The organism is Bradyrhizobium valentinum, assembly GCF_001440405.1.
Classification (GTDB): domain Bacteria; phylum Pseudomonadota; class Alphaproteobacteria; order Rhizobiales; family Xanthobacteraceae; genus Bradyrhizobium; species Bradyrhizobium valentinum.
In genome coordinates, this window is record NZ_LLXX01000030.1 from 1 (window position 1) to 56,745 (window position 56,745).

Here is a 56,745-nt window from a genome sequence, read left to right on the forward strand (position 1 = left end):
TTGGGCGTGGCATCGGCGTGGGAGACCCTCAAAGATGTGCGAATCAACTAGCGCGTGCGCGGGGACGACTCGCGGTGGAATCGTAGGTTCAACAATTACTCGCGCCGTCGGCACCCAGTCACGGCTTCATGGCGCCTTGCGCACTGGTGTAGACTGCGTAGAGCGATGACGAGCCGCAGATATAAAGTCTATTTCGCTGCTGACCGCCGAAGCACAGGTTGGCGACGGTTTCCGGTATGTGGATCTTGCCGAGGAGATCGCCGTCAGGAGTGTAGCAGCGCACGCCGTCTTCATTCGGATCGCCCCAACCCACGGAGCACCAAAGACGCCCGGCGGTGTCGCAGCGCAGCCCGTCGGTAATGCTGGGCTTGGGCATGTCCGCAAAGACCTTGCTGTTCGAAAGCTTTCCGGCCCCGAGATCCACGTCGAACACGCGGATATGCGACGGGTTGTCGGGTCCGTCGGTGAAACCGGTATCGCAGATATAGAGCTTCTTCTCGTCAGGCGAGAAGCAAAGGCCGTTCGGCTGCACGAAGTCATCGACCACCATCTTGATGTCGCCGGATTTCGGATCCACCCGGTAGACATTTTTCTTTTCCTGCTCGGGCTCGGCCTTGATGCCCTCGTAAAAGCCGCCGATGCCGTAGGCTGGGTCGCAGAACCAGATCGAACCGTCGGCCGCGACGACCGCGTCGTTCGGCGAGTTCAGTTTCTTGCCATTGTACTTGTCGGCGATGATCGTGATCGAGCCGTCGAGTTCGGTCCGGGTTACCCGCCGGCCGCTGTGTTCGCAGGTGATCAGGCGTCCTTCCCGATCAATGGTGTTGCCGTTGGAGTTCATCGACGGCTGGCGGTAGACGCTGAGATGGCCGTCATCTTCCGAGAAGCGCATGATGCGGTTGTTGGGAATGTCGGAGAACAGTACGTAGCGTCCGGCCGCGAAATAGACCGGGCCTTCGGCCCAACGGAATCCGGTTGCGACGCGCTCGACCGCCATGGTGCCCGCGAAGGCCGGGAAACCGGTGGGCCCGAACGAGACCTTCGGCTTTTTCATCGATTCCAGGCGGGAATCCGGATAGCGGGCGCCGGGAAGCGGGCCGAGCGGCAGGGGCTGCGTTGCCGTGGTCGGCGCGCCGGTCTGGCCGAGCGGTGCCACGGAGGCGGCGGAAGCCGTCTTCATCGTCACGGCCGAGGCAGCAAGCGCCGCTGCGCCTGTCAATATCTTGCGACGGTCGAAACCGCCGCCTTGGTGCTGGGGATCGGAAAGGGTCAACGAGGTTGTCATGATTTCCTCCCATGTTTTTTGTTGGAAGGAAAACATCAGCCCGCATTCCGGCATAAAGCGGGCGGGCTGTGGTGGAATAATCAGAGATGGCGGAGGTTCGTCGTCCCTGCGAACGTTCGCAGGGACCCATAACCACCAGCCCCGATTGTTTCAGAAGATAATCTACCCCATCGCTCCACTGATAGGCCGCGGCGTATGGGTCCCTGCTTTCGCAGGGACGACCATGTGGAGAGTCTTCCTCAGATCGGATCCCAGGGGAAAATGTCCGCCGAGCGGTCGAGCTTGTAGAACGATCCCTTGAGCGCGGGCATGCCGTGCTCGGCGATCGTTTCCGGCGTCCAGCCTTCGCTCCGCTGCACCGAGCGCAGCGGACGATTCTGGCTGAACAGGAAGATCTCGTTCATGCGCACGCCGAAAATCTGGCCGGTCACGTCCTTGGCGGCATCGCTGAGCAGATAAGCGCAGATCGGCGCGATCTTCTCCGGTCCCATCTGCTGGATTTTCGCCACGCGCGCCTTCTCGGCCTCGGTCTCGGTCGGGATGGTGCCGATCATGCGGGTCCAGGCGAATGGCGAGACGCAGTTCGAGCGGACGTTGAAGCGGCCCATGTCGAGCGCGATCGACTTCGACAGGCCGACGATGCCGAGCTTGGCGGCGGCGTAGTTGGCCTGGCCGAAATTGCCGATCAGGCCGGAGGTCGAGGTGAAGTGCACGAAGGAGCCGCTCTCCTGCTCACGGAACAGCCGCGCCGCGGCGTGGGAGACGTAGAACGAGCCCATCAGGTGCACCTTGATGACGGCCTCGAAGGCTTCCACGCTCATCTTGTGGAAGATCATGTCGCGCAAGATGCCGGCATTGTTGACGACGCCGTCGAGGCGGCCGAAATGATCGGTCGCCGTCTTCACGACCTTGCTCGCGGGGATCGCTTCCGCCACTGACTCGAAGTTGGCAACGGCGGTGCCGCCGCGCTTCCTGATCTCCTCGACCACCTCCTCGGCGGGCGCAGCGCTCGAACCGGCGCCGTCTGCGGCAACGCCGGGATCGTTGACCACCACCTTGGCGCCTTCGGCGGCGCAGAGCAGTGCGATCTCGCGGCCGATGCCACGGCCTGCGCCGGTGACGATGATGACTTTGTCTTGCAGTGATTTTGCCATTGTGTTGCTCCGGTTGTGCTCCCGTCATTCCGGGATGGCGCGAAAGCACCAGACCCGGAATCTCGAGATTCCGGGTTCGCGCTTCGCGCGCCCCGGAATGACGGGTTGTTACTTCTCGTTCGTAAAGATGATCGTGCCACTTGCGGCGAACATGCCGCCGACGCCGTGGCAGACCGAAATCTTCGCGTCCTTGACCTGCGCCGGCGCGATGCCGCGCATCTGCCGCACGCTCTCCTGCAGCGCGTACATGCCGTACATGCCGGAATGCATGTAGCTCAGGCCGCCGCCATTGGTGTTGAGCGGCAGCTTGCCGCCGGGGCGGGTGTTGCCGTCGGCGATGAACTTGCCGGTCTCCTCGTGCGGCATGAAGCCGAGATCGCCGAGCCCATAAAGCGGCAGATGCGCAAAAGCGTCGTAGATCATCAAATGGTCGACGTCCTTGTGGGTGATGCCGGCCTCCTTGAAGGCAGTAGGGCCGGCGACCTTGAAGGCGCGCGAGGAGTTGAACGTCTCCATCTGGCTGACCATCGGCGTCTCCACGCTCTCGCCGGTGCCGAGAATATAGACCGGCTTCCTCGGAAAGTCCCTGGCGCGGTCGGCGGATGTGAGGATCAGCGCGCCGCCGCCGTCGGTGACGAGACAGCATTGCAGCAGGCGGAAGGGATAGGCGATCATCCGCGAGTTGAGAACGTCGGCGACTGTGATCGGGTCCTTCATCATCGCGCGAGGGTTCTTCGCGGCCCATTCCCGCTGCACCACAGCGACCATCGCGATCTGCTCATGGGTGATGCCGTAGGTCTTCATGTAGCGCAGCACGGGGATCGGGAACATGCTGGGCGGGCCGTAGATGCCGAACGGCGCCTCGAACTGGCCCTGCAAGCTATCGGCGGGGATCGAGCGCGGCAATTTGCCGATCATCGACTTGCCGCTCTCGGCATGCGTGATCAGCACGGTCTTGCAGAGACCCGCTTCGATCGCGGCCGCAGCATGGCGGACATGCAGCATGAACGAACAGCCGCCGACCGAGGTGCCGTCGACCCAGGTCGGCGTGATGCCGAGGTAATGGGCGATCTGCTGCGGAGTTTCGACGGCGGTGGCGATGCCGTCAATATCGGACAATTTCAGCCCGGCATCGGCTATGGCGTTGAGCGCCGCATCCGCGTGGAGCTGGATCTGCGACACGTTCGGGATGACGCCGAGCTCGGTGGTCTCGGCAGCGCCGACGACGGCGACCTGGTTTCTGCGCATGGTGCTTAGCCCTTCGCCGGACGGAACATGGGAAGGGTGATCTTGTCGTCGAGTTTTTCGAACGCGACTTCGAGCTTCATGTCGAGCTCCAGCGCCTCCGGCGTCTGCGGGCAGTCGATGATGTTGCTCATCATGCGCGGACCTTCGTCGAGTTCGACGACCGCGATCGCGTAAGGCGGGGTAAAGCCGGGCGCCGCCGGGCGATGGTTGATGACATAGCTGTAGAGCTTGCCCTTGCCGCTGGCCTTGAACACACTCACCTTGCGCGAGGCGCAGGAGGGACAGAACGGCCGCGGCGGGAAATAGACATTGGCGCAGGCATCGCAACGCTGCAGGCGCAATTCGCCGGCCTGCGTTCCGTCCCAGAAATGCTGGGTCTCGGGTGTGGGCTTTGGTTTGGCGCGGGCGGGCTCAGCCATGTCGGCAATTTCTCCTCGGGGAAGCCGGGCGTTTGCCCGCTTGCTTGTGGTCTTGATGCGACATTTGGCAGTTGCCCGTCAACGGCTCAGCGGCGACGGCGATTGCATGGCCGCATTCCTGCGCGTGAGGGCGCTTGTATGCCAGCGTATCATCGGAGATAGTCCGCCCCACGGCAAATTGCCGACTGCATTTTTCGTCATCAGGCTCGCTTCAGACACAAGTGAGGCCAAAGGAAGCGACCAAGAAAGCCATGCCGAACCATCCGACGCTCGCCAGCCTCGCCGCCGACCTCGATGCCGGACGAACCACCGCGCGCAAACTGGTCGAGGAATGTCTCGCCAAAATTGCCGATCCCGCCGGCGAGGGCGCGCGCGCCTTTATCCATGTCGACAAGGACGCCGCGATCGCAGCAGCCGATGCGATGGATCATCTGCGCAAGGCGCGCGCCGCGCCATCGCCCTATGCCGGCGTCCCCGTCTCGATCAAGGACCTGTTCGACATCAAGGGGCAGGTGACCCGTGCAGGATCCCGTGCGCTGGAGGATTCGGCTCCTGCCGAAGCCGATGCGACGGTGGTGGCGCGGCTCCGCCGTGCCGGCTTCATCGTGATCGGCCGCACCAACATGACCGAGTTCGCCTATTCCGGCATCGGCATCAATCCGCATTACGGCACGCCGAAGAGCGTCTTCAATCGCGGCGTCGGCCATGTCCCCGGCGGCTCGTCCTCGGGCGCGGCGGTATCGATCGCCGATCGTATGGCCCATGGTGCGCTCGGCACCGACACCGGCGGCTCCTGCCGGATTCCGGCGGCCTATAATGGCATCGTCGGCTACAAGCCGACGCAACGCCGCGTGCCGCTCGACGGCGGCGTGCCGCTGTCATTCTCGCTCGACAGTTTTGGGCCGCTGGCGCGCAGCGTGGCCTGCTGCGCGGTGCTGGATGCCGTGCTGGCCGATGAAGCCGTGCAGCCGTTGCAGCCGCGCGCCGTCAAGGGCATGCGGCTCGCGGTGCCGACCACGATCGCGCTCGACGATCTCGACGAAGAGGTCGCCAGAACCTTCGAGCGCGCGCTGGCGACGCTGTCGCGCCAGGGCGCGTCGATCGAGCGGATCGAGGTGCCGGAATTCCATGACGTCGGCGTCATGAACAGCAAAGGCGGCTTTGCTGCCGCGGAAAGCTACGCCTGGCACCGTTATCTGCTCACGAGCAAGGGAGATGTCTACGACCCCCGTGTCCGCGTCCGCATCCTGCGCGGCGAAGGCATCAGCGCGGCCGACTATATCGATATCGTCGGCGCGCGCCGCGCGTTCATTGCGCGGACCGAAAAGCGCATCGCGCCGTATGACGCGCTGGTGCTGCCGACCACATCAAACACGCCGCCTGTCATTGCCGACCTCGCCGACGACCAGGCCTTCGCCACGCAGAATTTGCGCTCGTTGCGCAACTGCACGCTGATCAACATGCTCGACGGCTGCGCGATTTCGCTGCCGGCGCACCGCGAAGGGGACATGCCTGTCGGGCTGATGCTCGCGGCGGCGGGCGGATCGGATCGACGCATCTTCGAACTGGCCGCGGGAATGGAGGACATCATCCGTGTTTGATCTGACCTTCAACGTCGACGACAAGGGTATGTTGACGCCGCTGACGCTTGCGATCGACCAGGCCGTCATCGCCGGCTGGACCGGCCGCGATCCGGTGGCGCGCGACAAGCACATCGCCGAACTCGAAGCGCTCGGCATCGCGCGCCCAGCCACGACGCCGATCTACTACCGCTGCTCGGCGCGGCGGATTACGCAGGACGACCGCATCGAGGTCTGCGGCGAAAATTCCAGCGGCGAGGTCGAGTTCGTGCTGATCGGCTGGCAGGGACGCATCTTCGTCGGCTGCGGCTCCGACCACACCGACCGCAAGGTCGAGAGCTACAGCGTCACCGTCTCCAAGCAGATGTGTGACAAACCGGTAGCCTCGGTGCTGTGGGAGCTGGAGGAGGTCATCGCCCATTGGGACAAGTTGATCCTGCGCTCCTGGGCGGTCATCGGCGGCGCCCGCGTGCTCTACCAGGAAGGCACGCTCGATGCGATGCTGCCAGTGAACGACCTGATCGAGCGCGGCTTCGGCGGCAAGGGCTTGCCCGACGGCTGCGCGATGTTCGGCGGCACCTTCGCCGCCAAGGGTGGCATCCGCCCGGCCAGCCGATTCGAGTTCGAGCTGGAGGACCCCGTGCTGAAGCGGAAGATCAGCCACGGCTATGATGTGATCACGATGCCGGTGTTGGGTTAGATTTCTCCACACGTCGTCCCTGCCTAGTGCGCAATTGCGCACGGGCGCAGGGACCCATAACCACCGTGGTTCGTTGTTATGGCGAACTGGAGCCACAGCCTAGCGACCCAAGGCGACCTGTGGTTATGGGTCCCTGCGTTCGCAGGGACGACGGCCGATAGATCGGAAATCGGGTGGCGAACGTCCAGGTGGTTTTGCGAGACTGCCAGCATGAGAGCAACTGCAAGACATATCGACCGTCCGCCCACCGTCGCCGCCCGCGTCGACGCCATCGACTGGACGCAGGCGATCGCTGACCTCGACGCACAGGGCTGCGCGGTCCTGAAGGGATTGCTGTCGCCGGAAGAATGCGACGCGCTGGCCGCGCTCTATCCGGATGACGCGAACTTCCGCAGCAAAATCGTGATGGGGCGCCATGGGTTCGGCCGCGGCGAGTATAAATATTTCGCCTATCCGCTGCCGAAGCTGATCGCGGAATTGCGGCCGGCGCTCTATGCGCGGCTGTGCAGTGTCGCCAATCGCTGGAACGAGACGATGGGCATCGACATCCGCTATCCCGAGCGGCACGAGGCTTTTCTGAAACGGTGCCACGACGCCGGGCAGACGCGGCCGACGCCGCTGCTGCTGCAATATGGCGAGGGCGACTATAATTGCCTGCACCAGGATCTCTACGGCGAGCATGTGTTTCCGCTGCAGGTTGCGATCCTGCTGTCGGAGCCGGGGCGAGATTTTACCGGCGGCGAGTTCGTGCTGACGGAACAGCGGCCGCGGATGCAGTCGCGGCCTGAGGTAGTTCCGCTGGCGCAGGGCGATGCGGTCGCCTTTGCTGTGCACCACCGGCCGGTGCAGGGGACGCGCGGGCCTTACCGCGTTAATCTGCGCCATGGGGTCAGCCGTATCAGATCCGGCCAACGCCACACTGTCGGTGTGATCTTTCACGATGCCAAATGAGCGCGGGCCCACGTTGACTGCAGATTTGTTCGACGCCGTTCGGGACGTGCGTCCGTCACGCGAAGCGATGGCGGAGGGCGCGGTGCTGCTGCGCAGTTTCGCCAGGCCGTTTGAGAACGAAGTCATTGCGGCGCTGCGCGAGGTCATCGCACAGGCGCCGTTCCGGCGCATGGTTACCCCTGGCGGTCACCAGATGTCGGTCGCGATGACCAATTGCGGCAGCGCGGGCTGGGTTACCGATCCGAGCGGCTATCGCTATGACGGCGTCGATCCCAATTCCGGCCAGCCTTGGCCGGCGATGCCGGCTGTCTTTCGTCAACTGGCGGAGCAGGCGGCCGCTGCGGGTGGTTTTGCCGGTTTTGCGCCGGATGCCTGCCTGATCAACCGCTATGCACCCGGTGCGCGGATGTCGCTGCATCAGGACAAGGACGAGCAGGATTTTGCCGCGCCGATCGTGTCGGTATCGCTAGGGCTGCCCGCGGTCTTCCTCTTCGGCGGCGCAAAGCGTGCCGACAAGCCGGCCCGCTACCGCCTGGAGCACGGCGACGTCGTAGTCTGGGGCGGTCCGTCGCGGCTGTTCTTTCACGGTGTGGCGCCGCTGGCTGACGGCGAGCATGCGCTGATGGGCCGCCAGCGCATCAATCTGACTTTTCGCAAAGCGCAGTGATCTTCCTTCTCCCCTTGTGGGAGAAGGTGGATCGCTGACGCGAAGCGGCAGCGAGACGGATGAGGGGTCTGTCTCCGCGGATAGAGACCCCTCATCCGCCTTCGCTTTCGCGAAGGCACCTTCTCCCACAAGGGGAGAAGGGAAAGCGTTCCATCCGCATATTCTCTGGTTTATGCTCCCTCTGCCGGGGGGCAGACATGAGCGGCACCGACATCAAGTCCGAAACAAGCACCAGCGCCAACAGCACCGGCATCTATCTTGCCGTGCTGCAACTGGTCTTCACGCTGGGCTGGACCACTTACGTCATTTACCTGCCAAAACTGTGCGCCGAAGTCGGCATTGCGCCGTCATATGTGATCCTCATCCTGCTAGTGGTCGCGGCGTCGCGGATGCAGCGCAGTGTGGCAGCGAAGTAGCACGCCCTTATCCTGAGGAGGCCGCAACGCGGCCGTCTCGAAGGATGTAGCCACAGTCGGGCCTACATGGTTCGAGACGGCGCAAGCGCCTCCTCACCATGAGGGGCACTCATGGCTTTGGCGGATGAATGAACGCCCACGGCGATACTTCCGAATCCGTCGGCACCTCGACCGAAATCACGTATGGCCCGCCGTCGGCCAGCGCCTTTTCCAGCGCGGGGCGGAAGTGATCGGGTGAGGTGACGCGCGCGGCGCCGACGCCAAAGGATTCCGCGAGCTTCACGAAATCCGGATTGACCAGGTCCGACGCCACCACGCGTCCGTCAAAATGCTGGCGCTGGTCGCGGCGCACATTGCCGTAGGCGTTGTTGTTGAACACCAGCGTCACGACGCCGATCTTGAACTGCACGGCGGTCGACAGTTCCTGCACGCCGAACATAAAGCCGCCATCGCCGGTGATCGCGACCACCGGCCGGTCCGGGTTGGCGACCTTGGCGCCCAGCGCAGTGGGGAAGCCCGAGCCGAGCGTGCCCTGATAGCCTGAGGTGATGAAGGTGCGCGGCTCGTAGACCGGAAAGCCGTACCAGGAGGCAAAACCGACCTGCGACAGCTCGTCGGTGACGATGGCGTTGGCCGGCAGCACCTCGCGCAGGATGTTCAGGTACGCCATCTGCGGCTGAACCTTCTGGATCTCCTGCTGCGCCGCCGCCGTGGCCTCGCGGATTTCGGCGCGCCGGCCGCTGGTCTTGCTGTAGCCGGACTTCTTCACGGCCGCCACCAGATCCGCCGTGCCCGCCTTGGCGTCCGCGACGATGGCAGCGTCGGACGCAACCCGGCGCATTTCGACGGGATCGATATCGATGCGAACGGATTTCAAACCCTTCGGTTGATACGGCCAACGGAAACCGGAGGTCGGCAGCTCCATGCGGCTGCCGATCCCGATGATCAGGTCGGTGGTCGCCCACAGCTTGTAGGCCGCCGCCATGCTCAGTCCGAGTTCGTGCGCATTGGAGACGATGCCGCGACCGCTGCGGAACGCCACCACGGGCGCGTCGATCATTTCCGCGAGTTCGAGAATTTCCTCAGCGGCATCGATCGCGCCGCTGCCGACGAAGATCATCGGCCGCTTCGCATCCTTGATCAACGCAGCCGCAGCCTTGACGCGGTCAGGATCGGGCTGCGGGGCGGGGAGGGGGTCGAAGATCTGGGAAGGGCCGACCTGCGCGCGCTGGGTGAACACGTCCCACGGCATTTCGAGCGACACCGGACCGCGGCGGCCCGACAGCATCTCCTGAAACGCGCGCGACACCATGGCCGGCGCCACGTCGGGATATTCGATGCGCTCGGCCCATTTGACGAAAGTGCGCAGCGTGGCGAGCTGATCCGGCATCTCGTGCAGATGGCCGCGGCCCTTGCCGAGAAAGGACGTCGGCACCTGGCCGGTCAGGCAGAGCACCGGCTCATTGCAGCCGAATGCGGTCAAAAGCGCCGCGCCCGCATTGAGTACGCCGGGGCCAGGCACCACGCTGAACACGCCGGGCCGCCCCGAAGACCGTGCGTAGCCGAAGGCCATGTAGCCGCAGGCCTGCTCGTGCCGTGCGCCGATTACCTTCAACTGCGCCTGATGAAAGGCGTCGAACAAGCCATAGATTTGCGCGCCGGGCAGGCCGAACACCGTATCGACGCCATGCGCGACGAGGCCATTGACGATTGCTTCGCCGCCGGAAGTTGATTTCATCGTACTGTCCACTCGCTTGCGGGGGATTGTCAGGCTTCGTCGATCACGCCGTTCTTCAGCACGCCGACGCCCTCGGCTTCAACCTCGATGACGTCGCCGGGCTTGAGATAGCGCGGCGGGTCGAACCGCGCGCCGGCCCCCGTCGGCGTTCCCGTCACGATGACGTCGCCCGGCACCAGCGTGGTAAAGGTCGAGAGATAGTTGATGAGGTATCGGAAGCCGAAGATCAATCGTCCCGTGCGGTCGTCCTGCCGTGTCTCGCCGTTGACCCGCGTCGTGAGGCGGACGTCCGCGATCTGGCTTTCGTTTGTGTAGGGCACGAGCCACGGCCCGAGGCTGCCGGTGGAATCGAAATTCTTGCCTTGCGTGACGTTGAACTTGGCGTGCCGCACCCAGTCGCGGATGGTGCCCTCGTTGCAGAGCGTGATCGCGGCGATATGGCCAAGCGCATCGCTCTCCTTGATGTGCCGGCCGGCCTTGCCGATGACCAGCACCAGTTCGCCCTCATAGTCGAGCTGCGACGAGGCGCGCGGGCGGACCAGCGGCGCGTTGTGGCCGACGAAGGAGCGCGGCGTGCGCATAAACATGCTCGGATATTTCGGCGCGTCCTGCCCGTCCTTGTATTCGGCGTTGCGGTCCGGGTAGTTCACGCCGATGCAGATGATCTTTTCCGGCGAAGGGATCGGCGGCTGCCAGGTGATGGCATCGAGCGCATGGTCCGGCTGGTGCCGCGCGCCTTCTTCGGAGAGTTTCATCAGCGCGCCCGCGGCGACGACTTCGCGCAGCGTCGGATAATCCTTTCCGAACCGCGCGGAGAGATCGACGATGCCGGCATCGGTGACGGCGCCGTATTTCTGTGCGCCGTTGACGGTGAAGGTGGCGAGGTGAGGTGACGTCATTCGTTATCCGATACTCCATGTCGTCCCGGCGAACGCCGGGACCCATACGCCGTGTCCTATCTTTTGAGCACCAAAGCAGATACCTTCTGCAACATTACCGCCGCGGGTTATGGGTCCCGGCGTTCGCCGGGACGACGCGTCGTGGGAAACTTTGTTATCGGCACTGCGCACGACTCTAGTCCGCGATGGTGACGTCGGCGACAAAGGCCGGCTCGCGTACCGCTTGCCCCGAAAACGGCGTACCTTCCTCGAACCAGGAGCGCGGCGCGGGCGCGCCCCACAGCGTCTGCCGGCGCGGGTCCTTCAGCGACCAGCGCAGCGGCTCATGGTCGTGATCGCCCGTAAAATAGTCGCTGGTGTAGAGTTCAAGCCGATGACCGTCGGGGTCACGGACATAGAGAAAGAACGCATTCGAGATGCCGTGGCGGCCGGGGCCGCGCTCGATGTTCTTCAGGTAGCCGCTGGAGGCCATCACGTCGCAGAGATGCAGGATGTTCATCGCGGTCGGCGTCCAATAGGCAATGTGGTGCAGGCGAGGGCCACGGCCGTTGGTGATGGCTAAGTCATGGACATTGCCCTTGCGATGCATCCAGGCCGCCGCGATCCGCCCGTTCGGGCCGTCCTCCTCGCCATATTCGGTCAGCCGGAAGCCGAGCCGGGCGTAGAAATCGACGGTTCCCTGAACCTCAGGCGAGAAGACGTTGAAATGATCGAGCCGCTGCGGGTGGCACCCCCTGTAGAGGTCGTAACGCCGCAGCAGATGCGGGCGCTTATCCATCGTTGCGTAAAGTTCGAGCTGGAAGCCGGCAGGATCGGTGAACTGCAAGGTGCGGCCCTGGAACGCTTGATCGACGAAAGCGTAAGCGATGCCGTTCTCGGAAAAGAAGGTGGCGGCCCTGTCGAGATCGCCGTCATTGCCGACCTTGAAGCCGAGCCGGCTGCAGGCCGCGACAGGGGCTTTCCGCAACACCAGCGAGTGATGCTGATGCTCCTCGCTGCCGCGCAAATAAACCGCGTTGTCGTCGCTGTCCTCGACATGGAGGCCGACGGTGTTCTCGTAGAAGGCGCGGCTCTTGTCGAGGTCGGTGACGTCGAGCACGGCATGGCTGCAGCGGATGATGTTGAACGGCGGATCGAAGATGTGGGTTGGAATGGGCATGTGGTTTCCTCGGATTCTCTGTCATTCCGGGATGGTCCGAAGGACCAGACCCGGAATCTCGAGATTCCGGGTTCGATGCTGACGCATCGCCCCGGAATGACGGTGGTTGTTTACACTCCCAGCTTCTGAATCTTATGCGTCCCGCGCGCGAGCGAGACGTGCTTGGTTTCCATATAGAAGTCGAACGAGTAGTCGCCGCCATCGCGGCCAATGCCTGACGATTTCATGCCACCGAACGGCGTCGGCAGATGGCGGACGTTTTCGGAGTTGAGCCAGATCATGCCGGCCTCCAACGCGTCGGCGACGCGCAGCGCGCGGCCCATGTCGCTGGTCCAGACATAACCGGTCAGGCCATATTGCACGCCGTTGGCGATCTCGATCGCGTCCTTCTCGTCTCTAAACGGGATCACGGTAAGGAATGGGCCGAACACTTCTTCCTGCGCCACCCGCATTTTCGAATGCGCGCCGGTAACCAGCGTCGGCTGCACGTAATGTCCACCGCCGGGCCCGTCATGCGGCTTGCCGCCGACGGCAATGGTGGCGCCGTCGTTCCGCGCGACGTCGAAATAGCTGCACACTTTTGCCAGATGCCGCTCATGGATCAGCGGTCCGATTTCGGTAGCGGGGTCGAGCGGATGGCCGACCTTCAGCGCCTTCACCCGAACGGTGAGCTTTTCGATGAATTTGTCGGCGATAGACTCCTGGACCAGAAGCCGGCTGGAGGAGGTGCAGCGCTCGCCGTTCAGCGAGTAGATCATGAAGACGACCGCATCCAGCGCCCGGTCGAGATCGGAATCCTCGAACACGATCACGGGATTTTTGCCGCCGAGCTCGAAATGCACGCGCTTCAGGGTAGGGGCGCCCTGCGCCATGATTGCCGAGCCGGTGGAGCTTTCCCCGACAAAGCCGATCGCCTTGATCGCGGGATGCTCGGTCAGCGCCTTGCCGGCTTCCTCGCCCATGCCGTGGACGGTGTTGAGCACGCCGTCGGGGAGGCCTGCCTGTTTGGCAAGCTTTGCCAGCAGGTCCGCCGTCACCGGCGACCATTCCGCCGGCTTGTGCACGACAGTGCAGCCGGCGGCGAGCGCAGGCGCGATCTTCCAGGTCGACAACATGAACGGGGTGTTCCACGGCGTGATCACGCCGACCGGGCCGATCGGCACCCGGGTCGAGATGTTCCAGTGCTCCTCGGCGGGCATGTTGAGCCCGTCCCGGGCCTCGGCGCATCTGTCGGCAAAGAAGCGAAAATTCTCCGCCGCCCGGATCGCGGCCTTGGCCATGAAGCGATGCGCCTGGCCGGTGTCGATGCATTCCAGCACCGCAATATCGTCGGCGTGGTCCTCGATGGCATCGGCCACGCGATGCAGCAATTTCTTCCGCGCCGCCGCAGGCACCTCGCGCCAGGACTTGAACGCGGTTGCGGCTGCGGTAGCAGCGCGGTCGATGTCGTCGGCATTGCCGCGCGCGACGGACGCCAGTACCGCCCCATCCACCGGCGACTTCGTCTCAAAAGTCTGGCCGGAGACCGACGGCACGGTCTTGCCGCCGATCATGTGGCCGATGCCCTCGCTCTTTAACCTGACGAGCAGGGGAGCTACGCGGTCGCGGTTAGCCTGAAACATGTCCTTCGGTGTCGCCTTATCCATTGATAGCCTCCACTTTCAGGGCGTCGTGGATGTTGTTGCGTTTCCAGCTTGTTTCCTTGTCGTTGATCTGCATGTCGAACGACAGCGCGAACTTCTCCTTCGCAAACACCGGATCGAGAAAGGCCGACAAGGCCTTGAAAATATGCTCGCCCGCCTTCTTGCGGGTGGCGAGATCGCGGCCCTCGCCGAGACGGAGCACCATATCGAGAAAGCCGTAATTCCGGCGGCCGTCGGCAATCGCATAGTGCTCGCATTTGATAGCGCGGACGCGAATACCTCCGAGCGGGAAGATGCCGGTTTCGACCGCGGCCTTGCGAACCAGTTCCACGACCGCGCCCATGTCAACGTGGCGATCGAGATTGCCTGAATATTCAATCGTGAAGTGCGGCATCTTGCGATTGCTCCAACTCTCTTAACGCGTCAGGCGAAGTAGCAGCTCACCGAGCCGTAAGGGCCGTAGTCGGCCTGGATCGTGTCGCCCTTGCGGGTCTCGATCGGGCGGATGAACGATCCCGCCAGCACCACTTGCCCGGCTTCCAGCGCCAGCCCGTTCGGTGCGATCTTGTTGGCAAGCCATGCTACCGACGTCGCGGGATGGTTGAGAACGCCGGCCGCAAGCCCGGTTTCCTCGAGTTGGCCGTTGCGGAAACACAGTGCGCCAATCCAGCGCAAGTCGGCGTCCATCGGCCGGATCGGACGGCCGCCCAGCACGATACCGGCATTCGCTGCATTGTCGGCGATGGTGTCAAAAATCTTCCTGCTAGCTTTGGTTTGCGGATCGACGCGTTCAACCCGTGTATCGAGAATCTCCAGCGCCGGCACCACGAAGTCGGTGGCGTTGAGCACGTCGAACAGGGTGCAATCAGGTCCCGAAAGCCGCGACTTCATCACGAAGGCGAGTTCGGCCTCGACGCGGGTGGCGATGAAGCGATCGGACGGGACGAGCCCGCCATCGGCAAAGAACATGTCGTCGAGCAGGATGCCGGAGTCAGGCTCGTCGATGTTGAGCGCGCTCTGCATCGCCTTCGAGGTCAGGCCGATCTTGTGGCCCTTCACGATGCGCCCCTGGTCGACCTTCATCTCGACCCAGGCTTTCTGAATAGCGTAGGCATCTTCGATCGTTATGCCGGGATGTTCGAGCGAAAGCTGGCGGATCTGCGTGCGGGTCTTTTCGGCCTGATCGAGCCGCTCGGCGGACTTGCGGATTTCGTCTTTCGAAAGGGCCATGGGCGCGTCCGGCATGTCTGAAAAAGCGCGTGCTGAAATTTGTTTAACATGTTAAGTTATCCTGCGCAAACTCATTTGATGCTTGTTGCGGCGCAAAACTTTATCCTCGCGGAATCCACGATTCCTGATGGCGGACCACTGAAGATGGCAGGTAAGAAATCGCCGAACGGACCGCGTTTGGAGCCGGAGGGAACGACCGCGGCCCGCCGGGCGCCGATGCGCGAGTTCTCGCGTTCGCTGCCGATGTCGCTCTTGCGCGCCCGCGAGGCGGTCATGCGGCAGTTCCGTCCGTCCTTGCGCAACCACGGCCTGACCGAGCAGCAATGGCGGATCCTGCGCGCGCTGACGGCGGTTGATACCATCGAGGTGACTGAACTGGCGCGCGTTGCCTTCCTGCTGGGGCCGAGCCTGTCGCGAATCCTGCGCGATCTCGAAGCGCGCGATCTGATCGAGCGGCGGACCGCCAAGGCCGATCTGCGCCGCGGCGAGGTATCGATCTCGTCCAGGGGCTTGAAGCTGATCGAGGCCGTCGCACCGACCTCGGAAGCGATCTATGCCGAGATCACCAGCCGCTATGGCGCGCGTAAGCTTGCCGAGCTGCAGGACATGCTGGGCGAGCTCGAACGCGGCCTGGCGGAAATGGAAGTGTCCGGTGAGGCAGAGACTGAGGCGGACGAGTAAACGCAAATTTGCATGATGCTAGCGGCCCGATGCATAACGGCCGGGCAAATGATTGCAATCATTTGTCTAATGGTAGACACGCGTGCGATTTTTCGCTCAAAGTGCCGGCCAAGCCGGTCATCAAAACCGGTGTGGGAGTTCCAGGGTTTGCCGCTGATATCACCGGCTTTCCCGGTGCAAGGTCAGGGCTGAATCCGAAAAAATGGTCACCATACAAGTCAACAATCTCATCGATTTCGTCGCCGAGGTTTTTTCGCATTCGGAATCCTCGCCCGAGGAAGCCAGGCGCATCGCGACCTATCTGACGACAGCCAATCTCACCGGCCATGACAGCCACGGCGTGATCCGGGTGCCGGTCTATATTCGCTGGAAGAAGACCGGCAACGTCGTTCCCAACCAGACCCCCGAGATCGTCGTCGATACGCCGTCGCTCGCTGTGGTCGATGGCAAGTTCGGCTATGGCCAGACCGTGACGCCGTTCGCCGTGCAGACCGGCATCGAGAAATGCAAGAAGGCGGGGCTAGCCGCGGTCGCGTTGCGCAACGCCGGGCATATCGGCCGCGTCGGTGACTGGGCGGAGATGGCCGCCGCCGAAGGGCTGGTCTCGGTTCACTTCGTCAATGCGGCGGGCTCGCTGCTGGTCGCGCCTTACGGCGGCGTGCAGAAGCGGCTATCGACCGCGCCCTATTGCGTCGGGATTCCGCGCCAGGGCCAGGACCCGATCGTGCTCGATTTCGCGACTTCGATCGTGGCTGAAGGCAAGGTGCTGGTGGCAAGCCGCGGCGGCAAGAAACTGCCGACCGGCGCGCTCGTCGATGCCGACGGCACGCTGAGCGAGGAGCCGTCGGTGCTTTACGGTCCCTACACCCCCGACGGGCCGCGCGACCATACCAAAGGGACTGGCGCGATCCGCGCCTTCGGCGAGCACAAGGGCTCGGGGCTCGCTTTCATCTGCGAGCTACTCGGCGGCGCGCTCACCGGTACCGGCGCGACGTCAGGAGGCCGGCAGTTCGCCAACGGAATGCTCGCCTTCTATATCGATCCCAAGGTGATCGACACGGCCAACTACTTCGACGGCGAAATCTCGCGCTACACCGACTTCATCCGGGAAACCAAGCCGATCGCCGGCGTCGAGTCCGTGCTGGTCCCCGGCGATCCCGAACGCAAGATGCGCGCCGAGCGCACCAGGAACGGCGTACCGCTGCCTGATGATACCTGGGCTGCCATCGTCAACACCGCCCGCGAGGTCGGCGTCAGCGAAACCAGCATTCAGCGCGCCACCAGCTAATCCACCCCACGAAGTCAAACAATCGTAACGATTACAAAGGGAAAGCGATCAATGGCAACCAACAACGTCAAGAAAGTATGGGCCTCCGGCAAGGCCGTGGTGAACGCGTGGCTCGCGATCCCGTCCGGCTTCTCCGCCGAGGTGATCGCACAGTGCGGCTTCGACAGCGTCACGGTCGACATGCAGCACGGCGTGCAGGACTATCTCTCGATGGTGCAGTGCTTTCAGGCCATGAACGGCCATCCGGTGACGCCGATGGTCCGCGTGCCCTGGAACGAGCCCGGCATCATCGGCAAGGTGCTCGATGGCGGCGCCTATGGCGTGATCTGCCCGATGATCAACACTCCGCAGGAAGCCAAGAACCTCGTCCAGTACGCCAAGTATCCACCGAAGGGCACGCGCTCGAATGGCCCGATCCGCTCCGGCATGTACGGCTCGGCCGGCAGCTACCAGCAGACGGCAAACGACGAGATCGTGCTGCTGCCGATGATGGAGACCAAGACCGCGGTCGAGAACATGGAATCGATCCTCGACGTCGAAGGCATCGACGGCGTCTATATCGGCCCGTCCGACCTCGGCTTCTCCTACGGCCTGGTGCCGAAGCTCGACCGTGACGAACCGGAAATTCTCAAGATCTACGAGAAGATCGTCAAGGAATGCGGCAAGCGCGGCCTCAATCCCGGCATTCATTGTTCCGGCGCCGAGGGTGCGGTGCGCGCCATCAACATGGGCTTCAAGCTGGTGACGCTGTCGAACGAGAGCGGGTTGATGATGACCTACGCCAAGATGCAGGTGAACCAGACGAGGAAGGACTCGGGCGGGAAGGCCTAAGCTCTTACTTCTCCCTCGCCCCGCTCTTGCGGGGAGAGGGGCGGGGTGAGGGGCCTCCATCCGGCGAGCACTGCGCCAGTGATTCAGTCACTGCCTTGCCCCTCACCCGGATCGCATCTTCGATGCGATCCGACCTCTCCCCGTAAAGGATGGGGAGAGGTTAAAGCGAACCACTGGAGAAACACCCCATGACCCCGGCACCTGTGATCCGCCTGCATCCCGACGACGGCGTGCTGATCGCGCGCGCGAGCCTGCCGCCCGGCATGGTGGTGGCCGATGGCGTCACGACCGTCGAGCGAATCCCGGCCGGCCACAAGGTCGCGATCAGGCCAATCGCCGTGGGCGAGCCGGTGCGCCGCTACGGCCAGATCATCGGCTTTGCCACCGCGCCGATTTCGCCGGGCCAGCACGTGCACACCCAGAACTGCGGCATGGGCGATTTCGCCAAGGACTATGCCTATGGCGTCGACGTCAAGCCGGTGCCGAACTTCGATCTGCCTGCAACCTTCGACGGCATCCGCCGCGCCGACGGGCGCGTGGCCACGCGCAACTATATTGGCATTCTCACCTCGGTGAATTGCAGCGCCCATGTCGCCGGCATCGTTGCCGACATGTTCAAGAAGAATCCGTTTACCGGCGATAACCCGCTGGCCGATTTCCCGAATGTCGATGGCGTGGTGGCGCTGACCCACAAGACCGGCTGCGGCATGACGCAGGACGAGCCGCTGGCGCTCTTGCGGCGGACGCTCGGCGGCTATGCGCGGCACGTAAATTTTTCCGCTGTGGTCGTGCTGGGGCTCGGCTGCGAGGTCAACCAGATCGGCGGGCTGATGCAGGAACAGAAACTCGCCGGCCGCCTGCGCGCGATGGACATCCAGGAAGTCGGCGGCACCCGCAAGACGGTCGAGGCCGGAATTGCCTTCGTGAAGGAGGCGCTGACCGACGCCAACAAAGTAAAGCGCGAGCCGGTGCCGGCCAGCGAGTTGACAGTGGCGCTGCAATGCGGCGGCTCCGACGGTTATTCCGGCGTATCAGCCAATCCGGCGCTCGGCGCGGCGAGCGATCTCCTCGTGCGTCACGGCGGCACCGTGATCCTCTCGGAGACGCCGGAGACCTACGGCGCCGAGCATCTGCTGACGCGGCGCGCGGTCAGCCGTGAGGTCGGCGAAAAGCTCGTCGGCCTGATGCGTTGGTGGGAAGAGTACACCAGGCGCGAAGGCGCCGAGATGAACGCCAATCCGAGCCCCGGCAACAAGGCCGGTGGCCTGACCACGATCCTCGAGAAATCATTGGGCGCGATGGCCAAGGCCGGCAGCACCAACCTGGTCGACGTGCTCAACTACGCCGAGCCCATCACCAAGAAGGGTTTTGTCTTCATGGACACGCCCGGCTACGACCCGGTGGCGGCGACCGGGCAGGTGGCTGGCGGCGCCAACATGGTCTGCTTCACCACGGGGCGGGGCAGCGTGTTCGGCTGCAAGCCCGCGCCCTCGATCAAGCTCGCGACCAACACGCCGATGTACAAGCGCATGGAAGACGACATGGACGTCAATTGCGGCACCATCCTCGACGGCGAGGAGACCGTGCAGCAATGCGGCCAGCGCATCTTCGAGCTGATGCTGAAAACGGCATCCGGCCAGCCGACCAAGAGTGAGAGTTTCGACTTCGGCAGCGCCGAGTTCGCGCCGTGGGTGTTAGGGGCGACGATGTGACAAATTAGTTCGTCGTTCCGGGGCGATGCGAAGCATCGAACCCGGAACCTCGAGATTCCCCGATGCGCAATTGCGCATCTGAGGTCTGGTCCTTCGGACCATCCCGGAATGACGGCATCAAATGTTTCGCACTTCCCATAGGCACCTCGTGCCCGTTGTTAATGCTTGATCCCACCCGGAACCGGTGTTCTGCTTAAAAAAGCCGCTGGAGTCTCCGGTCCGTGTCGATCTTCGTCGCACTACATCACGTTACGCACTACAAATACGACCGACCGATCGATCTCGGCCCGCAAACCGTTCGGCTGCGTCCGGCGCCGCATACGCGCACGCCGATCCTGAGCTATTCGCTCAAGGTCACGCCCTCAAACCATTTCGTGAACTGGCAGCAGGATCCGCAGGGCAACTGGCTGGCGCGGTTCGTCTTTCCGGAGAAGGCCACCGAACTGAAAATCGAAGTCGACTTCAGCGCGCAGATGACGGTCGTCAATCCCTTTGACTTCTTCGTCGAGCCCTACGCCAACTCCTTTCCGTTTCAATACCCCGCCGACCTCAAGACCGAGCTCGCGCCCTATCTCGTCACCGCGGAGCAGGGACCGCTGTTCGCAGCTTACTTGAAAGAGATTCCGCGCGAAGCCGACAGCACCGTCAATTTCCTGGTCGGGCTCAACGCGCAGCTTCAGAAGAAGATCAACTATGTCATCCGCATGGAGCCGGGCATTCAGACGCCGGAGGAGACGCTGGCCTCTGGCTTCGGATCGTGCCGCGATTCGGCGTGGCTGTTGATCCAGATCTTCCGGCACCTCGGCCTCGCGGCGCGCTTCGTCTCCGGCTATCTCATCCAGTTACGTCCCGACATCGATCCCGTCGAGGGACCGCGCGAGGTCGAAAGCGATTTCACCGATCTGCACGCCTGGGCCGAAGTCTATCTTCCGGGCGCGGGCTGGATCGGGTTCGACGTCACCTCGGGCATGCTGACGGGCGAGGGGCACATTCCCGTTGCCGCCACGCCGCACTACCGCTCGGCGGCGCCGATCAGTGGCAGTGCCGGCTTCGCCAACGTCGAATTCGGTTTCGAGATGAACGTCAGGCGCATCCGCGAGGCGCCGCGGATCACGCGGCCGTTCTCCGATGAATCCTGGGCGCGTCTCGACGCGCTCGGCGAGCAGGTCGATGCCGATCTCAAGCAGGATGACGTCCGGCTGACCATGGGCGGCGAGCCGACTTTTGTCTCCGTCGACGATCTGGAATCGCCGGAATGGAATATCGCCGCCATCGGCCCGACTAAGCAGGCGCTGGCCGATGAGCTGATACGCAAACTGCGCGCGCGCTTTGCGCCGGGCGGGCTGTTACATTACGGGCAGGGCAAATGGTACCCGGGCGAAAGCCTGCCGCGCTGGGCGTTCGGCCTCTATTGGCGCAAGGACGGCGCGCCGATCTGGAAGAATGCCGACCTGATCGCGAAGATCGACAACCCGCACAAGGCGATAGTCGAAGACGCTAAGGCGTTTATGGAGGGCGCCGCGAAGCGGCTCGGCCTCGACGCCGCCTATGTGATGCCCGCCTATGAAGACACCGTGCACTGGCTGCAGAAGGAAGCCGCCTTGCCGGTCAATGTCGATCCGACCGACTCCAAACTGTCCGACGCGGAAGAACGTGCTCGCATGGCGCGGGTATTCAGTACCGGGCTCAACAAGGCGAGCGGCTTCGTGCTGCCGATCCAGCGTGCGGGCGCTGACGCGTCTGGCTGGATGAGCGAGCACTGGCAGCTCCGACGTGACCATCTTTTCCTGATACCGGGCGATTCCCCGCTCGGACTGCGGCTGCCGATGTCGTCACTGCCGGATATTCCTCCGGATGAATATCCCTATGTCGTCGAACAGGATCCGATGGAGCCGCGTCTGGAACTCGCGGTCGAGGATAAAGACACCGCAGCGGCAGGCGAGCCGGCAAAGTCGGAGCCGACATCCAGGCCAAAACCCAAGCCGGTGCGCACGGCGGTGGCTGTCGAAATCCGCGACGGCGTGTTGTGCGTCTTCATGCCGCCGGTCGAGAAGATCGAAGACTACCTCGAACTGATCGCGGCGGTGGAGGCGACCGCCGAGGAGATGCAGATCCCGGTTCATGTCGAGGGGTATGGACCGCCTTACGATCCGCGCATCGAGGTCATCAAGGTGACGCCTGATCCTGGCGTCATCGAGATCAACGTGCAGCCGGCGCAAAGCTGGCGCGACGCTGTCGACATCACCTTCGGCCTGTATGAAGACGCCGCAAAAATCCGGCTCGGGGCCAACCGCTTTCTGGTTGACGGCCGCCACACCGGCACCGGCGGCGGCAACCATGTTGTGGTCGGCGGCTCGACGCCACAGGACTCGCCGTTCCTGCGGCGTCCTGATCTCCTGAAGAGCCTCGTGCTGTACTGGCAGCGCCATCCCTCGCTGTCTTATTTGTTTTCCGGCATGTTCATCGGCCCGACCAGCCAGGCGCCACGCATCGACGAGGCGCGCCATGACGGGCTCTATGAACTGGAAATTGCGCTCGCGCACGTGCCGCCGCCCGGTATCGAGGCTCCGCTTTGGCTGGTCGACCGGCTGTTCCGGCACATCCTCGTCGATATCACCGGAAACACCCATCGCGCCGAAATCTGCATCGACAAGCTCTATTCGCCCGACGGGCCGACCGGCCGTCTCGGGCTGGTCGAATTCCGCGCGCTCGAAATGCCGCCCGATCCGCGGATGTCGCTGGCGCAGCAACTCTTGATCCGCGCGTTGATTGCAAAGCTCTGGCGCGAGCCGCAGCAGGGTAAGTTCGTGCGCTGGGGCACGGCGCTGCATGATCGCTTCATGCTGCCGCATTTCCTCTGGGAGGATTTTCAGGGCGTGCTCGATGAGCTCAGGCATTCCGGCTACGAATTCTCGCCGGAATGGTATTCGGCGCAGCTTGAATTCCGATTCCCGGCGTTCGGCCGCGTCCATCATGGCGGCGTCGCGCTGGAATTGCGTCAGGCGCTGGAGCCTTGGCATGTGCTTGGCGAAGAGGGCTCGGCCGGCGGCACCGTGCGCTGTGTCGACTCTTCCGTGGAGCGGCTGCAGGTCAAGGCAACAGGCTTCGTCGAAGGCCGCCATGTCGTGACCTGCAACGGCAGGCGGATGCCGATGACGTCAACGGGCCGCGCCGGCGAGGCGGTCGCAGCCGTCCGCTTCAAGGCCTGGCAGCCGGCCTCGGGGCTGCATCCGACCATTCCCGTTCATGCTCCGCTGACATTTGACTTGATTGATACCTGGAACGGCCGCTCGCTTGGCGGCTGCGTCTACCACGTCGCCCATCCCGGTGGGCGCAACTACGAGACCAAGCCGGTCAATTCCTACGAGGCGGAGGCGCGGCGGCTGGCCCGGTTTCAGGATCACGGCCACACCCCCGGCAGGGTAGACCCGCCGCCCGAGGAACGCACAATTGAATTCCCTTTGACGCTCGACTTGAGGACGCCGCTCCTGCCATAGCGTTTTCCAGCGGAAAACGCGTCAAAAAAAGAAGGGGCCGGGACTGCGATTCTGATCTATTCAGAAGCACGCCCCAAGGGAGTCGAGAATGACGGGCCAAGGCAGCAGCCAGGAGAGCAGGGCCCGACCGGGCCAGCGCCGGATCGCGCAATGGATGCGCGACTATGCGCGACTGCCCGGCATTCCCGACGAATACATCGGCGAGGACGGTGCGCCCCGCGCGGCGTGGAGCCGCTTCTTCGATGCCTTTGCGGCGCTTTCGCCCGTTGATATTGAGCGGCGCTTCGCCTCCGCCGACCGGCATTTGCGCGAGGCCGGCGTCACCTATCGCGCGCCCGGCGAGACTGCCGACCGGCTGTGGCCGCTCAGCCATCTGCCGCTGATCATCGACGAGGCCGATTGGCAGCAACTGACCACGGGTATCGCGCAGCGCGCCCAATTGTTCGAAATGGTACTGCGCGATCTCTATGGCGAGGGCCGGCTGGTCGCCGATGGCGCGGTGCCTGCGGCCGCGATCGCCGGCAGCACCGAATATCTGCGGGCGGTTTGCGGCGTCAAACCGCCGGGAAACCGCTATCTGCATTTCTATGCAGCCGATGTCGGCCGCGGCCCTGATGGGCGCTGGTGGGTGCTCAACGACCGCACCCAGGCGCCGTCAGGCGCCGGCTACGCGCTGGAAAACCGCCTGGTGCTGTCGCGCGCCTTTTCCAGTCTCTACAAGTCGATGAATGTCGAACGCGTGGCGCCGTTCTTCGAAGCGTTCCGCGATTCGCTGCGCGCCAGCGCCGATCGCGATGAGCCGCGGATCGGGTTGCTGACGCCGGGCGCGTTCAGCGAAACCTATTTCGAACACGCAACGCTGGCGCGCTATCTCGGCTTCCTCCTGGTCGAGGGCGACGATCTCGCCGTCAGCGGCGACCGCGTCCATATCCGCACCGTCGCCGGTTTGAAGCGGCTCGACGTGTTGCTGCGCCGGGTCGATTCCAATTTCCTCGATCCGCTCGAGCTCGATGCATCGTCGCATCTCGGCGTGCCCGGCCTGATCGACGTGCTGCGCAAGAACGGCGTCGTGGTCGCCAACATGCCGGGCTCGGGCGTATTGGAAGCGAGGGCACTGCTCGGATTCCTGCCGAGCCTGTGCCGGCGTTTGCTCGGCGAGACCTTGATCATGCCGCACATCGCGACCTGGTGGTGCGGGCAGAAATCCGCGCGCGAGGAAGTGCTGTCGCGGCTGGAGGATTTTGCGATCGAGGGCGCCTATGGCCGCGCCGTTCCGGGCTTTTCCAGCCATGGGCCGGTGCTATCAGGCGAATTGCCGTCCGCCGAACGCGACCGGCTCAGGCAGGCGATCACCGATCGCGGCATCGATTATGTCGGTCAGGAGCTGGTGCGGCTCTCGACGACGCCGGTGTGGGAGCAGGGCCGGATCACGCCGCGCCCGTTTGTGCTCAGGGTATTTGCCGCGGCAACGCCCCAGGGCTGGACGATCCTGCCTGGCGGCTTCTGCCGGATCGCTGACGAGCCCGATGCCCGCGCAGTATCGATGGGCGATGGCGCGCGGTCGGCGGATGTCTGGGTGGTGTCCGACAAGGCGGTATCGGCTTCCACGCTGTTGCCCGGCGCCGACACCGTGCGGATCAGGCGGATCGCGGGCGTGGTGCCAAGCCGCGCCGCGGACAATCTGTTCTGGCTCGGCCGCTACCTCGAGCGCGCCGAGGCGACGCTGCGGCTGATCCGTGCGCTCGGCACCTCGACGCGCGATCCGGTCAAGGGAGCGTCAACCGCGCTGCATTCGGTCGAGCGCATCCAGCGAATTCTGGTGACCTGGGGCGCCACCTCGCAGGCGACACGGACCAACCCCGCGCGGGTGATCGCCGAGGCGCTGCAAAGCGAGGAGAAGTTCGGCTCGGCCCTGTCGCTGGTGCGATCGGTGCAGCGGACCGCATCCTCGTTGCGCGAGCGGCTTTCACCCGACGCCTGGCAGATCATCACCGAGATGGTGGAGCGTCTCGCTCTGCAGGTCGACGACGACGACAGCATCGTCAGCGCTGCCGAACTGACGCTGCAGGAGCTGGCGAGCCTTGCAGGTCTCGCGCAGGAGAACATGAACCGCGCCGCCGGGTGGCGCTTTCTCGATATGGGCCGCCGCGCCGAGCGCGCCATCAACACCGTGCGCTTTGCGCGGCAGTTTGCCTATGACGAAGCCGGCGAGGAAGATCTCGACGTGCTGCTGACGCTGGTGGATTGCCAGATCACCTATCGCTCGCGCTATCTGGTCGGTCCGGCGCTGGCGCCGGTGCGCGATCTCGCGGTGCTCGATCCTTATAATCCGCGCTCGGTCGCGTTTCAGGTTGCCGCGCTGAACGATCACATCTCCGCACTGCCGAGCCTGAAGGAGCACGGCCTGATCGAGCGGCCGCAGCGGCTGGCGGTGGCATTGCAGGCGACGCTGACGACAGCCGAAGCCGCAACGCTTGATGTCAAGAGCCTGTTCGCGCTGGAGCAGGATCTGCTCAACCTGGCCGACGCCATCGGCCTGCATTACTTCCCGCACGGGCCCAATGCGAGCCGCCCGGAGAAGCTCACGGGCCTCGCGTGATCTACGATATCCGTCACGTCACGACATACGCTTACGAGAGCCCGGTGAGTTTTGCGCGGTGCTCGCTGCGGCTGGAGCCGCGGAGCGGCGACGGTCAGCAACTGATCTCGCACTCGGTCGAGATCCGGCCGCGGCCGGCCGAGCGCACGGTGCGGCACGATTTTTTCGGAACCCATACCGAGAGCGTGCTGATCGAGACCGCGCATCGCAACTTGCGGATCGATTCCCGCTCGCGGGTTTCGGTGTCGCGCAAGGCGCCGGCGCGCAATGCGCCGAGCCCGTCATGGGAAGATATCCGCGATGTGGCTTTCGAGGCCACCAGTCTCGGCCCGGCCTCGCCGGTCGGATATGTCTTTGCGAGTTCGCTGGTGCCGGTGCTGGCGCCGCTCGCCGCCTATGCCGCGCCAAGCTTCCCGCCAGGCGGCGGCATCCTCTCAGGCGCCGCCAGCCTGATGCACCGGATCCGCAACGATTTCAGGTACGACCCTAAGGCCACGGTAATCTCGACGCCGCTCAGGGAAGTGTTCGAGAAGCGCCACGGCGTTTGCCAGGACTTTGCCCATGTGATGATTGCGGGCCTGCGCGGGCTTGGCCTGCCGGCGGCCTATGTCAGCGGCTATCTTCGCACCATTCCGCCCGCCGGCCAGCCGCGTCTGCAAGGCGCCGACGCCAGCCATGCCTGGGTTTCGCTCTGGTGTGGCGCCGAGTTCGGCTGGATCGGGTTCGATCCGACCAACGACCTCCTGGTCGAGAACGACCACGTCATCCTGGCGGTGGGACGGGACTTCTCCGACGTCTCGCCGGTCGACGGCATCATCGTCGGATCGCGCAAGCAGAAGCTCAGCGTTGCGGTCGACGTGCTGCTGGTGGAGTGAGGCGGAATACCTCCCACGCCTCACTTCTTAACAACCGGTTATCCTGCCGCAGCGTTAAGCCGCGCCAATCTCCGCTGCACTACGGATAGGCAGCTTAACGGAAGCTTTGCTCTTTTTCCGCCATCCTGACGTGCGCGGAACCGCGTCTGCAAGTCCAACCCACATAGCCGGGAGACAATCGTGAACAATTGGTCAACAAAGCCGTTCGTTTCTGCCGTGGCAGCCATGCTCGTTCTCGGAGGCGCCGCCAGTGCGGGCGGTGGAGCGAACAAGGACGAAGCCGTCGCCATGGTCAAACAGGCGGTTGCCTTCATCAAGGAGCAGGGCGTCGAAAAGGCGTATCCGGAGATCACCAACAAGGCCAGCAAGTTCCGCGATCGCGATCTCTATGTCGTGGTCTACCAGCTTGACGGCAAAGTGCTGGCTCACGGCTCGAACGAGAAATTCGTCGGCAAAGACCTGATCGATGCACAGGACGTCGACGGCAAGCTCTACGTCAAGGAGCGCGTTGAACTCGCCGCCAAGCAGGCCTCGTTCTGGCAGGATTACAAATTCGTCAACCCGGTGAGCAAGAAGGTCGAGCCGAAGGAAATGTACTGCGAGAAGCTGGACAACACGGCCGTCTGCGCAGGCGTCTACAAGCTCTGACCCCGATCAAGCGTTTGCGTTGTTGTGCGGCGATCGCCGCACTGAAGGGGTGACATGCTCGGCTGGATCAAGAACATTGGTCTTTCGTGGAAGGTCCAGCTCGCGCCGGCTTTCCTGATCCTCGTCCTGATCGGGCTTGGCGCCCATGCGTTGCAAACGTTGCGGTCGAATCAGGCCGCCGTCGATGCGCTGGTGTCCGGCCCCGTGCGGCAATCGGAGCTGGCCAACGATCTCACCACCACGGTGTGGACGGCGCACGCCAAGCTCTATCGTCTTGCTGCCACCGCAGCCAACGAAAAGGACGAGAAGAAAGTAGCTGCGGTCGCCAACGAAGCTTCCGCAGCAGCCGGCAAGATTTCCGACGCGCTGAAGGCCGTCGAAGGCATCAAGGACGGGGTCGGCCCGGAGACTTTCGATAAGCTGAAAGCTGCTGTCGCGGGCTATCTCAAGCAATCGAAAAACGCGATCGAGATGGCCGACGGCGACGCCGGTTCGGCGCTGATATTCATCAAGGGCGCAGAACGCAACTTTGCCGTCATCGAAAAGTTGGCGGACGACCTGATCACGCATAGCAGCGAGAGCAAGGATCGGGAGATTGCCCGTGCCGGAATCAAGCTCGAGCAACAGCAGATGACGCTGATGGCGGCCCTGCTGGCGGTTGCACTGGCCGGTATCCTCGTTTCGTTTCTGATCGGTCGAAGCATTTCCCGCCCGGTTGTGGCGATGTCGAAGGCGATGCGCGAACTGGCGAGCGGAAATTTCGAGGTCCAGCTACCGGGCCTCGAGCGTCGCGATGAAGTCGGCCAGATGGCGCATGCAATCCAGGAATTCAAGGTGCAGGCGATCGCCAAGGCCGAACGCGAGACGGCGGAGCGCGAAGAAAAGAACCGCGAGCTGGCAGCCGCCCGCCGCACCGAGCTGCACAATCTGGCCGAAAGCTTCGAGATTGCGGTCGGCGATATCGTCGAAAATGTCGGCTCGGCGTCGGCCGAGCTGGAAAACTCTGCAGCCGTCCTGACCAACAGCAGCGCCGCCACCCAGGAGCTCTCCACCGTCGTCGCCGCAGCTTCGGAGGAAACCTCTACCAACGTGCAATCGGTCGCGTCCGCCACCGAGGAAATGGCCAGCTCCGTCAATGAAATCGGCAGACAAGTCGCGAACTCCAACAGGATCGCCAACGAAGCGGTGGTTCAGGCGCAAAAAACCGACGCCCGGATTGCGGAATTATCTGATGCCGCGAGCCGTATCGGCGACGTCACCAAATTGATCACCACGATTGCCGAGCAGACCAACTTGCTGGCGCTCAACGCGACTATCGAAGCCGCCCGTGCCGGCGACGCCGGCCGCGGCTTTGCGGTGGTTGCCCAGGAGGTCAAGACGCTCGCCACGCAGACCGCCAAGGCCACCAGCGAGATTTCCACCCAGATCGCCGGGATGCAGGCGGCGACCCAGGATTCGGTGCTCGCCATCAAGGAGATCAGCGGCACTATCGGCAGGGTTTCCGAAATCGCGGCAGCGATTGCCGCCGCCGTCGAAGAACAGGGCGCGGCGACCCAGGAAATCGCCCGCAACGTGCAGCAGGCGGCGGTGGGCTCGACCCAGGTCGCGACCAGCATCGCCGACGTCAACCGTGGCGCCGGCGAAATCGGCACGGCGTCATCACAAGTGCTGGCGTCAGCGCAATTGCTCTCCAACGAAAACAAGCGCCTCAAGGCCGAGGTGGGCAAGTTCCTCGCGACCGTGCGGTCGGCTTAGGCTGTAGGGCCACGTTCGCGCCGTGCAGGAGCGGCCATCAGCGCATCATTGATCGAGTGATTGTTGCGATTCCTCGACGTCACAAGGAACAATTAGTGCTTACTGAAAAATGCCAGCACGGCTTGGTCGAACGCATCCAGTTTCTCGGAGGGAACGGTATGCGAACTGCCGGCGATAGTTGTCCGCTCCTGGTTAGGCAGGCAGATCGCGAGCTGATCGATAATCCTGTGAAAGAACTTCGGGCTCAACTCACCATTTGACAGCAACGTCGGCGCATTGATGGTCTTGGCCATATCGCAGGTGAAGACGGGTCTCGGGCGTTTCGTCATCGCGTCGGCCCGGTAGGTCGCAAAATTATCTAAATTCATTTGCTTATCGACATCGGAACGGCGCTCATAGGCCCCGGCGCCGCCTACTCCATTTACGAAAAGCGGAATACCAACTTCGGCATTTCCAGCCCTAATGGCTTCTCTCGCCGCGGCCAGTTTGCCACCGAACTCCTTAAGTACATCAGCCCCATCGGAGGTACCAGCCAACATACCCGCCGCGGGCGGTTCGTTTAGAGCGAGACTGGTCACCATTTCCGGGTGCGACGCAGCGAAAAAAAGAGCCGCGTGCGCCCCAGAAGAATGCGCCACCACTCGAACCTTTGATGGTCCGAGCGCGCGCACCAAGGCCGCGAGGTCTTCGCCGTGGGCATCCGCGGCTCCATCTGGCATCCCTTCCGGGCTGCTCTCGTTCGGGAAATTGTTGCGGCGACTGTACGCGATGGCGCGATAGCGGTCGGCGAATTTCGGAAGATGACCGGCCCACATTCGGTAGTCTTGCAGGCCACCATGGACAAATATGACCGGATCGCCTCGCCCCAATTCGACATAGGCAAGCTCAGTGCCGTTTGCGGAAATTCGCTTCACATCTTGAGCGGTAGCTGTTGCCGCTAAAAGTATCGATGTTGCAGCCCTAAGACGCCTCGGAACATTCTCGTCTCCGTCTGTGCATTTGGAGGTTTGCCCTTCGACGAATGGGAGGATTATGATTCCAAAGACGGTCATCTGTCTGTTGTATGCTTCACACGCTACCACTATTGCCCAGCTTCTCAACTCTGCGGCACCATCCGACCAGAACGACTCGTAAGGCCCTGTGCCCTGAATGCCGGCGTAAACCGCCGTTCTGGAAGAGGCTTCCTGGAGTCCCAGGTAAGCGGCCGGACTGGCCTATGTCGCACTGGGGTCAGTCGCATTATGCCGAGGGTCAATGATCGGAGTGTCGGCGGTTTCAGTGCAACCCGAAGCCTTGGCGAACTTTGCGGAGCCCGATTTGGTGGGCTCCTTTGGTCACCTCTGGCGGCGAACCGGAAACGCTGTCCGCTTAGGTGCCGGTTCGCCGCGGCTGTTCGGACGAATCCGCACGCAGGTTGCGGAAGAATTTCTCGACCTCGCGCGACAGCGTCTCGGCCGTCGCCGTCAGTTCGCTGGATACGGTGAGGACCGAAGTCGCTGCCGTGCTCGTCGTGCCCATGGCGTCACTGAGCGAGCCGATATTGACGACCAGCGTGCCGTTGCCCTGCGCTGCCAGTTGCGCGTTGACCGAGATCTCGCGGGTCGCCGCATCCTGCTGCTCGATCGCGCTGGCAATGATGGAGGTCACCTCGTTGATCTCGCGCACGGCATTGCCGATTTCGCGAACCGCTTCGACGGAGGTTTTGGTCGACGTCTGGATCAGGCCGACGTTCTGGCCGATTTCGGCGGTCGCCTTGGCGGTCTGCTCGGCGAGCGCCTTGACCTCGTGGGCGACCACGGCAAAGCCGCGGCCGGCGTCACCGGCGCGGGCGGCTTCGATCGTGGCGTTGAGCGCGAGAAGGTTGGTTTGCTCGGCGATCGCCTGGATCAGGCTGAGCACGCCGTCGATGCGCTGGGTCGCAGCCGCAAGCCCCTCGATTTCGGCGACCGATTTCTCGGTGCGCTGGCCGGCCTGCTCGACGGCGCTGGCCGACTGGCGCACCTGGCGGCCGATTTCCTCGACGGAAGCAGACAGCTCCTCGGCGGCGCTGGCGACGGCGGAAACGTTGCTGGAAGCCTGCTCGGTCGCGCTGGAGGCGGCCACAGCGCGCCCGCTGGCATCTGACGAGACGCTGGCAATGGTCTGGGCGGTGCCGCGCATCGAGGTCGCATTGTCGGTCACCGCGCGCAGCACGCCGCCGATCGCTTCGCGGAAGGCATCGACCGAGGCTTCGATGTGACGGGTGCGCTCGTCGCGCGCTTTCGAGTCCTCCAGCACCTGCGAATTGAGGTTGCGGTTTCGGTCCATCGCTTCCTGGAAGATACTGATTGCACGGGCCAGCGCGCCGATTTCGTCGGCGCGGCCGGTATGGGGAACCTCGACGCCTTCGGCGCCGTCGGCGACCTGCTTGATAGTCGCGGTGATAACCGAGAGCGGGAGGGCGATCGAACGGGCGATGATCAGCACGCCGATAACGACCACCGCCAGCGCTATGACGCCGAGGCAGGTCAACACAAAGGCCATCGTGTGATTGGTGTCGGTCTGCTGCGCCAGCCTCTTGCTGCGTTCGGCGTAGACCTTGGACAGGGCCTCGAGATCCTTGTTCAGCGCCGTGCGTACTTGGCGGTTGGCGTCGTTGTCACCCCATTCGCGGCCTGCCGCCGCATTGATCTCGACCCCTCGGCGAACCAGCTCCTTGCGGAAGTCGACGAACTGTTCGATGCGCTTCTTGAAGGTGGCGAACTGCTGGGCGTCGTCAGCCTGGACCAGTCTCTCCCAGTTCTTGACGACCTCGAGAATGCGTTCGTTGAACTTGAGCAGCCCGTCGCCGAATTTCTTCACGACGGCAGGCTCGGTCGACATGTAGACGCCGCGCGATTCCATCACGACGGCATAGACCAGCGAATTGATGCGCTCGACGTTGAGCGCGGCGTGGCTGGCAGTCGAGACCGCTTCGGTGAGTTCGGCATTCTGACGGGTGTTGTAATCGGACAAGGCGGTGATGGCGGCAACCAGAACCGCGAACAGAGCGAAGATCGAGTACAACTTGGCTGCAAGCGAAAACCGGGATGCCATGGTGCCACCAAAAATGAGCTAGGGATTCTACAACCGGCGCTCCACAGCGGATGGTGAGCGCAGTCGGCTATCTGCAAATTGTGCTAAATTTTGATGGACATATTCTTAATTCGAGAAACTATAAATTCTGCAACAGTTGAAAAATTATATAGGAAATTCAATATGTTGTATCATTGATGCACGTCCCGTTGCCGGGAAAATTTGGCATTTCTGCACGACCGAAACGGGCTCTGATATACCGGTGCAATTGGAGGTGGCCGTTGGCGGCCGGCGCCGGGAGTTCCGCGGCCGCCGCCAAGACGAGGCCACTCATGACGGCGCAACCCGTCCAATCCTACGGGTGCGGTCCTCGATCCGAGACGGTAACGCCACCAATGGAAGGGCCGTACCCATTGCCGCAAGCGGGCACGTGTTTCCGAAAAGTGGTCCGCATCGGGCAAACACCTGTCGCACGAATCAAGCTAGACAGCGGACACGGCGACGGAAACTGGTCGAACTCGTCTTGTCGGGGCGGCAAGCGCGCAACCCTTAAGCCATCGCTCGATTCATCACGCGACGCCTGTTGCCACAAGGCGACGCGCCACTTCGATTGTGGGTGAGAACGGGGACTTAATGGCTCAAAGTGCCGCCTTGCCGGGCAATGTCGATCTCTACCTTCACATTCGTGTGCTGGTTGCCATCATCCTTGGGCTCAGCGTCACGCGCTTGGTAAGCGGCGTTGCGGCATTGATCCAGCATCCCGGCCGCTACCCGATCTGGTCAGTTCATCTGGGCTGGGTCGCCTGGGCGCTCGTGAACGTGGTCACGTTCTGGTGGTGGGAGTTTCGGCTGAGCTTCGTCCAGCACTGGACGTTTGTCCTGTACGCCTTCGTCTGCGTTTACGCATCGATGTACTATTTCCTGAGCGCTCTGCTTTTCCCTCAGGACCTCGATGAATATAAGGGTTATCAGGACTACTTTCTTTCCCGCCGCCGCTGGTTCTTTGGCTTTGTGGCGCTGACAGAAGCGCTCGATGTGGTCGACACCTTGATAAAGGGCGAAGACCATCTGCGATCGCTGGGACTCGAGTATCTCCCGCGGGTTGGCGTATTCATATTGCTGTGCGCGGTGGCCGCGACAACGCGTAATCTGCGGTTCCATGTGCTGTTCGTGTTCGCCGGGCTCGCTTATGAGATAAGCTTTTTCGGTCGCTATTACGGCACGCTGAACTAGCCGGAGGCGGGTGGCTGCGGCCATGCCGCACTCGGAAAATCGGATCGACTCGTCTTCCACACTGTCGCGCGCGTGGTGATAGGGTAGCGCGGCAACGGAGCAGGTACGGGCGCAGGAAAGTCAGCATGGTCTATCGCCAGGTCATCGGTGCAACCTCCTATGCGTTCGACGATTTGCGCGAGCTGCTCGCCAAGGCGACGCCGCCGCGGTCCGGGGATCGTCTTGGCGGCGTCGCGGCCGAAAGCGCGGAACAGATGATCGCGGCGCGGATGGCGCTGGCTAACGTGCCGCTCAAGCAATTCCTCAACGAGGCGGTGATCCCCTACGAGGACGACGAGGTCACCCGGCTGATCCTCGATACCCATGAGGCGCAGGCCTTTGCGCCGATTTCCTCGCTGACCGTCGGCGGCTTTCGCGACTGGCTGTTGTCCGACGCGGCAACCAGCGAAACGCTCAATAAGGTTTCGCGCGGGATCACGCCGGAAATGGCCGCCGGCGTTTCGAAGCTGATGCGCAACCAGGATCTGATCCTGGTCGCCAAAAAATGCGCCGTGACTTCGGCTTTTCGCAACACTATCGGCCTGAAGGGGCGGATGAGCGTGCGGCTGCAACCCAACCATCCCTTCGACGACGCCAAGGGCATTACCGCTTCGATCCTCGATGGCATCCTGCTTGGATCGGGCGATGCCTGCATCGGCATCAACCCTGCCAGCGACGATCCGGCTATCATTGGCGAGTTGTTGCGCCTGCTCGACGGCATCATCTCGCGACTGCAGATCCCGACGCAGGCCTGCGTGCTCACCCATGTGACTACGACGCTCGGATTGATCGGGCAGGGCGCTCCGGTCGATCTGGTATTCCAGTCGATCGCGGGAACGCAGGCTGCCAACCGCAGCTTTGGTGTCGATCTCGCGGTGCTCCGCGAGGCGCGCGAGGCGGGGCTGTCGCTTCGCCGCGGCACGGTCGGCGACAACGTGATGTATTTCGAGACCGGGCAGGGCTCGGCGCTCTCGGCCAATGCCCATCACAACGTCGATCAGCAAACCTGCGAGGCGCGGGCCTATGCGGTAGCGCGCGCGTTTGATCCGCTTCTGGTCAACAGCGTGGTCGGCTTCATCGGTCCGGAATATCTCTATGACGGCAAGGAAATCATCCGCGCCGGCCTGGAGGATCATTTCTGCGGCAAGCTGCTCGGCCTGCCGCTCGGTGTCGACGTCTGCTACACCAACCATGCCGAGGCCGACCAGGACGACATGGACAATCTGCTGACGCTGCTCGCCGCCGCCGGCGTCACCTTCATCATGGGGGTGCCGGGCGCCGACGATGTCATGCTGAACTACCAGTCGACCTCGTTCCACGACGCGCTCTACGTCCGGGACCTCTTCGGGTTGAAGCGGGCGCCGGAGTTCGACGACTGGTTGGTGCGCACCGGCCTTGCGGGTGCCGATTTCCGGCTTGCGGGCAGTGCGGGGCTGCTGCTGCCCGAATTTGCCTCGCGGCTGATCGCCTGAACGCCGGCCTGAGGGCCAGAAGATTTCCTGCAACCAATTGAACCCACAATGAGTTAGGACCCACAACGAGTTAGAACTGACTGTCACAATGTTGAAGAATTTCTGGCCCAGCTTTCAATGTCGTGCTTAAATTCATGTCAGCCTTGAGGAATTTTGATGAGAGCTGAAGGCATCGGAACGGTACGGCGTATCCTGTGCGTCTTTCCGCGCTATACCTCCTCTTTTGGTACATTCGAATACGCCTATCCCCTGACCGCCGGCGTTCAGGCCTTCATGCCGCCGCAGGGCCTGTTGCTTATCGCGGCCTATCTCCCGGCGGACTGGCCGGTTCGCTTTATCGACGAGAACATTCGCCCCGCCACCAAGGAAGATTTCGAATGGGCGGAGGCGGTGTTCGTGAGCGGCATGCACATCCAGCGCCAGCAGATGAACGACATCTGCCGCCGCGCGCACGCCTTCAACCTCGCGGTGGCGATCGGCGGGCCTTCGGTGAGCGCGTGCCCGGATTACTATCCCTCGTTCGACTATCTGCATGTCGGCGAACTCGGCGACGCCACCGACGAGTTGATCGCGCGGCTGGCGCGCGATCCATCGCGGCCGGCGCAACAGGTCGTGCTGAAAACCAACGACCGCATTGCCATGAGCGACTTTCCGATCCCGGCCTACGAGCTGGCCGAAGTGAAGAAATATCTGCTCGGCAGCATCCAGTATTCGAGCGGCTGTCCCTATCAGTGCGAATTCTGCGACATCCCCGGCCTCTATGGCCGCAACCCGCGCCTGAAGACCCCGCAGCAGATCGTCGCCGAACTGGACAGGTTGCGCGAATGCGGCATGACCGACACGATCTATTTTGTTGACGACAATTTCATCGGCAACCGGAAAGCGACGCTCGATTTGCTGCCGCACCTCGTCGAGTGGCAGAAGCGAACCGGCTACGTCACGCGGCTCGCCTGCGAGGCGACGCTCAACATAGCCAAGCGCCCCGAAATCCTGGCCCTGATGCGCGAGGCGATGTTCGTGACCGTGTTCTGCGGCATCGAGACGCCCGATCCCGACGCGCTGCACGCGATGCACAAGGACCACAACATGATGGTCCCGATCCAGGAAGGCATTCACACCATCAACTCCTATGGCATGGAAGTCGTCTCTGGCATCATCATGGGGCTTGATACCGACAAGCCCGGCACCGCGGATGCGCTGCTCGAATTCGTCGATGAATCGCGGATTCCACTGCTCACGATCAATCTGCTGCAGGCGCTGCCGAAGACGCCGCTGTGGGACCGGCTGGAGCGCGAGGGCCGGCTCAATCACGACGACAGTCGTGACTCCAATGTAGAGTTCCTGCTGCCCTATGAGCAGGTGGTCGATTCCTGGCGCAGGTGCATGGAAGTCGCCTATCAGCCGGAAAAGCTGTACGCGCGCTACCAGTATCAATGCGACTACACCTATGCGCAGCGGATCAAGGTGCCGGTGGCGCCCGAGCAGAAGAGCTGGGCCAATATCAAGCGCGCGCTGATCATGCTCCGGAACATCTTCTGGAAGGTCGGCGTGCTCGGCGACTACAGAAAAGTGTTCTGGAAGTTCGCGCTGGGACGGCTCCGTTGCGGCGATATCGAAGGCTTGATTGGCTCGGCGACGATTGCGCATCACCTGATCGAATTCGCGCGCGCTGCCACGAGCGGCCGGCAGAACGCGTCGAATTATTCGATCCGGCTGCGCGAGGCCTCGGTCCCTGCCGAGTAGCGAGCCATGAAAACGCCGGCGCCGCCGTCCCGCCCGCTCGAAGCCCTGCGGGAACTGACGCCGGCGCGCGTCGGGCTCGGCCGCTCCGGCGCGAGCATGCCGACCGACGCGCTTCTCGCCTTCACGCTCGACCACGCCCGCGCGCGCGATGCTGTGCATGCTGCTTTCGATGCTCAGCGCCTGGTTGGCGAATTGGCCGGCCTCGGCCTTCAGGTCGGCGAAGTCTCCAGTCAGGCGCGCAATCGCGGCGACTATCTGCGCCGTCCCGATCTCGGACGCATGTTAGACCCGGATTCGCGGCGCGCGCTGGAGAAGCGAAACGGCGGCGCGAGCGAAGTTGTGATCGTGGTCGGCGACGGACTGTCGCCGGCGGCCGTCAATGGTCACGCCGTCGAACTGGTTCGCCATCTTGCGCCCCGCCTGACGGAGGCTGGAGTTAGGCTCGGCCATGTCGTGGTCGCATCGGGCGCGCGTGTGGCGCTCGGCGACGAGATCGGCGATGTGCTCGGCGCGCGGCTGGTGGTGATGCTGATTGGCGAGCGGCCCGGCCTGTCGGCGCCCGACAGCCTCGGCGCCTATCTGACCTTTGCGCCGCGGATCGGCCTCACCGATGAGAAGCGCAATTGCGTGTCCAACATCCACGGTGCAGGCCTGAGCTACGACGAAGCCGCCTTCAAGATCGCCTGGCTGGTGCGTGAAGGCATCGCGCGCCAAATCACCGGCGTGGCGCTGAAAGACGAAAGCGGAGCCGCGCTCATCTCCGCCCGGTCAGCGCTCCGCGCCGGGACGGAAGCGGAGAAGAAAAAGGACTGAGCGCCGCGTGACTTCAGGCGCGATCTTCACGCGTGGGCCGCTTCCCGAAAAATTGACCGGACGCGGTTGCGCCGCGCCATCGCGACTGGCATTGGCGTTCTTAGCCGGAACGGCCCAAGCGGAGCCCGGCGGGTGTGGCAAATCAGAGACTTAACGCGCATTTTCGTCATCTTCGTGCCGATTTGCCGGCCCGCGCATGCTTGCCGGATGGGGTTCGGCCCTGTAAAACGGCGCCGGTTAATTTACCGCGTGATTTCAAGGGCTAGCGCCGATCGAATAGGGCTGTCAAAGCCGCATTCGCGCCACCAAGCTGCATAAATAAACCAAGCTGCACATACAGGCCGACGTGAGAACTGGACAGGGTATGCTCGACAAGAACTCCGAAAGTCACGTCCACGTCGAAGCCATCGAGGAGCCGCCGCCGGGCAAGAGCATCGCCTTCGGGCTCGAGCGCATGGGCCTGATCGCCGTCAAGGCGCCGATCGTGTCCATGATCATTCTCGCCGCGCTGATCGTGGCTGCGCTCTTCGGTATCGAGCGGATCAAGATCGATGACTCGCTGAGCCAGTTGTTCCGCTCCGATTCCAAGGACTACAAGCAATATGAGGCTGTGACCAAGCGCTTCCCGGCGACCGAATTCGACGTGCTGGTCGTGGTCGAGGGCAAGACGCTGCTGGCCCGCGAGAACCTCGAAAAGATCCGCGACATGGTCACCGACCTGCAACTGATCGAGGGCGTGCGCGGTCTGGTCTCGCTGTTTTCGGCGCGTCAGGCGCCGGAGCCCGGCAAGTTGCCGGCCGCGCTGTTCCCGCCCGAACTGCCGCAAGGCGCCGCCTACGACAAGTTCGCCGAGACCGTCAAATCGAACGAAATCATTCGCGGCAAGCTGTTGTCGGAGGACGGCACGCTGGCGCTGATCGTGCTGTCGCTGGAGCCGAAGGTCGTTTCGTCCAACGAACTCGGCACGGTAGTCGGCGAAATGCGGAAGATCATGGCCGAGGATCTCGCCGGCAGTGGTCTCAACGCCCAGCTTTCCGGCGTTCCCGTCATGCAGCTCGAGATCCGCAACGCGGTCAAGCGCGACGGGCTGACCTATAACGTCCTCGGCATTCTTGCCGGCTGCATCATCGCGATCATCTTCTTCCGCAAGATATCGTTCATGGTGGTCGCGGCCTTTCCGCCGATCATCGCGATCCTGCTGGCGCTCGGCAGCCTCGGCTGGGCCGGTTTCAATCTCAACATGTTCCTGAACGTGATGACGCCGCTCATCATGGTGATCAGCTTCTCGGACTCGATGCAGCTAACGTTCGCGGCGCGCGACCGCCTGATCGCGGGCCAGGACAAATTGACCGCCTTCACCAACGCCGTGCTGGTGGTTGGCCCGGCCTGCGTGCTGACCCACGGCACTGCCGGCATATCCTTCATCGCCCTGCAATTCTCCGATTCCGAACTGATCCGCAAGTTCGGCGAGGCCGGACTTGCCGCCACCATCATTGCGCTGGTGGCCGTGCTGTCGCTGGTGCCGGTGTTCGGCGTGCTGTTCGTCCGCAACGAGAAGATTTTCGCAGTCAAATTCCAGAGCGCCGACGCCGGCGTGCAGGCGCTGCGCAATTTCTGTTACTGGATCGCGGTGCGCATGGTCGGCCGCCCCGGGCTGTTCAGCCTGCTCGCGTTGCTGCTCGTCGCCGGCCTCGGCTTCATCTACGCCACCCTGGAGCCGCGCTATCGCCTTGCCGATCAGGTACCGGACAAGCGGCAGGCGGTTGCGGCATCGAGCCGTCTCGACGCCAAGCTCACCGGCGCCAATCCGATCGACGTGCTGATCGAATTCCCCAAGGGCGCCTCGCTCTACGCGCCGGATACGTTGAAGGCGATCGCCGACGTTCACTCCATGGTCGAGAAATCGGCCGGTGTCGGCAACGTCTGGTCGCTTGAAACCCTGCGCCGTTGGCTCGCCGAGAAAGCCGGCAGCAGTGATGTCGCAACGCTGAAGGAATATGTCAGCGTCATCCCCGAACATCTGGTCCGCCGCTTCATCTCGGCCGATCAGGATGCCGTGGTGGTGTCGGGCCGCGTTCCCGATCTCGATTCGAGCGAGATCCTTCCCGTCGTCGACAAGCTCGACAAGGCGCTCGACAAGGTACGGGCCGAGCATCCAGGCTTCGAAATCGCCGTCACCGGCCTGTCGGCGATCGCCGCGCGCAACAGCGCCAACATGATCGAGAAACTCAATCACGGCCTGACGATCGAGTTCCTCATAGTTGCGATCTTCATCGGCCTCGCATTCCGCTCGGTCGTGGTGATGTTCTCCTGCATTCTGCCCGGCATTTTCCCGGTGGTAGCGTCCGGCACGGTGCTGTGGATAATGGGCGAGGGGCTGCAATTCGCCAGCGTGGTCGCGCTGACGGTGTCGTTCGGCCTGGGGCTAAGCGCCACTATCCACTTCCTCAACCGGTTGCGGCTGGAGAGCAAGCCGGGTGTCGGCTCGGCGCTGGCGGTCGAGCGTGCCACCGTGCTGGTCGGTCCGGCGCTGATTCTGACCACGGTGGTGCTGGCCTGCGGCCTCGTCGTCACCGTGTTCTCCGACCTGCCGTCGCTGCGGCTGTTCGGCTGGCTCAGCGCGTTCTCGATGATTGCGGCTCTGGTTGCGGACCTCTTCATCCTGCGGCCAACCTCGATGTTCCTGATCAATTTGTCGGAAAAGATTCGCGGCGTCAGCCACGCCAAGCCGGCGGAATAACGAGCCTGCCGACTAAACACGGGCTGCGGTCAACGGCTTGCCGATGAGAGGCTGAGGAATGACGTCTGCGGGATTAGCTGCTCGCCCTGTGGCGGATGCTGCCGCCTATCGCGCGGTCGAACACATCTATCATTCCTACCTCACTGGCCTGATCCTGATGCTGGCCTCACGGGCCGGTGCGCCGCGCGCGGCCGAGGTGGTGTTCCGCACTTTCCGGCGGCAGCAACTGGCCCGCTTCCTTCCCGGATTGAAGAAGCTCGGCCTCGATCGGCTTCCGCATGCGGTCGCGTGCGCCCAGTATCACTATCTCTCGAATCAGGTCGGCGGCGTGAAGGTCGAGTACATCTACGAGAGCGACAGCAAGGCCTGGGTGCGTTATCCGCCGCCGCGCTGGATCTGGTCCGGCACCGCGATTTGCGGAATCCCCTCCGAAGTATCGCGGGCGATGCTGCGCGGATGGCACGCCAACAACGGCGTGGTGCTCGGCAATCCCCGGCTCGGCTTCGTCTGCACGGGGCAGACTGTCGATGGCCAGCCGGGGCTGGAGGGGTACTACAAGGAGTGGGATCGCGACCTCGCGCCCGAGGAGCGGCTGCAGTTTTCGCCCGGCGAGCGCTGTCCGCCGTTCCGGGCCGATCTCGCGCCGCGGCTGCCGGCGACGACATGGCCGGAGGAGCGGCTGCAGAAGGTGCTGCGCAATTATGCGATGGAGTACGTCACCTCGATCGTGCCGGAAACGATCAGGATGCTCGGCCCGGAAGAGGGCGGCCATCTCGCGGGCGCTGCGGCGCGGCTCGTCGGGATGCACACCTTCGACGAAGTCGCTGCGCTGTTGGGTGGCGTCGAAGCGGGAGCGGCGGGTTTCGCCAAAGCCTTCGCCCGGCTGGCGAGGGGGCAGGATGATGATGCGGAGCTACAGATAGAAGGTTCAGGCGCGACGGTACGTCAGAGCTCGTGGCGCCTGATGGCGGAACATGAAGCGCTGTCGCCCGCGGTGTTCGACGCCTGGAACGAATTATGGGTGGGGGCAGCGCTCGCGCATGATCGCTTCATGCGCATCGAGGTGACGGAACGTCGCGACCGCGGCGACGCGCATTGGGGCTGGAAATTCGGCTGATCCAGCTTAGGTCGCCAAATGAAAACGGCAGCGCCGGGCGCTGCCGTTTCATGCTGTTTCGAAGGGCAGCGTCAGGTCCTCGACATCGTGATCTTGACGCCGCGGATCTCGCCCTTGGAGTCGATCTGCACACTCTGCTTGTTGCCGGTGGTACGCAGATTGAGGTTGGCCGCAAATCCCGACGCTTCGACGAACACCTCGATCTGGCCGCCGCCGGCGGTGCCCTGCAGATTGCCGAAAATATTCCGGCTCTTTTCGCTCCAGTTGCCGGAGATGCGGCCACCCTGGCTGGTGACGTCGCTCGACAGGTCGAACTTGTAGCTGTCGCTGGCGCAGTGCAGGTTTTGCTTCAGGCCGAGCCCGTTGGCGTTGACCTTGTAGTCGGCTTTGCAGCGGATGTTCTCGGTGGTGCCGTTGGAGAGCGCGACCGTGCCCGAGCCGCTCCAGTTTCCGTCAAAACCGGCAAACGGGCCTCCCGCCTGGGCATGGCTTGCAGTGACCGACAACATAAGCGCGGCGCCGACGCCGGCCGCTGCGAGAGCCTGACCGAGCAAGCTGGAACCAAACAGTTTCATCGTGAGTTTTCCCCTCAAAATAGACGTTCTTTGCAAAGATACGTCTCGCCGCATCGAAGATTTAGTGTTCCCGCAGTATGTTAGGTTCAAATGACCGGATGCTGTTTCCGGGCGGTCGCGGCAGGAAGAAACGCCGCAAGCGACCGACGGGAATCAAGGTGTTGCGTCAACTCCGTCGGCGCAGCATCTAGCTTCGCGCTAGACCGTCTGCAAGAACCAATTTCCAAGAAAGTGTGGCAGAAATACACGTTAGATATCAGCCGGTTATTTACCGCGCTGAGATCGCCGTAAATTTAGCCGTATTTGCCATGCTTGTCCTGTGCACGTCGCTGCGTTACGCGGCACCTGCCATCCAAACAAAATCCACCCCGGCGATGCCGAAACGCAAATCGGGAACGGGATTTCATGCTGCCGAAATGAAGGAATACGATGCGTAAATCTCTCCTGGCCCTCACCTTGTTGTCGATGTCGGTCTCGTCGAATGTCGCCTTCGCCCAGCAAGCGCAGCGCAGCGGAACGGAGGAGGAGCAGAAGGCCTGTACGCGCGACGTGCAGAAATTCTGCCGCCCGGTCATCGACCAGGGCGACCTCACCATCCTGGCGTGCCTCAAGGAGCATCGGCCCAAGATCAGCGCGGCCTGCAACCAGGTTCTCAAGAACAACGGTCAGTAAGCCGCGGTTTTCACCCGCTAGTTATCGCGCCGGAGCCGTTTCCGGCTCGGTCGCGGCTGCGACGGGTGCGCTAATCTCATAGCATTGGTTTTGGCGGTGTCCCCCTGCAAGGGGAGCAAAAATGGCTGCGCGCTTGCCAAGCCCGCGCTGATGCTGGCGCTCCTCGTGCCGCCGCGTCCGTCGCCGGGCGCGGTACATCGCTGAGCCTTGGCGGTCTCGAGCTTGGCCGGAGCGGCGTGGATACGCCGCGCGCTCCCTGCCTTGCATGAGCGGCTTGTGTTCAGGAACTACCGGCGTCAACGTGGGGTTAGTGCTATTGGGCCACGTTTGTAGTCCCACGCGAGGGAGAGTTCTGATGCGCATTCTGGCTTTGGCGATTTTGATCGTCGTGACGGCGTCAGCCGCGCCGTCGGCTCACGCGCAGACCTATGATCCGAAATATCCGGTCTGCCTGCAGGTTTATACAGGCTGGAACGACTATTACTTCGAATGCGGCTACACCTCGCTGGCACAGTGCAACATGTCAGCGTCGGGCCGCTCCGCACAATGCGTCGTCAACCCGTATTACGCAGGTCCAGCGCCGCGAAAGAAGCGCGCCAGGGTCTACCAATAAGTTCGCTGAAAAAAGCGCGGCGCCGGGTGTCCATCTTCTGACCTACCTTTGTTGAGCCGCTGTCGGCGAGTTGCTTGCGATCGACGTCAGTGTTTTCCGTCACATTGATCGCGCAGATTGCGCGATAACATGCTCGCCGCATGTGTGAAGATTTCGAGCAACTTCAATCGGTTAACGGCGCTGTCGAGAGTTGTGTCGAGCGTCAAAACGCCCTATATGGGGCTCGCGACTTCACGCATGCGACCAACTATATCCGCGCATGCCGCCAAATCCTGATGAATGTAGTCAGTTCTTGATGACCACCGCGAGCGACCTGCGATCCGGAAAGACCCACCGCGACGAGAATTTTCCGGTCGCGTCGTGGATCATTCATCCGCGTCACCGGGCGCTGATCCTGAGCTTTTACAATTTGGTCAGGACCGCCGACGACATTGCCGATCACGCAACGCTCGGCGCCGACGAAAAGCTTCGCTATCTCGACCTGCTCGAGGCGGAGCTGCTGGGCAAGGGCGACACCCAAAAGGAAGCGGTCAGCCTGCGCCGTGCGCTTGCCGAGCGCGCCATGGCGCCACGCCACGCCCTCGATGTGCTGGTCGCGTTCCGGATGGACGTCACCAAGCTGCGCTACGAGAACTGGGACGACGTCATTCATTATTGCCGCTATTCGGCCATGCCGGTCGGACGCTTCATGCTCGACGTCCACGGCGAGAGCACCTCGACCTGGGCGGCTTCGGACGCGCTGTGCGCCGGCTTGCAGATCAACAACCATTTGCAGGATTGCGCCAAGGACTACAAAAATCTCAACCGCGTCTACCTGCCGCGCGATGCGCTGGCTGCAAGCGGCGCCACCGTCGAGATGCTGGGCGAGGCGAAGTCACGGCCGGCGCTGTTGCAATGTCTGCAGGCACTCGCGGTGCGGACCGAAACTCTGCTCAATGAAAGCAAGTCGCTGAGCGCCGAGGTGAGGGATTTCCGGCTCGGGCTCGAGGTTGCCGTGATCCAGGCCTTTGCCGACAAGATCGTCGGCATGCTGAAGGTGCGCGATCCCCTCAGCGAGCGCGTGCACCTGAGCAAGCCCGAATTGCTCGCGCAGAGCATCGGCGGCATCGCCAGCGAAACGATCAGGCGTGCCGCGGGACGCCGTCCCCAAACCAAACCGGCGGCCGGCGCATGACGTTGCAGACGGCGGCGGCCAACGCAGATTACGGCACCACCGCGTCCGGCAGTTCGTTCTATGCCGCCATGCGCATCCTGCCGCGCGACCAGCGCCAGGCGATGTTCCAGATCTACAGCTTTTGCCGTCAGGTCGACGACATCGCCGATTCCGACGGGCCGCGGCCCGAGCGGCTGGCTGCGCTCCAGCAATGGCGCGACGACATCGACGCGCTGTATCAGGGCCATCCGCCGCCGCGTTTGCAGGATTATGCCGCCTCGGTGCGCAGCTTCGGCCTCAAGCGCGAGGATTTCCTGGCCATCGTCGACGGCATGGAGATGGACGTGCCGCAGGACATCCGCGCGCCGGATCTTGCCACGCTCGATCTCTATTGCGACCGCGTCGCCAGCGCCGTCGGCCGCCTGTCGGTGCGGGTGTTCGGCCTGCCTGAGGGTGACGGGATCCAACTTGCCCATCACCTCGGCCGCGCGCTGCAACTGACCAACATCCTGCGCGACATCGACGAAGACGCTGGCCTCGGCCGTCTGTATCTGCCGCGCGAGAGCTTGCTGCTTGCCGGCATCACCACCGACGATCCCAATCGGGTGATCGCCGACCGCGCGCTGCCCAAAGTGTGCCTGCCGCTCGCCGAGCGGGCCAAGAAACATTTCGAGAAGGCCGACGAGATCATGAAACGCAATTCGCGGCGCGCGGTGCGCGCGCCGCGGATCATGTCGAAATATTACCGCGCGATCCTGGATCTGTTGCTGGCCCGGGGCTTTGCCGCCCCGCGCCAGCCGGTTCGCGTCCACAAGATGGCAAAGATCGCCATCCTTCTCCGTTACGCGATCATTTGATGCAGAAAAACGTTCATATCATCGGCGCCGGCATTTCCGGCCTCTCGGCCGCCGTCCGGCTCGCCAACGCCAATTACCGGGTGCATGTCCACGAGGCCACGCAGCAGGCCGGGGGCCGTTGTCGGTCCTATTTCGACGCGGCCACCAATCTCACCATCGACAACGGCAACCATCTCTTGTTGTCCGGCAACCGTCATGCGCTGGCCTACGCTAAATCGATCGGCACGGAGGCCGGGCTGGTCGGGCCGAAGCTTGCGCAGTTTCCCTTCGTCGACATCGTTACCGGCCAGCGCTGGCAACTCGACCTTGGCGACGGCAAATTGCCGCTATGGGTGTTCGACGAAGCGCGCCGCGTCCCCGATACGAAGCTGCTCGATTATCTCGCCTTGATGCCTCTGGTCTGGGCAGGCACCGGCAAACTTGTCGGCGACACGATCCCCTGCAAAGGCACGCTGTACGATCGGCTGGTGCAGCCGCTGCTGTTGGCCGCGCTCAACGTCGATCCGCCCGAGGGTTCGGCGGGCCTTGCCGGCGCGATCGTGCGGGAAACGCTGCTGGCGGGCGGGCAGGCCTGCCGGCCGTTGATCGCGCGCGACGGCCTGAGCGCGGTGCTGGTCGAGCCGGCGATCAAGCTGTTGCAGGACAAGGGTGCTTCGATCCAGTTCGGCCACGAGCTGCGCGAATTCGCGATCGCAGGCAACGCGGTCGGCGAATTGAAATTCGGCAGCGACGCGATTGCGCTCGGCTCCGACGACGTCGTGGTGCTTGCGGTGCCGCCGCGCCCTGCGGCGGCGCTGTTGCCGGGCCTGAAGACGCCGTCAAAATTCCGCGCCATCGTCAACGCGCATTTCCGCTTCGACCCGCCGAAGGATGCACCCCCAATCCTCGGCGTCGTCGGCGGCCTCGTGGAATGGCTGTTCGCGTTTCCGCAGCGGCTGTCGGTCACCATCAGCAATGGCGACCGGCTCGTCGATTTGCCGCGCGAAGAACTCGCGCTGGCAATCTGGCGGGATGTCTGCAAGGCAGCTAGCCTGCCAGGCGAACCGCCATTGCCGCCCTGGCAGATCGTGCGCGAGCGCCGTGCGACGTTCGAGGCCACGCCGGAGCAGAACGCGCTGCGGCCGGGGGCGGTGACATCATTCAAAAACCTGTTTCTCGCCGGTGACTGGACTGATACGGGGTTGCCGGCAACCATCGAAGGATCGATACGGTCGGGCGACCGCGCCGCCGATCTGGTCCTGGCGAGGTCTAAAGCATGATCCGGAAAAGTGGATACCGGTTTTCCCTCGGGACAAACGCGAAGCGTTTGCCCGGAGATCATGCTCAAATAGCGAGATGGAGCCTGATGACTATTCAAGGAATGGTCATCAGGTTCCGCCCTTGACCGGACGTTGCGTGACCGGCTTCACAGAAGCTGGTCGCGAATAGAGGGATGTCTAGCGAATGCTTTCCGTAGGCAAAAAAATTGCAGTCGATCCCGGCGCGACAGTCGACGCCGTCGCGCTGGAGAAGAGCATTTCCTCCGCGACCGAAGCGCTGCTCGGCTACCGGCAGTCCGACGGACACTTTGTGTTCGAGCTGGAAGCCGACAGCACGATACCGTCGGAATATATTCTGCTGCGCCACTATCTCGCCGAGCCCGTCGACAGCGTGCTCGAAGCCAAGATCGCCAACTATCTACGCCGCACGCAAGGCGATCATGGCGGCTGGCCGCTGGTACACGACGGCCCGTTCGACATGAGCGCCAGCGTCAAATCCTATTTCGCGCTGAAGATGATCGGCGATTCCGTCGATGCACCGCACATGGTGCGCGCGCGCGAGGCGATCCACGCCCACGGCGGCGCTGCCCGCGTCAACGTGTTCACGCGTTTCCTGCTGGCCTTCTATGGCGTGCTGAGCTGGCGTGCGGTGCCGGTATTGCCGGTCGAGATCATGCTGCTGCCGACGTGGTCGCCGTTCCATCTCAACAAGATTTCCTACTGGGCGCGCACCACGATCGTGCCGCTGATGGTGATGGCGGCGTTGAAGCCGCTGGCGAAGAATCCCAAGGGCGTCGGTATCGACGAGTTGTTCCTGCAGGACCCGAAATCGGTCGGAATGACGCCGAAGGCGCCGCATCAGAGCTGGGGCTGGTTCACGCTCTTCAGCACGCTGGACAAGATACTGCGGGTCATCGAGCCGCTGTTTCCGAAAAAGCTGCGCCAGCGCGCGATCGACGCGGCGCTTGCTTTCACGGAAGAGCGCCTCAACGGTGAAGACGGCATGGGCGCGATCTACCCGCCGATGGCCAACATCGTCATGATGTATGCCGCACTCGGCAAGGGGCCGGATTTTCCGCCGCGTGCGGTCACGCGCAAGGGCATCGACAAGCTCTTGGTGATCGGCGAGCACGAAGCGTACTGCCAGCCCTGCGTCTCGCCGGTGTGGGACACCGCGCTGACCTGCCACGCGTTGGCGGAGGCCGGCGGCGAAGACACGCTCAAGAAGATGAAACAGGGCCTCGATTGGCTGAAGCCGAGGCAGGTGCTCGACCTCAAAGGTGACTGGGCAGCGAAGGCGCCGGATGTTCGTCCGGGCGGCTGGGCGTTCCAGTACAACAACGACTATTACCCCGATCTCGATGACACCGCCGTGGTGGTGATGGCGATGGACCGGGCGCGCCGGGCAGACGGCAGCAAGGAATACGATCAGGCGATTTCGCGCGGCCGCGAGTGGATCGAGGGCCTGCAGAGTCGTGACGGAGGCTGGGCCGCCTTCGACGTCAACAACCTCGAATATTACCTCAACAACATCCCGTTCTCCGACCACGGCGCGCTGCTCGATCCGCCGACCGAGGACGTCACCGCGCGCTGCATCTCGATGTTGGCCCAGCTTGGCGAGACCGCCGAGAACAGCAAGACGGTTGCGGACGGGATCGCCTATTTGCGCCGTACCCAGCTCGCGGAAGGGTCATGGTACGGCCGCTGGGGCCTCAACTTCATCTACGGAACCTGGTCGGTGCTCTGTGCGCTCAACGCCGCAGGGGTGGATCACCAAGACCCGATGATTCGCAAGGCGGCGGACTGGCTGGCATCGATCCAGAACGAGGATGGCGGCTGGGGCGAGGACGCCGTCAGCTACCGGCTCGATTACAAGGGATATGAGAAAGCCCCGTCGACCTCCTCGCAAACGGCATGGGCCTTGCTTGGACTGATGGCGGCCGGCGAGGTCGAGAGTCCGGCGGTCTTGCGGGGTGTGGAGTACCTAAAAGCCACACAGACGGAGAAAGGGCTGTGGGACGAGGCGCGTTACACGGCTACGGGCTTTCCGCGGGTGTTTTATTTGCGTTATCATGGCTACTCGAAGTTCTTTCCGCTCTGGGCGCTGGCGCGGTATCGGAATTTGAAGAGCACCAACAGCAGGGTGGTAGGGGTCGGGATGTGACTTTGGGGGCGGGGGCCGCTGCGATCGTGGACGATTCGGTTGATCGCAATTCGAATGATCCGCGGCCAGTTTTGATCATAACAGGATTGGTGCAGGAGGCCCGCATCGCGGCCGGGCCCGGCATGATCGTCATCTGCAGTTCCAGCGATCCGCAGCAATTGCGCGCACTGCTGGCAACGCTCGATTCCACCACTTTCAGGGGTGTGATTTCGTTCGGCGTCGCCGGTGGACTGGATCCATCGCTGAAATCAGGCGACGTGGTGGTGGCGACCGAGGTTCTGGCCGGCGATACCCGTTTCCTGGCAGGTCTGGCGCTGAACGAGGAATTGATCGCCAGTGCGGCGCTGCGGCGCCGGCGCGTGGTCCGCGGCGGTCTGGCTGGCGTGGAGCAGGTGATTGCTGCAACGGCCTGCAAGGCCGCGTTGCATTCGGAGACGGGCGCTGCGGCCGTCGATATGGAGAGCCATATTGCCGCAGCCTATGCGGCCAAAGCGGGGCTTCCGTTTGCAGCGCTCCGCGTCATCTCCGATCCTGCCAACCGGGCGCTTCCGGCGCTCGCCAAGAGCGCCATCAAGCCGAACGGCGATATCGATCTCGGCAAGGTGCTGCGCGGGGTTGCGCGCAATCCCACCTCACTGCGCGCGCTGGTCTCGACGGGAATCGATTTCAATCGCGCGCTACGCTCCCTGCGCGGCTGCCGCGGCTTCTTGCACGGCGAGAGCCTCGCCGCAGCGGGGATCTGATCCGCACACGGGCATCCGCCTTCAGGATTTTCAAAGGGCGTCAAACAAAAAAGAAAGGGCCTCGGTTCCCTGAGAACCGAGGCCCTAATCTTTTCTGCCGTCCCGCTTAGGCGGCGGTGGAGGCTTTTTCCTGCTGCTTGGCGGCGGCGGCCGCCGCCTCATCGCGGCGGATTTCCGACAGCTTCTTCTGGACCTGCTCGGAGAAGATGTACTGCGCCGGGCGCTGCTTGGTGAGATCGATCTCGGGCGCCATCGGGCCCGTGGTGCGGACGCCGCGCAGTGCAACCCACATCGCCTTCAACGGATTGACGAAGGCAGCGTTGGCCGCGGTCGGCTCATAGCCACAATGCGCCATGCAGTCGGCGCACTTCTCGTACTTGCCGGTACCGTAGGAATCCCAGTCCGTGGTGTCCATCAATTCCTTGAAGGTCTTGGTGTAGCCCTCGCCAAGCAGATAGCAGGGCTTCTGCCAGCCGAAAATGTTGCGCGCCGGCATGCCCCACGGCGTGCATTCATAGGATTGGTTGCCGGCCAGGAAGTCGAGGAACAGGCCGGAATGCATGAAATTCCACTTCTTGCCCTTGCCGAGCGCGAACACGTCGCGGAACAGCTTCTTGGTCTTGGTGCGGTTGAGGAAGTGCTCCTGGTCCGGGGCGCGCTCGTAGGCGTAGCCCGGCGACATCGAGACGCCGACACCGAGTTCGGTCGTGAAGTCGAGGAACTTTGCGATGTCTTCCGCCGCATGGCCGTCGAAGATGGTGGCGTTGACGTTGACCGCGAAGCCGCGGGCTTTCGCCGCCTTGATCGCGGAAACCGCGCGATCAAACACGCCCTTCTGCGAGACCGCCTTGTCATGATGGTCCTTGAGACCGTCGAGATGCACCGAGAAGAACAGATAGGGCGAGGGCTCGAACAGATCGAGCTTCTTTTCCAGCAGCAACGCGTTGGTGCAGAGCGAGACGAATTTCTTGCGCGCCACGAGGCCGCGCACGATCTCGCCGATCTCCTTGTGGATCAGCGGTTCGCCGCCTGGGATCGCCACCATCGGCGCGCCGCATTCCTCGGCCGCGTCCCAGCATTCCTGCGCGGTCATGCGGCGGTTGAGGATGGCATCGGGATAGTCGATCTTGCCGCAGCCGACGCAGGCGAGGTTGCAGCGGAACAATGGTTCCAGCATCAACACGAGCGGATAACGCTTCCGGCCGAGCAGCTTCTGCTTAACGAGATAGCCGCCTATACGGATTTCCTTGAAGAACGGTATTGCCATTTGAGAGATTTTCTTTCTGGACTTGGAAATCTTGAAGTCGATCAACCCGCAGTCAGTTCGGCTGGAAGCCGGAACTCGATATTTTCTTCACGGCCGGGAAGCACCGACACCTTGACGGGTCCGATACGCCTCAAAGCCTCGATCACGTCGTCGACCAAAACTTCGGGCGCCGATGCGCCCGCCGTGATGCCGACTGCCTTTGCGTCCTTCAGCCAGTCAGGGTTCAGTTCGCTGCCATCGGCAATGAGATAACTCGCGACCCCGACCTCGGTGCCGATTTCGCGAAGCCTGTTTGAGTTGGAACTATTGGCGGCCCCCACCACCAAGATGACGTCCACCAGCTTGCTCAGGTCCCTTACCGCAGATTGACGGTTCTGTGTCGCATAGCAGATATCCCGGATGTCGGGGCCTTGAATATCTGTAAAACGGGCCTGAAGGGCGGCAATTATGTCCTTTGTGTCATCCACGCTGAGGGTGGTCTGGGTGATATAGGCCAGCGGGGCGTCGGTCGGCAGCGTCAGTTCCGCCACGTCGTCGACGTTCTGGACCAGGAGAACCGGCCCTGGAACCTGACCCATGGTTCCCTCGACCTCAGGGTGGCCGGCATGCCCGATCAGGACCAGAGTCCGGCCCTTGGACATATACCGCTTGCCCTGATTATGGACCTTGGTGACCAGCGGGCAGGTGGCATTGAGGACGGGCAGGCCGCGCGCGGCGGCCTCTTCCTCGACCGTACGGGCCACGCCATGGGCGCTGAACACGGTGACCGCGAGCGGCGGCACCTCCGATAGATCCTCGACGAAGATCGCGCCCTTGGCCTTCAGGCTTTCGACCACGTACTTGTTGTGCACGATCTCGTGCCGGACATAGACCGGCGGACCATACTTCTCGAGCGCGCGCTCAACGATTTCGATGGCACGCACGACGCCCGCACAAAATCCGCGGGGCTGCGCTAGATACACTTCCATGGGACGTCCATTACGCAAGTTGCATTAGGTACTGAATTCGCAAATTCACCCGAAGATCTCCGTGCAGCCGGTCACATTCGGATATCTGCAATATCCGCACCATGACCGGAACCCGTAGGTAATCCCCACCCATAGATGGAAGCGCAGGTCTATGTGTCAAAAATCGTGCAGATAGAAAAGACCGATCGCGCAATGGTTACCGAATTTATGGTAATTAGATACCTATAACCGCTTCGTATGGGCTATTGTTCCTCACCGGTTCGTCACTTTATCGCCCATCCGGACAGGCTATACCGGCCCCGAACACCCGTTCCGGTCTGCTTTGGTGGCTTCGCTTGAACCATTCGCGAGGTAACCAAAACAACATTAGATCGGCTCCGGGAACTCCGCTAGACAGCGGGCGTTTTCGCCCAGCTCTCATTGAGATTTAGAAAGAAACGAAGTGCTGACCAGTATTGTTGTCTCCGTTGTCAGAACCTGTACGCGGTTTGCCACTCTCGTCGTCATCGTCTCCCTGCTTCTGGCGGTCGGAGCGGGCTACTATGGCGTCCGGCATTTCGCCATCAACACCGACATCAATACGCTGATTTCGCCTGACCTCGACTGGCGCAAGCGCGACAATCAGTTCGAGCAGGCGTTCGACCGCGAAAAACTGATTCTCGCCGTCGTGGAGGCGCCTACGCCCGAACTTGCCAGTGCCGCGAGCAAGGCGCTGGCCACCAAGCTCTCCGGCGATACCAAGCACTTCGAATCCGTACAGCCGCTGGGTTCCGGCGAATTCTTCGAAAAGAACGGGCTGTTGTTCCTGCCGGTGGAGGAAGTCGGCAAGGTCGGCGGCCAGCTCGAAGCCGCAGCACCCCTGATAGAGATCATGGCCGGCGATCCCTCGATCCGCGGCCTCACCGGCGCGCTGGAGACCGGGCTTGCCGGCGTCAAGCGCGGGCAGCTCAAGCTCGACAACACCGAGCGGCCCTTCAACCTGATCAGCCAGACGGTCGAAGACATCCTGAACAAGGGGACGGCGACGTTCTCCTGGCGTGAGCTCGTCAGCGACAAGCCTTTGACCGATGCTGACCGCCGCGCCTTCATCGAGTTCAAGCCGAAGCTCGACTACAGCGAGCTTGAACCCGGCAAGGACGCGACCGACGCGATCCGGCAGGCCGCGACCGATCTCAATTTTGCGGGCCAATACAGCGCGCGCGTGCGACTGACCGGGCCGGTTCCGATCGCGAATGAGGAATATTCGACCGTGCAGGACGGCGCGATCGTCAACGGTGTCGCAACCGTCCTCATTGTGCTCGTGATTCTCTGGATGGCGCTGCATTCCTCGAAAATCATCTTTGCGGTTTTCGTGAACCTGTTCATCGGCCTTTCGGTCACGACCGCCGTCGGCCTGTGGATGGTGGGCTCGCTGAACCTGCTGTCGATCGCGTTTGCCGTGCTGTTCGTCGGCCTCGGCGTCGATTTCGGCATTCAGTTCAGCGTCCGCTACCGCTCCGAGCGCTTCAAGAACGAGGATCTGGCGCTGGCGCTGGAGAGCGCGGCCAGACGTTCGGCAATCCCGCTGTCGCTCGCCGCGATGGCGACCGCCGCCGGCTTCCTGTGTTTCCTGCCGACCGACTACAAGGGTATTTCCGAACTCGGCAAGATTGCCGGCGCCGGCATGCTGATCGCGTTCATCACCAGCATCACGGCCCTGCCTGCCATGTTGAAGCTGCTTCATCCGCCCGGCGAGAGCGAGCCTGTCGGTTACGCATTTCTGGCGCCGGTCGACGCGTTCCTCGAACGGCATCGCGTCATCATCGTCGTTGGCACGCTGATTCTTGTCGTGGCCGGCCTGCCACTGCTTTATTTCATGAAATTCGACTTCAACCCGATCAACCTGCGCAATCCAAAGGCGGAATCGATCGCGACCTTCCTCGATTTGCGCAAAGACCCCAACACCGGCGCCAACGCCATCAACGTGCTGACCAATTCGGAAGCGGAAGCCAAGAAGATCGAGGCGCGACTGGAAAAGCTGCCGGAAGTTTTGCGCGTGATGTCGATCGACAGTTTCGTCCCTGACGATCAGCCGGCGAAGCTGCAGCTGATCGCGAAGGCGGCGAGGGTGGTGGGGCCTGCGCTCAATCCCGACTCGGTCGATGCGGCACCCGCCGACGAGGAGAACGTGGAGGCGCTGAAGAGTTCGGTCACCAGCCTGCGCAGGGCCGCCGGCGAGGGCAAGGGACCGGGCGCGGTCGCCTCACGAAGGCTGGCGGATGCGCTGTCGAAGCTCGCCGGCAGCGACCAGGCGACGCGCGACAAGGCGCAGAATATCTTCGTTGCCCCGCTCAAGATCGTGTTCGAGCAGCTCAGGAACACGATGCAAGCCGGTCCGGTCACGCTGAAGACGCTGCCGCCGGAGCTCTTGAATAGCTGGAAATCCAAGGATGGGTTGATTCGCGTCGAGGCACTGCCGAAGGGCGATCCCAACGACAACGACAACCTCCGTCGATTTGCCGATGCGGTCCTGGCGGCCGAGCCGAATGCGATCGGCGGGCCGGTGTCGATCCTCAAATCCGGCGACACCATCGTGAGGGCGTTCATCCATGCCGGCATCTGGGCGCTCTTGGTGATCAGCCTGTTGCTCTGGCTGACGCTGCGGCGGATCACCGACGTGCTGATGACGATGGTGCCGCTGTTGGTGGCGGGCGCCGTGACGCTTGAGCTCTGCGTGCTGATCGAGCTGCCGCTCAACTTCGCCAATATCGTCGCATTGCCGCTGCTGCTCGGCGTCGGCGTCGCCTTCAAGATCTACTACGTCGTGGCGTGGCGCGAGGGCAGAAATAACCTGCTGCAGTCGAGCCTGACGCGCGCGATCTTTTTCTCGGCGCTGACGACCGCGACCGCGTTCGGAAGCCTGTGGCTATCCAGTCATCCCGGCACCGCCAGCATGGGCAAATTGCTGGCGCTGTCGTTTGTCATCACGCTGGCCGCGGTGCTGCTGTTCCAGCCGGCGCTAATGGGCAAACCGCGCGATGTCGGGCAGTAGGCAGATATCGCCGATATCGGCGGGCTGGCCGGCCGCCTGCTTCTGACCGGGCGCGGCCTTTGGCGCGGGCGCAGGATTTACCGCACCCGTGGTTTTCGGTGGAGCGGCCGGTGCGGCGGTCTTTGGCGGTGCGCCGGGAGCGGCCTTCGGCGCGCCCTTGGCCATGCTGTTGGAAGGGCTCGAGGGGATCGGCGGCCCGACACGGGTCCAGGTTTCGCCGCCGCACAGGAAGCCCAGCACGCAGCCTTGAATCTCGAGCTGGTCGGCGCCGACCGGCTTGATCGTCGAGCTGTAGAGCTGTCCGTCCTTGGCGTTGTAGACTTCGCCCTCCCAGGCATCGACGCCGGGCTTCTTCTTCATGTCGATCAGGATCGGCATGCCCAGGGTCGGTCGGCTCTGCTTTGCGGTATCCGGATTGTTCTTGTCCTTGCCGCCCGGTGTCTTTTCCCAGGCGACGACGCCCCACATGTTGCCGCTGCATTGGGCGACGCGGATGTTGGCGACACCATCGGCCACTTTCCAGTCACCGGTGGGATCGGCAGCGAGTACCGTACTAACACCTGTGGCTAAAAAGATTCCCGAATAAACTATTGTGCGCGCGACAGTTCTTGGGCAGTGCAACATGGTCCAAACCTGTGTTTAAGTAGCTGATCCAAAGCGGGGGTCAAAACGCCGCATTGAGCGTTTTCAGTTGACGAAACAGCCATCAACCGACGTATGTAGCCGATGCCAGATTCATATCTAGATGTTTCCGAGCTGTTTGTTGCGCGGCAGGCGCAGCGCAGTTCCCTGCATGCGCGCCACCTGAACGAACAGCTCGTCCGGGTGCTGAAGACCATCGGCTACGATGTGGGCTTTCAGAAGGGTCAAGGTCAATACCTGTTCGATCGTGACGGGGCCCGCTATCTTGATCTACTGAGCGGATTTGGCGTTTTTGCGATTGGCCGCAATCATCCGGCGCTGCGCCAGGCGCTCAAGAGCGTGCTCGACAGCGATTTTCCCAATCTGGTGCAGCTCGACGTCTCCACGCTCGCGGGGGTGCTGGCGGAACGCCTGCTTGAACATGTGCCATATCTGGACAAGGTGTTCTTTGCCAATTCCGGCGCCGAGACCGTCGAGGCCGCGATCAAGTTCGCGCGCGGCGCGACCGGCCGTCCCGGCATCGTCTCCTGCTCCCATTCCTTCCACGGTCTGTCCTACGGCGCGCTGTCGCTGATGGACGATGCGAACTTCCGCTCCGGATTCGAGCCGGTGCTGCCGGGATGCACGCAGATTCCGTTCAACGATCTCGCCGCGCTCGAGCAGGCGTTGTCCTCGCGCCAGGTCGCAGCCTTCATCGTCGAGCCGATCCAGGGCAAGGGCGTCAACCTGCCCACGGACGAATTCCTGCCGGGCGCCGCCGCGCTGTGCAAGAAATACGGCACCATCTTCATCGCCGACGAAATTCAGACCGGTGTCGGCCGTACCGGAAAATTCCTCGCGGTCGAGCACTGGAATGTCGAGCCGGACATGGTGCTTTTGGCAAAGGCGCTGTCGGGCGGCCATGTCCCGGTCGGCGCGCTGCTGACGCGCAAGCATATCTTCGACAAGATCTTCAACCAGATGGACCGCGCGGTCGTGCACGGCTCGACCTTTGCGAAGAACGATCTGGCGATGGCCGCCGGCATCGCAACCCTCGACGTGATGAAGCAGGAAAGACTGGTCGAGCAGGCCGCCAAGCGCGGCGCCGAGCTTCGCCTCGCGCTGACCCGCATGGTGCCCGGCTATGAATTGCTGAAGGAAGTCCGCGGCAAGGGACTGATGATCGGCATCGAGTTCGGTCCGCCGAAATCGCTGAAGCTGAAGGCTTCGTGGAATCTCTTGGAGACCGCCAACAAGGGCCTGTTCTGCCAGCTCATCACCGTGCCGCTGTTCAAGGATCACAAGATCCTGACGCAGGTCTCCGGCCACGGCAGCCATACCATCAAGCTGCTGCCGCCGCTCGTGGTCACGGAAGAAGATTGCGCCTGGATCGCAAAGTCGTTCGACGACGTCATCGCCGCCAGCCACAAGGTGCCCGGTGCGATCTGGTCGCTCGGCAAGACGCTGGTCGACAACGCAGTGCGGAAGTCGGCGTAAGCCATAAGCCCGTAGCCCGGATGGAGCGAAGCGCAATCCGGGGACATCTTACCGGTCGATGAATTTTGTCCCGGATTGCGCTGCGCTCCATCCGGGCTTGTATGGGGATATGGTTGTCAAGGGGGATGATTGATCAGGG

The 56,745-nt window shown here is 62.9% G+C and carries 44 protein-coding genes and 1 pseudogene; 29 read left to right on the forward strand and 16 right to left on the reverse strand.

Annotated features, from left to right (window positions below; all coding sequences use genetic code 11):
• Nucleotides 1–118: 118 nt before the first annotated feature.
• The 4 genes from CP49_RS05260 to CP49_RS05275 all read right to left on the reverse strand — a co-directional run bounded on the left by CP49_RS05260 (nucleotide 119) and on the right by CP49_RS05275 (nucleotide 4,106).
• Nucleotides 119–1,054, reverse strand: coding sequence for an SMP-30/gluconolactonase/LRE family protein (locus CP49_RS05260; RefSeq protein WP_082645877.1), 936 nt, complete (start codon nucleotides 1,052–1,054; stop codon nucleotides 119–121).
• Between the two features lie 470 nt (nucleotides 1,055–1,524).
• Complete coding sequence (locus CP49_RS05265) at nucleotides 1,525–2,439, reverse strand: SDR family oxidoreductase (RefSeq protein ID WP_057849242.1); 915 nt, start codon at nucleotides 2,437–2,439, stop codon at nucleotides 1,525–1,527.
• A gap of 108 nt (nucleotides 2,440–2,547) precedes the next feature.
• A complete protein-coding gene (locus CP49_RS05270) occupies nucleotides 2,548–3,687 on the reverse strand; it encodes a thiolase C-terminal domain-containing protein (protein ID WP_057849243.1) in 1,140 nt (379 codons plus the stop codon).
• A 5-nt stretch (nucleotides 3,688–3,692) separates the two neighbouring features.
• Nucleotides 3,693–4,106, reverse strand: a complete 414-nt coding sequence (locus CP49_RS05275; protein WP_057849244.1) for a Zn-ribbon domain-containing OB-fold protein — start codon at nucleotides 4,104–4,106, stop codon at nucleotides 3,693–3,695.
• 251 nt (nucleotides 4,107–4,357) lie between these two features.
• Between CP49_RS05275 and CP49_RS05280 the strand changes: the two genes are divergently transcribed.
• The 5 genes and pseudogenes from CP49_RS05280 to CP49_RS05300 all read left to right on the forward strand — a co-directional run.
• A complete protein-coding gene (locus CP49_RS05280; protein ID WP_057849283.1) occupies nucleotides 4,358–5,707 on the forward strand; it encodes an amidase in 1,350 nt (449 codons plus the stop codon).
• The gene (locus CP49_RS05285; RefSeq protein WP_057849245.1) at nucleotides 5,700–6,386 is read left to right on the forward strand and encodes a DUF2848 domain-containing protein; all 687 of its coding nucleotides are present in this window, start codon (nucleotides 5,700–5,702) and stop codon (nucleotides 6,384–6,386) included. The genes CP49_RS05280 and CP49_RS05285 overlap by 8 nt, the downstream gene beginning before the upstream one ends.
• A 210-nt stretch (nucleotides 6,387–6,596) precedes the next feature.
• A complete protein-coding gene (locus tag CP49_RS05290) occupies nucleotides 6,597–7,337 on the forward strand; it encodes a 2OG-Fe(II) oxygenase (RefSeq protein ID WP_057849246.1) in 741 nt (246 codons plus the stop codon).
• 13 nt (nucleotides 7,338–7,350) lie between these two features.
• Entirely contained in the window at nucleotides 7,351–8,004 is a 654-nt protein-coding gene (gene alkB, locus CP49_RS05295; protein WP_197423021.1) for a DNA oxidative demethylase AlkB, read from the forward strand.
• Nucleotides 8,005–8,201: 197 nt separating this feature from the next.
• A pseudogene (locus tag CP49_RS05300) lies at nucleotides 8,202–8,378 on the forward strand (MFS transporter); the annotation flags it as partial.
• A 151-nt stretch (nucleotides 8,379–8,529) separates the two neighbouring features.
• Here CP49_RS05300 and CP49_RS05305 read toward each other — a convergent pair.
• The 6 genes from CP49_RS05305 to hpaH all read right to left on the reverse strand — a co-directional run bounded on the left by CP49_RS05305 (nucleotide 8,530) and on the right by hpaH (nucleotide 15,089).
• The gene (locus tag CP49_RS05305) at nucleotides 8,530–10,158 is read right to left on the reverse strand and encodes a thiamine pyrophosphate-dependent enzyme (RefSeq protein ID WP_057849249.1); all 1,629 of its coding nucleotides are present in this window, start codon (nucleotides 10,156–10,158) and stop codon (nucleotides 8,530–8,532) included.
• Nucleotides 10,159–10,187: 29 nt separating this feature from the next.
• Entirely contained in the window at nucleotides 10,188–11,057 is an 870-nt protein-coding gene (locus CP49_RS05310; RefSeq protein ID WP_057849250.1) for a fumarylacetoacetate hydrolase family protein, read from the reverse strand.
• 175 nt (nucleotides 11,058–11,232) lie between these two features.
• Nucleotides 11,233–12,216, reverse strand: coding sequence for a 3,4-dihydroxyphenylacetate 2,3-dioxygenase (gene hpaD, locus CP49_RS05315; RefSeq protein WP_057849251.1), 984 nt, complete (start codon nucleotides 12,214–12,216; stop codon nucleotides 11,233–11,235).
• Nucleotides 12,217–12,326: 110 nt separating this feature from the next.
• Nucleotides 12,327–13,862: a 5-carboxymethyl-2-hydroxymuconate semialdehyde dehydrogenase gene (gene hpaE / locus CP49_RS05320; protein WP_057849252.1), complete on the reverse strand. Its 1,536-nt coding sequence runs from the start codon at nucleotides 13,860–13,862 to the stop codon at nucleotides 12,327–12,329.
• The gene (locus CP49_RS05325; RefSeq protein ID WP_057849253.1) at nucleotides 13,855–14,253 is read right to left on the reverse strand and encodes a 5-carboxymethyl-2-hydroxymuconate Delta-isomerase; all 399 of its coding nucleotides are present in this window, start codon (nucleotides 14,251–14,253) and stop codon (nucleotides 13,855–13,857) included. The genes hpaE and CP49_RS05325 overlap by 8 nt, the downstream gene beginning before the upstream one ends.
• Before the next feature lie 29 nt (nucleotides 14,254–14,282).
• On the reverse strand, nucleotides 14,283–15,089 hold the full coding sequence (gene hpaH, locus CP49_RS05330) for a 2-oxo-hept-4-ene-1,7-dioate hydratase (protein ID WP_057849284.1): 807 nt from the start codon (nucleotides 15,087–15,089) through the stop codon (nucleotides 14,283–14,285).
• A 144-nt stretch (nucleotides 15,090–15,233) separates the two neighbouring features.
• On the opposite strand from hpaH, the gene hpaR reads away from it, so the two are divergent.
• The 9 genes from hpaR to CP49_RS05375 all read left to right on the forward strand — a co-directional run bounded on the left by hpaR (nucleotide 15,234) and on the right by CP49_RS05375 (nucleotide 28,975).
• A complete protein-coding gene (gene hpaR, locus CP49_RS05335) occupies nucleotides 15,234–15,770 on the forward strand; it encodes a homoprotocatechuate degradation operon regulator HpaR (RefSeq protein ID WP_057849285.1) in 537 nt (178 codons plus the stop codon).
• Between the two features lie 202 nt (nucleotides 15,771–15,972).
• A complete protein-coding gene (locus CP49_RS05340) occupies nucleotides 15,973–17,058 on the forward strand; it encodes a malate/lactate/ureidoglycolate dehydrogenase (protein WP_057849254.1) in 1,086 nt (361 codons plus the stop codon).
• A 51-nt stretch (nucleotides 17,059–17,109) separates the two neighbouring features.
• Nucleotides 17,110–17,889: an HpcH/HpaI aldolase family protein gene (locus tag CP49_RS05345; RefSeq protein WP_057849255.1), complete on the forward strand. Its 780-nt coding sequence runs from the start codon at nucleotides 17,110–17,112 to the stop codon at nucleotides 17,887–17,889.
• A gap of 188 nt (nucleotides 17,890–18,077) precedes the next feature.
• Nucleotides 18,078–19,601, forward strand: coding sequence for a UxaA family hydrolase (locus tag CP49_RS05350; protein ID WP_057849256.1), 1,524 nt, complete (start codon nucleotides 18,078–18,080; stop codon nucleotides 19,599–19,601).
• Between the two features lie 221 nt (nucleotides 19,602–19,822).
• Nucleotides 19,823–23,098 carry a transglutaminase family protein gene (locus CP49_RS05355; RefSeq protein WP_057849257.1) on the forward strand — a complete coding sequence of 1,092 codons (3,276 nt, stop codon included), beginning with the start codon at nucleotides 19,823–19,825 and terminating at the stop codon, nucleotides 23,096–23,098.
• Nucleotides 23,099–23,186: 88 nt separating this feature from the next.
• Nucleotides 23,187–25,697 carry a circularly permuted type 2 ATP-grasp protein gene (locus tag CP49_RS05360; RefSeq protein WP_057849258.1) on the forward strand — a complete coding sequence of 837 codons (2,511 nt, stop codon included), beginning with the start codon at nucleotides 23,187–23,189 and terminating at the stop codon, nucleotides 25,695–25,697.
• The gene (locus CP49_RS05365) at nucleotides 25,694–26,572 is read left to right on the forward strand and encodes a transglutaminase family protein (RefSeq protein WP_057849259.1); all 879 of its coding nucleotides are present in this window, start codon (nucleotides 25,694–25,696) and stop codon (nucleotides 26,570–26,572) included. Before CP49_RS05360 ends, CP49_RS05365 begins: the two co-directional genes overlap by 4 nt.
• Before the next feature lie 225 nt (nucleotides 26,573–26,797).
• Nucleotides 26,798–27,220, forward strand: coding sequence for a cache domain-containing protein (locus CP49_RS05370; RefSeq protein ID WP_057849260.1), 423 nt, complete (start codon nucleotides 26,798–26,800; stop codon nucleotides 27,218–27,220).
• A gap of 54 nt (nucleotides 27,221–27,274) precedes the next feature.
• Entirely contained in the window at nucleotides 27,275–28,975 is a 1,701-nt protein-coding gene (locus CP49_RS05375) for a methyl-accepting chemotaxis protein (RefSeq protein ID WP_057849261.1), read from the forward strand.
• A gap of 92 nt (nucleotides 28,976–29,067) precedes the next feature.
• Here the strand turns inward: CP49_RS05375 and CP49_RS05380 are convergent, their stop codons facing one another.
• Together CP49_RS05380 and CP49_RS05385 are read right to left on the reverse strand one after the other, a co-directional pair.
• Entirely contained in the window at nucleotides 29,068–30,027 is a 960-nt protein-coding gene (locus CP49_RS05380; RefSeq protein ID WP_057849262.1) for an alpha/beta fold hydrolase, read from the reverse strand.
• Nucleotides 30,028–30,343: 316 nt separating this feature from the next.
• Nucleotides 30,344–32,050 carry a methyl-accepting chemotaxis protein gene (locus tag CP49_RS05385; RefSeq protein WP_057849263.1) on the reverse strand — a complete coding sequence of 569 codons (1,707 nt, stop codon included), beginning with the start codon at nucleotides 32,048–32,050 and terminating at the stop codon, nucleotides 30,344–30,346.
• Nucleotides 32,051–32,662: 612 nt separating this feature from the next.
• Between CP49_RS05385 and CP49_RS05390 the strand changes: the two genes are divergently transcribed.
• From CP49_RS05390 to CP49_RS05415, 6 genes are all read left to right on the forward strand, one after another.
• Entirely contained in the window at nucleotides 32,663–33,262 is a 600-nt protein-coding gene (locus CP49_RS05390; RefSeq protein WP_057849264.1) for a hypothetical protein, read from the forward strand.
• 125 nt (nucleotides 33,263–33,387) lie between these two features.
• Nucleotides 33,388–34,773 carry an ethanolamine ammonia-lyase subunit EutB gene (locus tag CP49_RS05395; protein WP_057849265.1) on the forward strand — a complete coding sequence of 462 codons (1,386 nt, stop codon included), beginning with the start codon at nucleotides 33,388–33,390 and terminating at the stop codon, nucleotides 34,771–34,773.
• Between the two features lie 156 nt (nucleotides 34,774–34,929).
• Entirely contained in the window at nucleotides 34,930–36,516 is a 1,587-nt protein-coding gene (locus CP49_RS05400) for a B12-binding domain-containing radical SAM protein (RefSeq protein WP_057849266.1), read from the forward strand.
• Between the two features lie 6 nt (nucleotides 36,517–36,522).
• A complete protein-coding gene (gene eutC / locus CP49_RS05405; protein WP_057849267.1) occupies nucleotides 36,523–37,329 on the forward strand; it encodes an ethanolamine ammonia-lyase subunit EutC in 807 nt (268 codons plus the stop codon).
• Between the two features lie 364 nt (nucleotides 37,330–37,693).
• Nucleotides 37,694–40,069: an efflux RND transporter permease subunit gene (locus CP49_RS05410; protein WP_057849268.1), complete on the forward strand. Its 2,376-nt coding sequence runs from the start codon at nucleotides 37,694–37,696 to the stop codon at nucleotides 40,067–40,069.
• A gap of 58 nt (nucleotides 40,070–40,127) precedes the next feature.
• Entirely contained in the window at nucleotides 40,128–41,186 is a 1,059-nt protein-coding gene (locus CP49_RS05415; RefSeq protein WP_057849269.1) for a hypothetical protein, read from the forward strand.
• A 71-nt stretch (nucleotides 41,187–41,257) separates the two neighbouring features.
• Here CP49_RS05415 and CP49_RS05420 read toward each other — a convergent pair whose 3' ends face one another.
• Nucleotides 41,258–41,761 (reverse strand): hypothetical protein, encoded by a 504-nt coding sequence (locus tag CP49_RS05420; RefSeq protein WP_057849270.1) that lies wholly within the window; start codon nucleotides 41,759–41,761, stop codon nucleotides 41,258–41,260.
• A gap of 429 nt (nucleotides 41,762–42,190) precedes the next feature.
• Between CP49_RS05420 and CP49_RS05425 the strand changes: the two genes are divergently transcribed.
• The 7 genes from CP49_RS05425 (at nucleotide 42,191) to CP49_RS05455 (ending at nucleotide 49,222) form a co-directional block, all read left to right on the forward strand.
• Nucleotides 42,191–42,433, forward strand: a complete 243-nt coding sequence (locus CP49_RS05425; protein ID WP_057849271.1) for a cysteine rich repeat-containing protein — start codon at nucleotides 42,191–42,193, stop codon at nucleotides 42,431–42,433.
• Nucleotides 42,434–42,788: 355 nt separating this feature from the next.
• Nucleotides 42,789–43,046: a DUF3551 domain-containing protein gene (locus tag CP49_RS05430; protein ID WP_057849272.1), complete on the forward strand. Its 258-nt coding sequence runs from the start codon at nucleotides 42,789–42,791 to the stop codon at nucleotides 43,044–43,046.
• Nucleotides 43,047–43,341: 295 nt separating this feature from the next.
• Nucleotides 43,342–44,220, forward strand: coding sequence for a squalene synthase HpnC (hpnC, locus tag CP49_RS05435; protein ID WP_057849273.1), 879 nt, complete (start codon nucleotides 43,342–43,344; stop codon nucleotides 44,218–44,220).
• Complete coding sequence (hpnD, locus tag CP49_RS05440) at nucleotides 44,217–45,056, forward strand: presqualene diphosphate synthase HpnD (protein WP_057849274.1); 840 nt, start codon at nucleotides 44,217–44,219, stop codon at nucleotides 45,054–45,056. The genes hpnC and hpnD overlap by 4 nt, the downstream gene beginning before the upstream one ends.
• Nucleotides 45,056–46,315: a hydroxysqualene dehydroxylase HpnE gene (gene hpnE, locus CP49_RS05445; RefSeq protein ID WP_057849275.1), complete on the forward strand. Its 1,260-nt coding sequence runs from the start codon at nucleotides 45,056–45,058 to the stop codon at nucleotides 46,313–46,315. Before hpnD ends, hpnE begins: the two co-directional genes overlap by 1 nt.
• A gap of 184 nt (nucleotides 46,316–46,499) precedes the next feature.
• Complete coding sequence (gene shc / locus CP49_RS05450; protein WP_057849276.1) at nucleotides 46,500–48,479, forward strand: squalene--hopene cyclase; 1,980 nt, start codon at nucleotides 46,500–46,502, stop codon at nucleotides 48,477–48,479.
• Nucleotides 48,476–49,222 (forward strand): phosphorylase, encoded by a 747-nt coding sequence (locus tag CP49_RS05455; RefSeq protein WP_420807591.1) that lies wholly within the window; start codon nucleotides 48,476–48,478, stop codon nucleotides 49,220–49,222. Before shc ends, CP49_RS05455 begins: the two co-directional genes overlap by 4 nt.
• Before the next feature lie 106 nt (nucleotides 49,223–49,328).
• Here the strand turns inward: CP49_RS05455 and hpnH are convergent, their stop codons facing one another.
• Complete coding sequence (gene hpnH / locus CP49_RS05460) at nucleotides 49,329–50,489, reverse strand: adenosyl-hopene transferase HpnH (protein WP_057849277.1); 1,161 nt, start codon at nucleotides 50,487–50,489, stop codon at nucleotides 49,329–49,331.
• Nucleotides 50,490–50,530: 41 nt separating this feature from the next.
• A complete protein-coding gene (ispH, locus tag CP49_RS05465; RefSeq protein WP_057849278.1) occupies nucleotides 50,531–51,457 on the reverse strand; it encodes a 4-hydroxy-3-methylbut-2-enyl diphosphate reductase in 927 nt (308 codons plus the stop codon).
• A 442-nt stretch (nucleotides 51,458–51,899) separates the two neighbouring features.
• On the opposite strand from ispH, the gene hpnN reads away from it, so the two are divergent.
• Entirely contained in the window at nucleotides 51,900–54,488 is a 2,589-nt protein-coding gene (hpnN, locus tag CP49_RS05470) for a hopanoid transporter HpnN (RefSeq protein ID WP_057849279.1), read from the forward strand.
• Here hpnN and CP49_RS05475 read toward each other — a convergent pair.
• Entirely contained in the window at nucleotides 54,456–55,112 is a 657-nt protein-coding gene (locus CP49_RS05475; RefSeq protein ID WP_057849280.1) for a DUF2147 domain-containing protein, read from the reverse strand. The two genes, hpnN and CP49_RS05475, sit on opposite strands and share 33 nt — an antisense overlap.
• A gap of 102 nt (nucleotides 55,113–55,214) precedes the next feature.
• Between CP49_RS05475 and hpnO the strand changes: the two genes are divergently transcribed.
• A complete protein-coding gene (hpnO, locus tag CP49_RS05480) occupies nucleotides 55,215–56,606 on the forward strand; it encodes an aminobacteriohopanetriol synthase HpnO (RefSeq protein ID WP_057849281.1) in 1,392 nt (463 codons plus the stop codon).
• The last annotated feature ends 139 nt before the right edge of the window (nucleotides 56,607–56,745 follow it).

Excerpts from the sequence above, each read along its gene's own strand:
- CP49_RS05270 (WP_057849243.1), bottom strand. The coding sequence starts at position 3,687 with ATGCGCAGAAACCAGGTCGCCGTCGTCGGCGCTGCCGAGACCACCGAG.
- CP49_RS05260 (WP_082645877.1), bottom strand. The coding sequence starts at position 1,054 with ATGAAAAAGCCGAAGGTCTCGTTCGGGCCCACCGGTTTCCCGGCCTTC.
- hpnE (WP_057849275.1), top strand. The coding sequence starts at position 45,056 with ATGCAGAAAAACGTTCATATCATCGGCGCCGGCATTTCCGGCCTCTCG.
- CP49_RS05430 (WP_057849272.1), top strand. The coding sequence starts at position 42,789 with ATGCGCATTCTGGCTTTGGCGATTTTGATCGTCGTGACGGCGTCAGCC.
- CP49_RS05410 (WP_057849268.1), top strand. The coding sequence starts at position 37,694 with ATGCTCGACAAGAACTCCGAAAGTCACGTCCACGTCGAAGCCATCGAG.
- CP49_RS05345 (WP_057849255.1), top strand. The coding sequence starts at position 17,110 with ATGGCAACCAACAACGTCAAGAAAGTATGGGCCTCCGGCAAGGCCGTG.
- CP49_RS05400 (WP_057849266.1), top strand. The coding sequence starts at position 34,930 with ATGAGAGCTGAAGGCATCGGAACGGTACGGCGTATCCTGTGCGTCTTT.
- CP49_RS05425 (WP_057849271.1), top strand. The coding sequence starts at position 42,191 with ATGCGTAAATCTCTCCTGGCCCTCACCTTGTTGTCGATGTCGGTCTCG.
- shc (WP_057849276.1), top strand. The coding sequence starts at position 46,500 with ATGCTTTCCGTAGGCAAAAAAATTGCAGTCGATCCCGGCGCGACAGTC.
- ispH (WP_057849278.1), bottom strand. The coding sequence starts at position 51,457 with ATGGAAGTGTATCTAGCGCAGCCCCGCGGATTTTGTGCGGGCGTCGTG.
- CP49_RS05280 (WP_057849283.1), top strand. The coding sequence starts at position 4,358 with ATGCCGAACCATCCGACGCTCGCCAGCCTCGCCGCCGACCTCGATGCC.
- CP49_RS05370 (WP_057849260.1), top strand. The coding sequence starts at position 26,798 with ATGCTCGTTCTCGGAGGCGCCGCCAGTGCGGGCGGTGGAGCGAACAAG.
- CP49_RS05360 (WP_057849258.1), top strand. The coding sequence starts at position 23,187 with ATGACGGGCCAAGGCAGCAGCCAGGAGAGCAGGGCCCGACCGGGCCAG.
- CP49_RS05340 (WP_057849254.1), top strand. The coding sequence starts at position 15,973 with ATGGTCACCATACAAGTCAACAATCTCATCGATTTCGTCGCCGAGGTT.
- hpaE (WP_057849252.1), bottom strand. The coding sequence starts at position 13,862 with ATGGATAAGGCGACACCGAAGGACATGTTTCAGGCTAACCGCGACCGC.
- hpnO (WP_057849281.1), top strand. The coding sequence starts at position 55,215 with ATGCCAGATTCATATCTAGATGTTTCCGAGCTGTTTGTTGCGCGGCAG.
- CP49_RS05350 (WP_057849256.1), top strand. The coding sequence starts at position 18,078 with ATGACCCCGGCACCTGTGATCCGCCTGCATCCCGACGACGGCGTGCTG.
- CP49_RS05415 (WP_057849269.1), top strand. The coding sequence starts at position 40,128 with ATGACGTCTGCGGGATTAGCTGCTCGCCCTGTGGCGGATGCTGCCGCC.
- CP49_RS05380 (WP_057849262.1), bottom strand. The coding sequence starts at position 30,027 with ATGACCGTCTTTGGAATCATAATCCTCCCATTCGTCGAAGGGCAAACC.
- hpnH (WP_057849277.1), bottom strand. The coding sequence starts at position 50,489 with ATGGCAATACCGTTCTTCAAGGAAATCCGTATAGGCGGCTATCTCGTT.
- eutC (WP_057849267.1), top strand. The coding sequence starts at position 36,523 with ATGAAAACGCCGGCGCCGCCGTCCCGCCCGCTCGAAGCCCTGCGGGAA.
- hpaH (WP_057849284.1), bottom strand. The coding sequence starts at position 15,089 with ATGGCCCTTTCGAAAGACGAAATCCGCAAGTCCGCCGAGCGGCTCGAT.
- CP49_RS05325 (WP_057849253.1), bottom strand. The coding sequence starts at position 14,253 with ATGCCGCACTTCACGATTGAATATTCAGGCAATCTCGATCGCCACGTT.
- CP49_RS05420 (WP_057849270.1), bottom strand. The coding sequence starts at position 41,761 with ATGAAACTGTTTGGTTCCAGCTTGCTCGGTCAGGCTCTCGCAGCGGCC.
- CP49_RS05275 (WP_057849244.1), bottom strand. The coding sequence starts at position 4,106 with ATGGCTGAGCCCGCCCGCGCCAAACCAAAGCCCACACCCGAGACCCAG.
- hpnC (WP_057849273.1), top strand. The coding sequence starts at position 43,342 with ATGACCACCGCGAGCGACCTGCGATCCGGAAAGACCCACCGCGACGAG.
- CP49_RS05385 (WP_057849263.1), bottom strand. The coding sequence starts at position 32,050 with ATGGCATCCCGGTTTTCGCTTGCAGCCAAGTTGTACTCGATCTTCGCT.
- hpnD (WP_057849274.1), top strand. The coding sequence starts at position 44,217 with ATGACGTTGCAGACGGCGGCGGCCAACGCAGATTACGGCACCACCGCG.
- hpaD (WP_057849251.1), bottom strand. The coding sequence starts at position 12,216 with ATGCCCATTCCAACCCACATCTTCGATCCGCCGTTCAACATCATCCGC.
- CP49_RS05290 (WP_057849246.1), top strand. The coding sequence starts at position 6,597 with ATGAGAGCAACTGCAAGACATATCGACCGTCCGCCCACCGTCGCCGCC.
- CP49_RS05265 (WP_057849242.1), bottom strand. The coding sequence starts at position 2,439 with ATGGCAAAATCACTGCAAGACAAAGTCATCATCGTCACCGGCGCAGGC.
- CP49_RS05395 (WP_057849265.1), top strand. The coding sequence starts at position 33,388 with ATGGTCTATCGCCAGGTCATCGGTGCAACCTCCTATGCGTTCGACGAT.
- hpaR (WP_057849285.1), top strand. The coding sequence starts at position 15,234 with ATGGCAGGTAAGAAATCGCCGAACGGACCGCGTTTGGAGCCGGAGGGA.
- CP49_RS05305 (WP_057849249.1), bottom strand. The coding sequence starts at position 10,158 with ATGAAATCAACTTCCGGCGGCGAAGCAATCGTCAATGGCCTCGTCGCG.
- CP49_RS05475 (WP_057849280.1), bottom strand. The coding sequence starts at position 55,112 with ATGTTGCACTGCCCAAGAACTGTCGCGCGCACAATAGTTTATTCGGGA.
- CP49_RS05375 (WP_057849261.1), top strand. The coding sequence starts at position 27,275 with ATGCTCGGCTGGATCAAGAACATTGGTCTTTCGTGGAAGGTCCAGCTC.
- CP49_RS05390 (WP_057849264.1), top strand. The coding sequence starts at position 32,663 with ATGGCTCAAAGTGCCGCCTTGCCGGGCAATGTCGATCTCTACCTTCAC.
- CP49_RS05310 (WP_057849250.1), bottom strand. The coding sequence starts at position 11,057 with ATGACGTCACCTCACCTCGCCACCTTCACCGTCAACGGCGCACAGAAA.